This is a genomic window from Mucilaginibacter sp. A3364 (assembly GCF_059690715.1).
In genome coordinates, this window is the sequence record NZ_JCAWED010000002.1 from 287,206 (window position 1) to 344,876 (window position 57,671).

Below are 57,671 nucleotides of genomic sequence, written 5' to 3' on the forward strand. Positions count from 1 at the left end.
GCTGCAATTTGGCAACCCCAAACTAAACCCCGAAGTAACCAACCGTTACCAGTTAAGTTATACCGTAAATGATGCTACGCTGTTCAAGGATTTTGTGTTGTTTTTTAACGATAACCGTAACAGTATAGAAAACATACGCACACCCACCGGGAACGGGCGATTTGCCAGCACCTGGCAAAACGTAGGCAAAAACCAGCGGCTGGGCTTATCGGCTACGTTTAACTGGAAACCATCAGGCCTGCTTACTTTAGGCCTTGCTTTTACCGGGCAGTATGTGTGGCTGCAAAGCCCGTCGCTTAATATCAGCAACCAAGGCTTTATGCAACAGTATACTTTTAATGGCAGCTACAAATTGCCGCAAGGTTTTAGTATTGATGCTTATGGATTTTTTAGCGGCAACGTCCTGCTTTTACAAGGCTACCGTTCGGGGTGGAAATATTATAACGCCACGCTAAGCAAGAAATTTAAAAACGAGCGCTTAGTGCTTAGCTTCCGTGCAGAAGCCTTTTTAACACGTTATGCTTTTATTGATGAAGTGGTTATAGCGCCTACTTATCAGCAGCACTTATCCCAACGTTATCAAAACCAGTTTTTACGGTTGATGGTATCCTACAAGCTAGGTAAAAAAGAAATTAAAAGCCCGCAGGTGCGAAGCATTGAGCAATAGTTGGGTTTCAAATTAAGGGTGTTTTGAGAATCAAAAGAGGGTGTCATGCTGAGGCTCTCGAAGCATGCGGGCAAAGGTTACGCTCACCCTTCGAGTGCGTCAGGATGACACCCGCAACAGATCAGCATAGAGTTAATCTATCGAACAATCCTAATCTCAAATTGCCTGTAAACAAAAAGCGGCCCGGAGTATATTCCGGGCCGCTTAGCATAGGTACTAAAACTCTTTATTAATCTAACCAAACAGTTTGGGTAAATGCGCCGTTAACAGCCGAATCCCAGGCCTCTAAACGAAGCCATTTTTTTCCCGCCAGGTTAACCGGTATTTTGTAAGCTTTTTCGCCAAAAGCGGTAGTGCTGGTCAGGTTAACTTTTTGGTGGAAGGTATTTTTACCGTCGCCGGTGATGATCTCGATAAAGTTAAGCGGGAAGGTCCATTTAACAGTTACGTCAACCACGGCTTTGCCCGGGTTTTTAATGGTCGATCCGGCTTCGGCACCATTCACTTTAAAGTTTGGTAATAATACCTCTCCGCTGGTGGCGAAGAATCTGCCGCTCTCCATCACATCTAAAACAGGCTGCCAGCCGTTTTTAAACTCGGGCAGGGTATTCATTTTTAAATAGTTGATGTTTACGTGCGAGTACATTTCGTTCTCGTGGGTAATGGTAAATATGTCCGACTCGGCCAGTACTTTCTTTTTAAGGCCCCAGTTGTTCATATCATCCAGCAAACCTAACACACGCTGACCCATACGCACGGTAGAAAGATCGCCCGGGATGTTTTTCCAGGCAGCGCCAAAGAAACGGTCTGATTTATAAAACTCCTCTTCTTTGTAAGCATCAGGGAAACCGGTAGAACCTTTAGTACGTGCGTGAGCGGTCCAGGCCAGGCCTTTTTCGTCCTGCAATAGTTTAAGCATATCGTTTTTGTCGCCAATGTGGTAAACCTTACCGTACACCGGATGCTGGGTTACCAATGGGGTACCCGGCTTTCTAGACATGATCCAGTAGATAGGTTTCGGGAAAAAGTCTAACCAGTGGCCGCCGAAGAAATTATTAGGTTCCTCGCCCGGCAACAGCAGGAAGTTACCTTTTGACTCTTTTTCGCACTCTTTAAATAAAGTGTTTAATTCCAGTAAACGCAATGAGTCCGGACCTTTAGGGTGGCCCGGGCCATGAAACTCGGCCAGGTGCACAATGTTTACACCCAATTTTTTAAATACCTGCACATACTCAGGCTCGCCTTGCTCGGCTCTGCCTTTAAGTATTTTGTCGGTATACTCATTATGGAAGTGGCTGGCCATAGTTTTGTAGCCCGGTAGCGGAGCATATTTATCGCCGCGGGTAAACGGTTTAATTTTGGCTAAAGCACCCTCGCCTTCGGTAGTGGTAACCAGGCAGTAAAAGTTCATACGTTGTTTGGTTCCCGGAGGCGCGTTAAACCATGGTACGTAACGACGATCGCCGTACAGGTCCTGACGTATGCCCAAACCATAACCGTCTATCATTTTGCGGTAGTTGGTACCGTGCCAAACAAATTTTAAATTGAAAGCCTCATCCAGCGGGTAAAAATACTGGTGCGGCGCCGGGAAAACGGCTAAGCTACCGTTAGCGCTCTGTCCAATAATGCTGCGGAATCTTACAGCCAGGTTTTTACTGGTATCGGCCGCGTTAAAATCGGTAGAGGTATAGGCTTCAGATACGTCTGGTTTGGCGTAGCCGATCTTTTTCCACACCTGTGTTTTACTTACCATAGCGGCATCGTAAACCACGGCTGTACTATCCACTTGTGTGCTCATTACGGCGGCTACATTAAACAGCGGACTGCCATTGTAAAAAGTAACTTCAATATCGCCGCTGAAACGATCGGCACTGATGCCGGCCACCTTTACAATAGTGCGTGAACCTTCGGTACGCACCGAAGCGGCACCTTTGTCCATCGTCGCTAAAAACGATTTGAATGGTTTGCGTGGCACGCGGTCAAAAAATATGTTCCAGCCGTTTTGCGATATCAGGTCGCGCTTACCGATGGTAACCACAAACTCGGGGTTAAGGTTGGCGGCTACTTCTTTGTAAGCGCCTTTGGCGGTTGCCTGTATGCTTTTAAATAGTGGGGTGCCTTTGGCCAGGTCTAATATCACTCGGCCTTTATCGGCCGCGCCTGTTGGCCAGGTTACATTAAGCTGCGAGCCGGTTTTGGTTACCGTTACGCCGCTGGTTTTGCTCAGGCCTTTTAGGTCGACCGCGTTTTGGGCGCGTGCCACCTGGCTTAGCATCATGGTGCCCAAAAGGCACATTATCAGGGATCTTCTCATGGTATGTAGGGAGGTTAGTTTGTTACTTTAAATTGCGATTTTAGGCGGATATCATCTGACGAGCTGCCCACCATTACATCAATAGCTTCGGGCTCCACGCGGAAGGCGTGGATCTTTTCATCATAAAATGCCAGTTTTTCGCCGGGGATGATTAGCGTTACCGTTTTGCTTTGGCCGGGGTTAAGGGCAATACGTTCAAAACCGCGCAGCTCTTTTGCCGGGCGTTTAAGGCTTGGCGACACATCGTGAATGTATAACTGCACCACCTCGTCGCCCGCTACTTTGCCACTGTTTTTCACATCAACCGTTACGGTTATTTTGCCTTTGGCAGATATTTGTTTGGCTGATAATTTAAGGTTGCTATAGGTAAAATTGGTATAGCTTAAGCCATGCCCGAATGGGAATAATGGCTTGCCATTAACATACATATAAGTAAAGCCTTGGGTAACATCGTACTCGGTTTGCGGCGGCACCTGGTCTTCGGATGCATAAACGGTATAAGGCAATTTACCGCCAGGATTTACGGTGCCGAATATTACATCGGCAGTAGCATTACCGCCTTGCTCGCCACCCCACCAGGCTTGTAAAAGCGCCGGGGCGATATCTTTCAATACAGGCGACACTAATGGACCGGCACTCATCTCAACCACCACAGTTTTTGGGTTGGCAGCAACTACGCGTTTAACCAGTTCTTCCTGGTTGCCGGGTAAACCTAATGAAGTACGGTCGCGGCCCTCTTCTTCAATACGAAGGCTGGTGCCGATGTACAGGATAACCGCGTCTGATTTCTTTGCCAACTCCACCGCTTTGGCCATTTCTTCCTCGGCGTTAAAAGCAGGCGGCGGGTTATCATTGTTGCGGTTGCCGGTGTTTAGGGTGATGTAACCGCCTTGGGCATACTGAATATCAACTGCGCTACCTAAACGGTTTTTTAAACCTTGCAGCGGTGTTATCGCTTCCATTGGTCGGCCACTATAACCGCCCGCGGTAAACACATTGGCATGCGGACCAATTACCGCCAGCGTTTTAATACTTTGCTTGTTAAGCGGTAGCAGATGCGTTTTGTTAGTTAATAATACGATAGACTTTTGCGCTTCTAACAAAGCCAGCTGGCGATGTTTTTCGCTGCCGATAACCGATACCGGAATCTTGCTATAAGGCACCAGTTCCTGCGGATCAAAATCGCCCAGTAAAAAACGGTCGCGCATTACGCGTTTAACAGATTCGTTAAGTTTTTCTTCGGTCAGCAAACCTTGCTTAACAGCAGCGGGGATGTATTTCATAAACTCCGCGTCCGAAAAATCGCAGCCGGCGTTAATAGAGCGGGCAACAGCTTCTTCATAGCTCATTTGTTTCTTTTCGTGACCTTCAACCATCGAACGTACGCCACCCAGATCTGATACTACAAAACCTTTAAAGCCCCATTGGTTCTTTAAAATATCGGTCAGCATCAGTTTGTTCATGTTGTTGGGGATGCCGTTGATAGCGTTGTAGGACGCCATGATAGATTGCGCGCCGCCTTCAACAATACAATCTTTAAAATGCGGCAGCCAGTATTCATGCAGCATACGCTCGGTAACCGAGGCCGACATGGATTGACGGTCCTTCTCCACATTATTAACCGCGTAGTGTTTTAAGGTTGATACCAGTTTCAGGTATTTGGGATCATCGCCCTGCAAACCTTTAACATAGGCTACACCGATGCGGCCGGTTAAGTATGGATCTTCGCCATAACATTCGTTGATACGGCCCCAGTATGGGTTACGGCTGATATTGATCACCGGCGCGCGGTAAATTAAACCTTTATGTTCGCCGGGGGCGTTAGGGTCTATGTGCCAGCCGTTATAAATGGCGCGTGCTTCGTCTGATATTGCGGTGGCTACTGTATGTACCAGTTTGGGGTCCCAGGTTGCAGCAGAGGCTATGGAAACCGGGAACATAGTGGTTGGGCGGTTCCAAACTACGCCATGCAGGCTTTGGTTCCAGCGGTCTGATTTGATGTGGAAACGCTCTATCTCGGGGGCTACGTGATTCAGGAATTGCGCCTTCTCTTCTATCGTCATCCGCGACAGCAGATCGTTCACACGTTCGTTTACAGGTTTCTTTGGATCCTGGTACGGCAACAACGTTTGCGCATTTGCACTGCGCAGGTTTAATGCCAGGCCTGCTACAATAAAAAACAGACCAATAGCTTTTTGCTTGGTGAGAGGCAACATATACTAAAGCTTGGTTTACTTGGTGACTAAATGTACCTAATAAAACCAGTTTTTTCCTAAAGAAAACTACGAAAACGATTTCTTAACATGCAAAAGTTACATAGCGAAAGAAAAATGAAAATAAATTTGCGCAACTGATTGATTGCGGATATATTTGCAATCAATCAGTTGCAAATAAGATGAGACGAGACATTTACCAGGCCATTGCCGACCCGACCCGCCGGGCCATACTAACACTGCTGGGCGTGCAGGCCATGACACCCAACGCGCTGGCTGAGCATTTTAACAGCACGCGCCAGGCAGTATCAAAACATATTCAAATACTGGCCGAATGTGGTGTAGTACACCAAAAACAAACCGGCCGCGAAATACATTATCACTTTAACGCGCAAAAAATGAAAGAAGTAGATGAATGGCTAGAAACCTTCCGCAAACTGTGGAACACCCGCTTTGAGCAATTAGATGACATTTTAAAAGACCTATAAAACAACGATCAATCATGAAACACGAAGCAAAATTTGAAAAAGATCCAAGCGGCAACAAACTAAATGTTACCCGCGAGTTTAACGCCCCGGTTGATAAAGTATGGAAAGCCTGGACCACCGCCGAAATACTGGATAAATGGTGGGCGCCAAAACCCTACGTAAACAAAACCAAATCCATGGATTTTAAGGAAGGTGGCCGTTGGTTGTATAATATGACCAGCCCGCAAGGCGATGTGCACTGGTGCCTTTTAGATTATAAAACCATCGACCCGGGAAAAAGCTATACCGGTGTTGACGCTTTTTGCGACGAGGATGGTAATGTTACCAACCAGTTTCCGGGTTCGCATTGGTTAACTCAATTTGCAGCTACGGCTACCGGTACTAAAGTAGAAGTTGTGCTGACTTTTGAAAGCGAAGAAAAAATGAACCAGATTATTGAAATGGGCTTTAAGGAAGGCTTTAGCATGGGGCTGGGTAATTTGGATGAGGTGCTGGAAGAAATGTAAGTGTAATAAATAATCACTAATAACGGAAGGCTGCCTACGGGTGGCCTTTGTTGTGGAATCAGACTTACGAAGTTTTTTAAACTTCGTAAGTCTTCACTATGTCGGGGTGAGTAATCGCCGCCTACCAAAATGGCCTGAAATTAGGCCTGCTTATCAAGGGCGAAAACGACCACGGTATAGAACTCAAAATAATAACCAAAGCTATGGTAAACCAAATAGCCATAGTTTTGAATTTTTCTTCATCAGTAGCTTTCCGTTTGGCTTTAGCCGAGCCGACGCTGATGAGCGTAATGGCGATCAGCATCATGGTAATATGCTCCATTCCGAAAAAGCGGATAACCCGCTCATGCACCGCGGTAGCAAAATTGCTGATGAAATAGGTAACTATCGGGCTTATAAAATATAGCCATACGCCAAATACCATTTGCACATGCGCTACTGTTGCCGCAATGTGGCGCACACGATCATCAAACTTTGTGAAAGGTTTCTTTCCCAACCAGCCGCTATATCCCCTGTAAATAGCGAAGATTAAAGTAAGCAGCACTAACCAACGGGTTAATGAGTGTAAGGCTAATAATAAGGCGTACATATTGGTGTTGACGAATATCCTTCAAAAATATTTTAAAGAACTTAATTTTTTGGCTCGCGAAGCAACGCCCGGCAATGCGTGCACGTAACTATAGTATCTGCTAACACGAATTAATTACTGAAACTATGAAAACAAGAAAATTAAGTTACGGAGTGCTAACGGCCTTCGCCGTTACAGTGATGATGGTGATATCCTGCAAAAAAAGCAGCGAACCCGAAGGTTTGAATGAGCCGCCAGCAATTACGGGTTTACAGCTGACCAGCAATGCCAAATTTGGAACCATAATTACCGATAATAATGGCATGGCCGTTTATTTTTTTTCTAAAGATGCCGCCAGCACTTCAACCTGTGTAGATGGCTGCGCGGTTACCTGGCCACCTTTTTACAAAGAAAATCCAACCCTGGGCACCGGCCTTACAGCTGCCGATTTTGGCGTAATAACGCGTACCGATGGCAGCAAACAAACCACCTACAAAGGCTGGCCGCTGTATCATTACACGAACGATAAGGTTGCCGGCGATACTAACGGCGATGCCGTAGGCAACCTGTGGGCCATAGCCAAGGCTGATTATAGTGTAATGTTTGCCAACGCGCAACTGGTAGGTCATGATGGTGCGCAATATACCGACGCCGGAATAGCCGGCGCTGCAACATCGCAATATATTGTTGATGCTTACGGTCATACATTGTACCTATTTACCCGCGATACCCACAACACCAACACGTTTACTAAACCCGACCTGAGTAACAACACCGTTTGGCCGATATTTGAAGTGAGCGCCGTGGGCAGTATACCTACCGTACTGGATAAAACCCAGTTTATCACCATTACATCGGTAGGCAAAACCCAACTGGTTTACAAGGGACACCCTCTCTACATTTTTGGGCAGGATGCCTTAACGCGTGGCAATACCAAAGGTGTAAGCTTCCCTACACCGGGTGCCGCCATCTGGAAAATTAATAATACGAATACCGTTGTGTTATAATATAGTTTGTAGAATTGTTGGGCGGGTAGTTGGCTGTAGCCGCTACCCGTTTTTATTTACAACAAAAGCCCCGCTTATTGTGGCGAGGCTTTGTTACTAGGTAGATGGTAGATAATTAGTTTACCCGGTTGGCGTCATTACCCAGCTTTAACAGGTAATCATTCAGTTTTTCATGATCGTCTGCCGAATAAGTTTCTAATTTGGCAAGGTAAGCCGGGCTATGCGTATAATTCGCAATTTTTTCAAGCGCCATAACATAGCCTATGTATTGCTTTTTGATATTAGGATAGGCTTCAAATTCCGTTTTTGATGCCGATGTGCGACTAAGCAACTCAGTGTTATACGTCCACCTGGAAGCAGCAAACTTTTTCTCCAGAATTTCCAGGTCCTTTTTTATGGAAGGATCGCCCAGTTTAGGGTTCATAAAAACCGGCTTCAATAGTGTAGTGTATCTTTTCAGGTCGTTGTATAAAATCTCCAGCTTAAGGTCTCTTTTAAAGTTTCCAGCCGAAGCAATTTCGCCGGCAGGCACCTCTTTATAATTATCATAGCTTTTCACAAACTTTGGCGTAACACCCGATGCTACAAAACCTTGCAGCGTTTTTACCGATAAGTCTTTATAACCAATATCCATAAAACCTTTAATAAAGGCAGGCGTAATACCATAAGATGTAAATGCTTGCAGTGTTTTTAAACTCACATCATTATAGCCTATCTCCTTAAAACCCTTAATATACTCGGGCGTTATACTCCACGATGTTAAGCTTTGCAGGGTGGGTAAAGATGTGTCATATCCAATTGCCTGGAAACTTTTGATATAAGCAGGCGTTATACTCCACGAGCTTAAAGCTTGTATGTTAGGTATTGATGTGTTGTAACCAATATCCTTAAAGCCTTTGATCCATTCGGGCGTTATACTCCACGAGCTTAACGTTTGCAGGGTTTTAACCGATGTATCATAATCAATATCCATAAAACCTTTAACATACTGCGCGGTAATACCCCATGCCGAAAAGGCCTCCATAGTTTTAATGCTTACATCTTTATAACCTATATCGGTAAATGATTTGATGTATTCGGGCGTAATATTCCAATTGGCCAAAGCCTGCAAGGTTTCGGGCGAGATGTCTTTATAACCTATATCTTTAAAGCGATCGGCAAAGTTGGCCGGGACTATAGCGTCGGGCGTAAAAGATACTTTACCTTTAAAGGTTTTACCATTCGGGGCCTTCAGGGTAACTGTGGTATCATTTTTTAAATTAATGGTTTGCCCATCGGGCAAGGTAAAAGTATTCAGGTTTTCATTTTTTGCCGAAGGGCTACCCGTAGCAGCCTGCTTATTAAATGCGCAAACCAGTATTACCAATAAAGGCGCTAACATTAAATATTTCCAGCTGGTGTGGATGTTTGATCGTTTGGTATTCATCATCACTATACGTTTTTTAAGTAGCGATTGATTATAACTGGTGGTAACGTGCATGGCATAATTTGGCACCGACACTTTTAATAAACTCATCTGATAGGCTTCCATTTCTACCTCGTGACCGCGAATGATGGCATCATCCGTTAAAAACTCCAGGTTGTTCTCCACCTCCTTGCGGTAAAGCCAGGCAAAGGGATTAAACCATTGCAGCACCAGCATCATCTCGGCCAATATCAGGTCTACCGAATGGCCTTGCTTCACATGGATCTTTTCATGCAGTAATATTTGCTTATAGGTTTCCCAATCGTATCTGGCGGGATTAATAAATATGGTGGTGCCGAAGGAACACGGCGCTTTATCATCATCCAGCTCCACAATACGATAAATACCATCGCGTATCACCGGCTTTTTGTAGCCCTGTATAAACAGCGCGATGAGCTGTAGCAAAAAATTGCCCGCAAATATCGCCACACCGGCCCAGTATAGCCACATCGCCCATTTTAACATATTATCGCGATTAAACTGCCACACATTGCCGGCATCTGCTTTTTGTAACGTCGGCTGCGCTTTATCTAAATTCTGTTCCGTCGTTACGTTAGGATCGATGGTCGACGCGTCATCAATCACGGTGTTAAATGGCTCCGCCTGTTTAGTCTGCGCTGCCTGCGGCAACGATTGTTTAACCGCAATGGCATTACGAAGCGATAATTTTTGCGGCACGGATACCAGCGGCAATAAAAAACCCAGCACCAGGCAGCCCAGCAGCAGCCAGCGGTTAAGGCTATAATAAGTTTCTTTTTGTAGCAACAGCTTATAAAAGGCCAGGCAAAATGCCAGTAGCAGGGCTACGTGTATGCTGTAAGGTATCATTGCTTTTTGTTTTTAATGATGTTTACAATATCGTTCAGTTCCTGCTCGCTTATTTTTTCCTCTTTGGCAAAAAAGGCCAGCATGTTGGTATACGAGTTATCGAAGTATTGACTCACGATATCCTTCATGGCGTGCTTTTGATACTCTTCTTTGCTGATGATAGGAAAGTACTGGTAGATATTCCCCACAGCCTCGTGGCCCAGGAAACCTTTATCCTCCAATATCTTCACCATAGTAGCCAATGAGTTGTAGTGTGGCTTAGGGTCGGGCATGGCGGGGATCACTTCTTTTATAAAAGCACGCTCCATTGTCCAGAACACCTGCATAATTTGTTCTTCTCGTTTTGCTAGTTTTTGCATAAGGTTTAAATTTTAATTAAACCTAATACTAATTAATTAGTATTACAACTAATTGATTAGTATTTTTACTATTATATTGATAATCAGGTATATAATTTCTTACACCCGAGTCTTATACAACAAAAAAGCCTCCCGTTTAGCGGAAGGCTTAATTTCATGATAGGCTTAGGGTCTTGTCGATTTACATTTAGGGCGAAGGTGGGCTTATCCACATCTTTCCGCAATACCTACTTCTAGGTATTTTACGTTTAAAAACGGTGGATTATGGGTGTATTCCCTCCCGGCGCGGTAGGTACAGTAAGGTAGTTTTGATAAACCAAACGCCCCTGACCATGTTAACACTCACCATCGACAAAAAAATTGAGCTGGAAATAGCTAAAATTGAAGCCATAGCTGCCGACCTGCCCGGTATTGTGGTAATACACTCGGTTAAAGACCAGCGCGTGGTGTGGATGTGCAACCGTGGCTTGGCCGAACTGGGCCTAACCCTGCAGGAAGTGCAGAACCTCAGTACCGCTGAGTATTATAACACTTACTTTAACCCCGAAGACGCTAAAGATTACGTCCCTAAAATAATGGGCTTGGTAGCTAACTGCGACCCGGATGAAACGGTTACTTTTTTTCAGCAGGTAAAATTTAAGCGCTTGCCCGATTGGATGTGGCACCTGGCCAGCAGCAAAATTTTTATGGTTGATGACGATGGCGAACCGCTGCTATGCATCACCATTGCCCTCCCTATCGACGGCATGCACCACATGGCCAGCAAAGCCGACCGTCTGCTGCAGGAAAACAACTTTTTACGTAAAAACCTGGCCAATTACCGCAAATTAAGCAAGCGCGAGATAGATATTTTACGCGCCCTGGCCCTGGGCAAAACTTCGGCAGATACGGCCGATGAGCTGTTCATCGCACAACACACGGTAGAGACACATCGAAAAAATATAAGGCGCAAGTTAGGCACTTCATCTTATTTTGACTTGTGCCAGTATGCAAGGGCTTTTGATTTGATATGATACGCTATTGCACCGCAACAAAAGTCAAACACACCGCCTCTTTGATCTCTATCTTGGTATCGGTAGGTGTCAACTTCCCTGTAGCCCTATCAATCTTAAAAAAATCGATCACATTAGCCAGCTGACCGGCGCAAAGCAAGTAATTCCCTGTCGGATCAATAGCGAAACCACGTGGGGCCTTGCTTACCTTGGTGGTTTCTATAAAAGTTAGTTTGCCGCTTTTCTGGTCGCGGGCGTAGAGGGCAATGTTATCCGCTCCTTTTCGATTAGACGCGTACAGAAAATTACCATCCGGCGAAATATGGATATCGGCTGCCTGGTTTTGATCAAAATCAAGCGGCATCATGTTAATAGTTTGTATAAAAGTAAGTTTACCGCTATCATATTTATAAGCGCGCACATAACCGGTTAATTCCTGTATCACATACAAAAACTTTTTATCGGGCGAAAACTCAAAATGTCGCGGACCATCGCCGGGAGATGATAGATAGGATTCAGGATCGGCAGGTGTTAGTGGCTGAGGTTTGGTACCGTCGTAATTATAAACGTTTACTTTGTCGGTACCCAGATCGGCCACTAAAATATATTTGCCGTCGTCGCTCAAAGCCGTTGCATGCACATGCGGCGATGTTTGCTTCACGCTGCCGCCGGTGCCGTAATATTGCAGGTTTTGCGATACCGCGCCCACCGAGCCATCTTTATTAACCGGTACCACGGTTAAATTACCGCTGGTGTAATTAGATATGAACAGATTTTTACCATCCTTTGCTAACGCGATGTGCACCGGGTTAGCACCGGCCGCCGACTGCTTATTAATAAACTCCAGCTTACCCGCTTTGGCATCAAACTTAAAGGCGCTTACATCGCTGTTTTTAGGTTGCGAGTTATTGGCGTAAACAAACTTTTTATCGGCACTCACCGCCAGGAAAACCGGGTTTTGCGTTTCAACGCTGCTGTGCAAGGTCACTTTGCCGGTTTCCGAATCAAACCGGTAAACCGGGATGCTGTTGGTATAGCTACCTATTAAAAGATTATAAATTTCACCCTGCTGCGCAAAGCCAAACAAAGGGGCCGACAGCAGTACTGCAAGTACTAGTTTTTTCATGATGTGGTTAAGCAGGTAATTGGTTATACTGCAAGGTAGGGAAAATTCATAAAAACACCTATTATGTCATTGCGAGCGTAGCGTGGCAATCGCACGTAGAACGGTGTGCTACTTTTCTCCGTGCGATTGCTTCGTCGTTCCTCCTCGCAATGACAAATATTATTCAAACCTACTCCACCGGTATCAATTTCAAACAAACTGCCTTAGCCACTTCTAGCTTTGTGCTCATCAGCGTTAAACGGCCCGTTGCTTTATCGGCTTTAAAAACGTTAACGCCGGTGCTGTGGCCAACCAGCACAAATTTGCCGGTAGGGTCTATAATAAAGTTGCGAGGCGTTTCGCCGGTTTTGTAGCGGGCAATAAAGGTTAGTTTACCGTTATCGGGATTGATGGCATAGGCTACAATTTCGTTCGCGGTACCGCGATTGGTGGCGTATAAAAACAAGCCATCGGGCGTTATGTGGATATCGGCCGCGCCGTTAACACCTTTAAAATCATCGGGCATCATTTTCACAGTTTGGATCTCTTTCAGTTCACCGTTAACGTAAGTATGGCCGGTGATGGTGGCATTTAGTTCCTGTATACTGTAAACATATTTACCATCGGGCGTAAACTCCAAATGGCGCACACCACTGCCCGGTGCCACCGCAACAGTTGGGGTGGCAGCCGGCGTTAAAGGGGGCGTAGCAGCAGCCTTGTAATTGTAAACATGAATTTTATCCGTACCCAGATCGGTACCTAACACAAACTTTTCATCCGGCGAGAACAGGATAGCATGTGCATGCGGCGCTTCCTGGCGGTTTTTATCAGGGCCGGTGCCGGTGTTTTGAATAGCTTGATTACTCGCACCCAACGAGCCATCTTTATTAACCGGGAAACTCACAAAACTGCCACCCCCATAATTGGCTATCAGCACGTTTTTATTCGCCTTATCAACCGCTATATAAGCCGGCGAACCTATTGATGGCTGGCTGTTTATCTTATCCAGCTTACCGGTGCTTTTATCAAACTTAAATGCGGTTACGCTGCTATTTGTTTTGCTATTCTCATTTACCGAGTATATAAACTTACCATCGCTGCTTACAGCCAGGTACGATGGGTTTGCCGTTTCAACCTGGTTAAGGTAAGCCACACGCCCGGTTTCTTCATAAAAACGGTAAACGTATATGCCTTTGCTGTCGTTCTCACCATCGCCGGTGAAGGTGCCTATCACCAGGTCAAACACTTTAGGTTCTTTTCCTTTTTTTTGGCCGAAGGCGATGACAGGCGCAAATAATATTGTTAGCAGCAGTAACTTTTTCATAGGTAATAACAGTATAGTTTATAACGCAAGGTAGCTAAAATACATAAAAAAAGCCCCGCTGTCGCGAGGCTCTTATATTACTTTATTAAGTGTTTTAGCTGGATGATCTCTTTTTCGTCCAGGTAGCGCCAGCGGCCGCGCGGAAGATCTTTTTTGGTAAGGTTAGCGTAAACCACACGGTCAAGCTTTACCACCTCGTAACCCAAATGCTCAAACATACGGCGAACGATACGGTTTTTACCGCTGTGTATCTGTACGCCAACCTCGCGTTTGGTGGCACCTTGTACGTATGACACGGCATCGGGCTTAATAAAGCCATCTTCCAGCTCTAAACCAAACTGCAGTTTGTTCAGGTCGCCCTGGGTTAAGCTTTTGCTTAGCTCCACCTGGTATATTTTTGTGATGTTGCTACGCGGATGCGAAAGTTTGTCTGCCAGATCACCATCATTGGTCATTAACAATAAACCGGTAGTGTTGCGGTCTAAACGGCCTATCGGGTAAATACGCTCGCGGCTTGCTTTCTCTACCAAATGCATCACCGTGCGGCGCTCTTGCGGATCGTCGGTAGTAGTAATGTAGTCTTTGGGTTTGTTAAGCAATACGTAAACGCTTTTCTCACGCTTCAGGGTTTCACCATTGTAACGGATCTCGTCTTTCATCGGGTCAACCTTGTGGCCCAGTTCATTGATCACCTCGCCATTTACCGATACCACACCTGCAATGATCAGCTCATCAGCCTTACGGCGAGAGCAGATACCTGCGTTAGCGATATAACGGTTCAAACGGATCAGGCCATCATCAGCCGCGGTTTTCTTGGCTGAAGTTTTTTTAGGGCGAATGGTTTTATCCTTAGCGTCGTATTTCGGTCTGTCGTGTTTCGGTCTGTCCGGATCGTAAGGTTTATCAAACTCCCTTTTGAAACCAGCGCCTGCCGGTTTATCACCATAAGCACGCTTTGGTTTGTCGCCAAAGGCCGGTTTATCACTGTAGGCTCTTTTCGGCTTATCGCCAAAGTCAGCACCTTTTGGCTTGCGGTTTCTTGGCACGCTGTCACCGTCAAAGCTTCTTTTCGGACGATCATCGCCTGAGGCCGAACGGCCTGAAAAACTTTTAGGTGCACGATCGGTGCTATCACCAGTTGGCCTGCCTGAATATGGCTTTTTGCGTTCGAAAGATTTTTTATCTCCCGCTTGTTCGCCATAGCCTCTTTTCGGGCGCTCTTCACCGTCGCCGGTTGGGCGGCCGCTATATGGCTTGCGCGGACCGAAGCTTTTCTTTTCGCCTCCGGCAGAAAATGCGCTACGCTCTGCACTTGGGCCGCTTGAATATCTTTTTTTAGTATTGTCTGAGTCTGGTCTGTCTGCACTTTTTCCTCTTGATGAAGAAGCAGATCTTTTTGAAGAGCTATCGCTTTTTGACGGCCTGCCCGAAGGCTTGTTAGAACGGTCGTCGCGACTGTTGGCTGGTTTCTTAAATGCCATAATTTTTGAGTTTGCGCTTTCGCAGCGTGAGGGTCAAAGGTACGGCATTTTTGCCGTTTTTAAACCCTTTTTTTGCTTTTTTTTGAAACCCGAGAAATCGATGTTTAAACCGCTTTAAAGGCCGATTTTACAACTATTTTCAAATTCTCAAAACACTAACCCAATGGTAAGTGTTTGACAATCTGACTAATAAAACGTACTTTTGCAAAACTATTTACCTAGTGTACTTTAAATGGATAGAAAAAAAATGATGAAAAAACACTTAATTACGTGCTCCGTAATCATGGTGCTGATAATCATTTTAGGGCTCACAACTGCCAGCAAATCGGTGACTAAAATAACACCGAAACCAATGGTAGCAAAGGCAGCCCCACGCATCTCCACTATTGTTTTAACAAACAAATCTGATGCCGCAAATGATTATAGCTTCGCTAATGAAGCTATTCCCGTAAATGCTGCTGTGTATAAAAAAATGCAGAGATCGCTTAACAAGCACAGTTACAAGAACATCCAATCGCACGTATTACATACCAAAGCCGAGAAGTTGTTCCCGATAATTGAGCCTATTTTAAAAGCGTACGGAATTCCTAATGACTTTAAATACCTGCCCCTGGTGGAGTCAGGTTTACGTGAAGGCACATCGCCTAAAGGCGCTGCCGGTTTATGGCAGTTTATGCCGGGCACTGCACGCACTTACGGCCTAAAAGTTGGGCACGGTATAGACGAACGCCACAACATCAAAAAAGCAACTATTGCCGCCTGCAGATATCTGCGCGAGTTGCACGACGAGTTTAACAGCTGGACACTGGCCGCTGCCGCTTATAACAACGGCTCGGTTAAACTGGAAAAAGCCATCAACAAGCAAAATGAGGATAACTACTTCAGGATGCATTTGAACCGCGAAACCGGTAATTACGTGTACAGTTTAATTGCTATGAAAGAGATCATAGCTAAACCCGAAAAACATGGATACAGCGTTTACTATGCTTACCAACAACCTAAAGACCTGATCACTTTTAACAAATTGTAATAGCAGTATAATTTTTACGGCCTATTACACGTGAATTGATTACGGAGCACCAAAAGCCCGATCTGCCCGAATAGCAGATCGGGCTTTTTTGTTTATATTTGCAAAAATTTTTAGCATTTTGCTTTGGGCTTTTGCATCCGCCCTAAAACATTAAAACCAACCTTCATAAAACGGGGTTTAATACATTGGTATCAACAACAAACATGAGCGAAAAACATATTGACCTGGGCGAGCAAAGCGACGTTGAAGTTTACGGCGCCAGGGTACATAACCTTAAAAACATTGATGTTTCATTTCCGCGTAACCAGTTGGTGGTTATTACGGGGCTAAGCGGCAGCGGTAAATCATCGCTGGCTTTTGATACCATTTATGCCGAAGGGCAACGCCGTTATATGGAAACATTTTCGGCTTACTCGCGCCAGTTTATGGGCGGCATGGAGCGGCCGGATGTTGACAAGGTATCGGGCCTGAGCCCGGTTATCGCTATCGAGCAAAAAACAACCAGCAAAAACCCGCGCTCAACGGTGGGTACCATTACCGAGATCTACGATTTTATGCGTTTACTGTTTGCGCGCTCGGGCGAGGCTTACTCGTACGTAAGCGGCGAGAAAATGGAACGCATGAGCGAGGACCAGATCCTGAAAACCATCTCGGAGCGCTTTGACGGGCAACCGGTAAACATCCTGGCCCCGGTTGTAAAGGCACGTAAAGGCCACTACCGCGAACTGTTTGAGCAGATACGCAAGCAAGGTTATTTAAAGGTGTACGTTGATGGCGCTATTGTTGATGTGGAGCCCAAAATGCAGCTCGACCGTTACAAGATCCACGATATTGATATTGTAATTGACCGCCTTGTGGTTAGCGAAGCTGATAGCAAACGTTTATACACTTCCATAGCATCAGCATTAAAAACAGCTAAAGGTATTATCCGCATAGCGGATAAAGACAACAACGTAGCTTATTTTAGTAAATATTTGATGGACCCGGTATCGGGCATTAGCTATGATGAGCCGCAGCCAAATACTTTTTCCTTCAACTCGCCTTATGGCGCTTGCGAGAAATGTACAGGTTTGGGTTATATTTTTGAGGTGGATGAGGCTTCGGTAATACCCAACCCCAAATTAAGCATCATGAACGGTGGCCTTGCCCCGCTAGGCGAATATCGCGAAACATGGATATTCCAGGTATTGAAGGCGCTGGGTAAAAAATTCGACTTCTCGCTATCTACTCCTATTGAAAAACTAGAACGCGAAAAGCTGGACATTATCCTGAATGGCACTACCGAAATGGTAAACGTGTCCGTTGAGTACAACAAATGGAATGTACAAAGCTACCAGATCACTTTCGATGGTATCATCCGCATGCTGGAAGAGCAACAGGAACGCCGCGGCGATGAAGGCATGGATGACATGGAGAACTACCGTGTGCTTAAAACCTGCCCTACCTGTGATGGCGCGCGCCTGAAAAAAGAATCGTTGCACTTCAAGGTGGATAACAAAAACATCTTCGAGCTGGCTACTATGGATATCCGCACCCTGCAGGAATGGTTCACCAACCTGGAGGATAGATTGACCGAGCGCCAGAACGTCATCGCCAAAGAAATATTAAAAGAGATACGCGCCCGCATTGTGTTTTTGATGGATGTGGGGCTGAGCTATTTAACTTTAGATCGCACAGCCAAAACCCTTTCTGGTGGTGAGGCGCAACGTATCCGTTTAGCTACGCAGATAGGTTCGCAACTGATGAACGTAATGTACATTTTGGATGAGCCGAGCATTGGCCTGCACCAGCGGGATAACGAGCGTTTAATAAACGCCCTGAAAAATCTGCGCGACCTGGGCAATACCGTATTGGTTGTTGAGCATGATAAAGACATGATACTGGAAGCCGACCACGTGATAGATATGGGTCCGGCGGCTGGTGTGCATGGTGGCACCGTTGTAGCACAGGGCACACCTGCCGAGTTGATGGCTACTAATACGTTAACCACCTCTTACATTAACGGCAAGCGCGAAATTGAAGTACCCAAAAAACGCCGTGAAGGTAATGGTAAAGTACTGTCGCTTAAAAAAGCTACCGGCCATAACCTGAAAAAGGTAAGTGTTGATTTCCCGTTAGGGAAACTTATCGGCGTTACAGGGGTATCGGGCAGCGGTAAATCAAGTCTGATCACCGAGACTTTATACCCGGTTTTAAACCACCATTTCTTCCGTGCTAAAAAGCATCCGCTGCCTTTTGACAAAATTGAAGGACTGGAGCATATAGATAAAGTTATTGAGATAGATCAAACCGCCATTGGCCGTACCCCGCGTTCAAACCCGGCTACTTATACCGGCGTGTTCTCGGATATCCGTAACCTGTTTGTGGCCCTGCCCGAGTCAAGGATCCGTGGTTATAAACCGGGCCGTTTCTCGTTCAACGTAAAAGGCGGCCGTTGCGAAACCTGCCAGGGCGCGGGCATGAAGGTGATAGAAATGAACTTTTTACCCGATGTGCAAGTGCCTTGCGAAGAATGTGGCGGCAGACGCTACAACCGTGAAACGCTGGAAGTACGCTACAAAGGCAAATCCATCAGCGACGTATTGGATTTGAGTATTGAGGATGCCGTTCCGTTTTTTGAGCATATCCCGTCCATCCACCGTAAAGTCAAAACCTTGCTGGATGTTGGCTTGGGCTATATCACCCTCGGTCAATCATCAACTACCCTATCGGGCGGCGAAGCACAGCGTGTAAAGCTGGCTACCGAACTTTCTAAAAAAGATACCGGTAATACTTTCTATATATTAGATGAACCGACAACAGGCTTGCATTTTGAGGATATCAACGTATTGCTGGGCGTGCTTTACCAACTGGTTGATAAAGGCAATACCGTATTAGTAATTGAGCACAACCTGGATGTAATTAAGGTAGTTGACCATGTGATAGATCTTGGCCCCGAAGGCGGCTCTGGCGGCGGTACTATTCTTTACTCGGGCACACCGGAAGGTTTGTGTAAAGTGAAAAACAGCTTTACCGGCCAGTTTTTGAAGAAGGAGATGGGGTTGTAAACCCTTCGCTATAAAACAAAACGTATATAATTTTGTACAGTATACCGGGCAAGTCAAAAGCTTGCCCGGTTTTTTTGTAACATTGCACAAATATTTGCTGCCTTGACCCAGTCTGCCAAGAAATTTCTGTCGTATTTTTTGAAAGCCGCCATACTGGTGCTGGCGTTTACGTTTATCTATCGTAGGTACCTACAGAAAGGCGATGGGCTAAAGCAATTCCAGGATTCGGCCGCGCGGCTTGACCATAACCATGTAGTAACCATCATGGCTTTTGTAGTGCTACTCATGCTGGCCAATTGGGTAACCGAAGCCGCCAAATGGCGTTACCTCACCCGTCAGCTGGCACCCATCAGCTTATGGAAAGCCATCGAAGGCGTTTTTTGCGGATTAACCTGGGCCATCTTCACCCCTAACCGTATTGGCGAGTACGGCGGGCGCGTAATGTTCCTCCCCCCGCGCAAGCGCATCCATGGCGTGTTTGCTATGGCGGTCGGCTCTTTCGGTCAGAATGTTATAACGAATGTATTAGGTGTAAGCGCGTTGCTGTGGTTTATCTACACCTTCAAAAATTTCGATCCCTGGATATCGGTAAGTGTCAGTATGATCGGCATTGTATTTATATTGCTTTTCCTGGTGCTTTACTTTAATATCAAATGGCTGGTTTGGCTGCTCAACAGCATTAAGTTTCTGCATAAGTACCATCGTTTTTTTGACATCATGGGTGCTTACAAGTTCATGCAGCTGTTAAAGATCATGGGCTTTTGCTTAACGCGATTTTTCATATTCTCGTTTCAGTATTACCTGGTTATACATTTGCTGATACCGTCTATCCCGTTTTACGATGTGCTATTGATGGTGTTTATGGTATTTTTTATCCAGTCGGCCCTGCCATCTCTGGATTTTCTGGATATTGCTGTTCGTAGTGCCGCTGCTACCACCATTTTTGCTTATGTAACCGATCAGCAGGTGGCTATTATAGCGGCCTTTACCTCTATTTGGCTTATTAACTTAATTATTCCTGCTATTTTAGGCTCGGTGTTTATTTTTAAATTGAATTTCTTTGATAGAAACGTATAGTGTTGTTTGTTTTTTATTGACCGGCTTGTACCTGGCGCTGGTAATTTACCTGGTAAAAGGGTGGATAAATCTTAAACGCCCGCTTGTAAACACAGTTAACTTTAAAACCAGGGTAACGGTTCTGATAGCCGCCCGCGACGAAGAAGCACGCATACACCTCACTATTGAAGACATACTGGCACAGGATTACCCGAAGGAATTAACCGAGTTTATTATTGTTGACGACCACTCTACCGATCGCACCGCCCAGATCATCAGCAGTTATGCCCATCGCGGTATTAAATTATTACAACTTAACGAGGCCGGGGCGCTAAACTCCTACAAAAAAAAAGCTATCGCTACAGCTATCACGCTTTCAACCGGCGAACTTATGGTGGCTACCGACGCGGATTGCCGTATGGGTCCGCAATGGTTATCCTCCATAGTGGGTTATTATGAGGCCAATAACCCGGTAATGATATCGTCGCCTGTTTCTTTTTTTGAGGAGAAAACTTTGTTTGAGCGCATGCAAACGCTTGAGTTCTCATTCCTGATAGGTGTTGGCGGGGCTTTTATCGGTCATAAGCGCGCGTCGACCTGTAACGGGGCCAATTTTGCTTACCGTAAAGATGTGTTTTATGAGGTTGGCGGTTTTAAAGGTATTGACGACCTGGCATCGGGTGATGACGAATTACTGCTGCAAAAAGTGGCCGAACGTTACCCGGGTCGCATTGGTTTTTTAAACCTCCGCGAAGCGATAGTTTACACCCACGCCAAACACACACTGAAGGAGTTCTTGCAGCAGCGCCGTCGCTGGGCATCCAAATCAACCAAATACAAAGATAAAAAAGTGGTGTTCCTGGCCCTGATGATGTGGACCTTTAACATGACCATGCTGGCCAACGTGATATTTGGCTTTTACCTGCCCGTTTTCTTTAAGTTGTTCCTGATACAATTCGGCCTTAAATATTTGTTTGAGCTGGTTTACCTATACTTTATAGCTACCTTTTTTAAACGCCGCGAACTGCTGGCCCTGTTGATCGTAGTGGCACCGTTGCATATCATATACCTGGCCTACTTAGGGGTGATGACCAATGCCAAGAGGTATTATTGGAAGGGAAGAATGGTAAGGTAGAGATATCCGGATCATACTTAAGTAATTAAATCTTACAACTCCTTAAATCCTAAAAATCATAGTTTATATTTAAACCTTGGAGCAGCTTACCCCCACACAACGCACCTGGAAGGTATTTAAGCGCAATAGCTTTGCTGTGGCGGGGTTAGTATTTATTGCTGTTGCCCTGGTGGTGGCCATCCTGGGGTATTTGATAATGCCTGATGATACGCCACTGGCCAACAATCAAACCATACAGATAAGCCTTAAAAAGCCCGGCAGCACTTTCATGATGCTGCGCCTTAAAAAGCCGGAGCAGGTTGATACCGTTAACCTGATTACCAAAATGCTTTACGGGCAGCCGTCGTTTTACCGGGATATTCCTATCACCGGTTATAAATTCGGGCGCAACTCTATAACTGTAAACGAATACATCGGCGATGAGGATAAGCCCGAGCAAAAAACCTATCAGCTGCCGTCAAACTCATCAGCACAACTCATTTATAAAACTTTTGTTTTGGGTACCGATACTTACGGACGCGATATGTTGAGCCGGTTGATATTGGGCACCCGTATTTCACTTTCGGTGGGATTGATGGCTGTATTGATCAGCCTGCTTATCGGTGTAACCGTTGGGGCGATAGCCGGCTACTTTGGCGGATGGATAGATGCCTGCCTAAGCTGGCTCATGAATATACTTTGGGCCTTACCGGCACTGCTACTCGTCATTGCCATTTCCTTTGCTTTAGGTAAAGGTTTATGGCAGGTTTTTATTGCAGTAGGCCTTTCTATGTGGGTTGAAGTTGCGCGCTTAGTACGCGGACAAGTGATCAGCCTGAAACAAACCGAATATGTTGAGGCTGCGCGTTCATTGGGCTATAGCAACGCGCGCATTATCAGCAAACACATTTTACCTAACATGGCTGGACCGATACTGGTGATGGCGGCATCAAATTTTGCTTCGGCTATTTTGTTGGAAGCGGGGCTGAGTTTCCTCGGTTTCGGCGCGCAGCCACCCATGCCTACCTGGGGCAGCATGATCAAGGAGCATTACGGGTATATCATTATGGATGCTGCCTACCTGTCAATCATCCCCGGTTTGGCTATCATGCTGATAGTGTATGCTTTTAATTTAATTACGGTTGGCTTGCGCGACGCGTTCGACATAAAATCGCAAAGCGCTCGTGTTTAAATTATTTTTTTTGCATACATTAGTGTCGTTCAGCCCCCAAAATGCAAGACATCGACCAATCCTCAGGTGAAGATGAATTAATAAGACTGTTGCTAAAACGGCAGTCGGAGTTAAACTCCTTGCTGGAGGTTACCAGGGCTATTAATAAAAACACATCAACCCCGGTATTGATCCAAATGCTGGAGGTTATCCTTCAAAATTACTTACAGGTAGGGCAGTTCAGGTTTTTGATAGAGAAGGACCGCAACTACGTTTGCATATCAAAATACGGCGGCGATATTGAGCCTACGGTAGCCCTGAACAAGGCCTGCGCTACCATGAGTAAGGTAAAAGTGCCCGAATCATTGGAGGGCAACACCAACCCTATTTTAAGCAAATACAACTACTTCATCCCCATATACCATAAAAGTAAAGCGCTGGCTTTTGCCCTGATAGGCGATTTCAATACCTCGGGCGAAATGCTAAGCAATGATCTTAACTTTATACAAACCCTGATAAACGTGGTTGTGGTGGCGCTGGAGAACAAAAAGCTATTCCGCGAACGCTTACAGTCTGAACGTTTGCAGCGCGAAATGGAGCTGGCTGCCGAGGTGCAAAGCATGCTCATTCCGCTACGTGTACATAAAGAATTAAGTGTTGAGGTAGGCTCAAAATACCTGCCCCACCAAAACATTGGTGGCGATTATTTTGATTTTATCCGCTTAAACGATCATGAGTTTTTATGGTGCATTGCCGACGTATCGGGCAAAGGTGTTTCGGCAGCTTTGTTGATGGCCAACTTCCAGGCCAGTTTGCATGCCTGGGCCGCGGTGGAGGATGACCTGACCAATATTATTGACCGCCTGAACAGAAAAGTGGTTGACAACACCAAGGGCGAGCGCTTTATCACCCTGTTTCTAGCCAAATACAACGAGAAAACCCGCAAGCTTAACTATATCAACGCGGGGCATAACCCCACCATTTTATACAGCCACGGCGAGGCCATACAGCTTAAACTGGGCACCACTATGATAGGCGCTTTTGAAGAGCTGCCGTTTTTAAACGAGGGCGAGATTGATATTGATCCGGGCAGCCTGGTGGTTAACTACACCGATGGCCTGCTTGATTTTGAGCCTTACGGCGACAAGGTTTGGGACGAAGACGGACTGCTTGATTTTGTGATGGAAAACGGCGAGCTCACCCCCGATGACTTTAACCAAAACCTGTTAGATCATTTGAATTATACCATTAAGGGTAAACCGATTGATGATATTACGTTGTTGACTTTAAGGATATTTTGAAAATTTGCCAATCGGGGTGCGCCACTTTTAAAGTGGCGCACTTGGCGCACCTGATTTTTATAACTATTTAAAAAACAAATAGTTATCCAAAAAAGCGGCGCAATGCGGCGCACTCGCAACATTTCATCAAATAGCTGATTATAAGCCATTTAATACCTTATCCATCAATGTAACTTTTCAAAGTGGCGCACCCTGAACGCGTGATTTTGCATATTGAGTTTATATCCTAATCTGCTATTTTTGCACCTACGTTTCAAGCCCATGTTGTTAGCACGTTACCAGCACGATTTTTTAGAAGCCGGATGCGATGAGGCCGGTCGCGGTTGCCTTGCGGGGCCCGTGTTTGCTGCTGCTGTAATTTTGCCGCATGATTTTGACCATCATTTGCTTAACGATTCCAAGCAGATCCCGGAAGAAATTCGCTATGCCCTGCGTGCCGAAATTGAGGAAAAAGCTATAGCTTACGCTGTAGCATCATGCGATAACCTGGAGATTGACGAGATCAATATTTTGAACGCTTCCTTCCTGGCCATGCACCGGGCTATTGCCAAACTGCATTTAACGCCTGAGTTTTTAATTATTGATGGCAATCGCTTTAATAAATACGAGGGCATCCCCCATGCTTGTGTGGTACAAGGAGACGGTAAATACTTCAGCATCGCGGCAGCATCAATATTGGCAAAAACCTACCGCGACGACTACATGAAGCAAATAGCCGCCGAACACCCTGAATACGATTGGCATAGTAACAAAGGCTACGGCACCATCAAACATCGCAAAAATATCCTCAAACACGGCTACACACCCTACCATCGCCGATCGTTCAAAGTAACGCTGGAAGAGGAGGGCCTTTCTATACAAGTATTGTAATTTTTCCTTTTTAAACCGGTTTGCCGTTGCCCTGCCTTGGTTGGTAGCGGCAAAAAAATTATATTTGGTACAAACCCCAGGCGCCTTGAAGATACTGCTATTAACCCACCGTGTTCCGTTCCCGCATAACGGGGGCTATTCCATCGTGGTTTGCAATACCATCAGGGGTTTGGTTAACCTGCATCACCAGGTTACTTTACTGGCCCTTAACCCAAAGCGGAATAATGACGACCACTCGCCCGATGAGGATCTGCGCGACAGGATAAGCTACCGGGTACATGATATTGACACCTCGGTAAGCACGTTTGAGGTTGCCATGAATTTGTTTAGCCGCACCTCGTTTAACATTGACAAATATTACGATGAAGCTTTTGAAAAACTGATCATCGAAGAGCTTGACCGGGTTACGTACGATGTGATACAATTTGAGGGTTTGCTAATGTCATTATACCTGCCCGCGGTGCAAAAGCACACCAAAGCCAAACTGGTGTACCGGGCGCATAATATTGAGAACCAGTTGTGGGAACGCTTATCCCAACAAAAGATCGATCCGTTTAAAAAGTCGTACCTGCGCATGCACTCGCGCCGCATTAAAAATTACGAGCTGCAGCAGTTGGCTAAATTTGATGCGATCATCACTTTTACCCAGCAGGATAAATTGACCATAGAAAGCTACGGTGTAAAAGTGCCTATCGAAATACTTCCGGTGGGTATTGATATGAACGATTACAACCCCGACTATAGTAAAACCGAATTCCCCAGCCTGTTTTTCCTGGGGTCGTTGGATTGGCTGCCTAACCGTGAAGGGATGGAATGGTTCCTGGATAGTTTTTATAAGGAAATATGCGACGGCGACCTGATGGTAAAACTGTACGTGGCCGGCAATGACATCCCCGAACTTTTTGACGAATACGAGGCGCTTGGCAAAATATTTATCCAGGGCGAGGTTGATGATGCTTTGGAGTTTGTGAACAATAAAGCGATTATGATCGTTCCGCTGCTATCAAGCGGTGGTATGCGGGTGAAGATAGTGGAAGGTATGGCTATGCAGAAATGCATCATCTCCACCTCGCTGGGTGCCGAAGGGATACATTTTAGCAATGGCGAAAACATCATCATCGCCAACAACCGCGACGAGTTTCATGCCGCTATAAAACGCTGTATTACCGACGAGGAATACTGCAAAGCAATTGGCGCAAACGCCCGTCGTTTAATACAAACAGAGCACGACATTAACGTGGTTACCAAAAACCTGGTGCTTTTTTATAAAAAATGCTGTAAATAACTTGTTATAGCGGCATCCCGGCCCTTTAAGCTCCCCCATTTTTACTACTTTTATAGCGGTTCTTATTACTACAAACACATGAAGAATACAGCATTAACTGAAATACACCAAAACTTAGGCGCAAAGATGGTTCCCTTTGCGGGTTATAACATGCCGGTACAATACGCAGGCATCAACGCCGAACACGAAACCGTTAGAAAAAGCGTAGGCGTGTTTGACGTAAGCCACATGGGCGAGTTTATCCTGAAAGGCGAAAACGCCCTCGACCTGATACAACGCGTTACCAGTAACGACGCCAGTAAATTATACGATGGCAAAGTACAATACTCATGCCTGCCTAACGAAGACGGCGGTATTGTTGACGACCTGCTGGTTTACCGCATTGACGACAAAACCTTCATGCTGGTAGTTAATGCCTCAAACATTGAAAAAGACTGGAACTGGATCTCGAAATTCAACACCGAAGGTGTGGATATGAAAGATATTTCAGACCGCACCTCCCTGCTTGCTGTACAAGGCCCTAAAGCTGCCGAAGCCCTGCAATCTCTTACCGATATTGATCTGGCTTCGATGGAGTATTACACCTTTAAAAAAGGCACATTCGCGGGTATTGATAACGTAGTGGTATCGGCAACCGGTTACACCGGCGCCGGTGGCTTTGAGTTATATGTTGACAACATCAACGCCGAAGAATTATGGAACGCCGTATTTAAAGCGGGCGAAGCTTTCGGCATTAAACCTATTGGTTTAGGCGCGCGCGATACCTTGCGTTTAGAAATGGGTTTCTGCCTGTATGGTAATGATATTGACGATGCTACTTCGCCTTTAGAGGCTGGTTTGGGTTGGGTTACCAAGTTTAGCAAGGAGTTTACCAACTCTGCTGCCTTGCAGGAGCAAAAAGCGGCGGGCATTAAACAAAAACTGGTTGGTTTTGAAATGATAGACCGCGGCATACCACGCCATGGTTACGAGATTATTGATGCTGATGGCAACAACATTGGCGTTGTAACTTCGGGCACGCAGTCGCCTTCGTTGCAAAAGGCTATTGGCATGGGTTACGTGCAAAACGCTTTCGCCAAAGAGGGTAGCGAGATCTATATTAAAATTCGCGACAATAGCATCAAAGCTCAAGTTGTTAAACCACCATTTTACAAAGCTTAAAATTTGAAACGATTAGAAGTTTGCCTTACCCCGGCGCTTATCCCGCTGTATAAGGTTGAAGATTATATTGTAGTTATTATTGATATTTTTCGTGCCACCACCTCTATCACCTATGGTATAGAGAACGGTGCCGAAGCCATCATCCCGGTATCGCAGGTGGAAGAGTGCAGCGCATACCTGGCAAAAGGTTTTGATTACCTGCTGGCCGCCGAGCGTAACGGCGAAGTGGTTGCAGGCTTTGACTTTGGCAATTCGCCTTTTAGTTATACCAAGGAGAAAGTTGCCGGCAAAACCATTGTGTTAACCACTACCAATGGCACCCACGCCCTGCACTTATCCCGCCAGGCCAAGAAAGTAGTGATAGGCGCCTTTATTAATATAAGCGCGGTTTGCAACTGGCTGAAACAGCAAGACGATAACGTATTACTGGTATGCTCGGGCTGGAAAAACAATTTCAACCTGGAGGATACCCTGTTTGCAGGTGCCGTTGTTGAGCAGTTAAAAGATGCCGGTTTCCGTACAGACGACCCGGCCATTGCCGCCAACGACCTGTACGATATTGCCAAAGGCGACCTTGACGCTTACCTGCGCAAAACATCACACAGCGAACGCCTGAAAGCACTCGGTATTGAAAAAGATATTGAGTTTTGTTTGAAGCAGGATATTGCGACAGCTATACCTGTTTTGGATGGGGATAGGCTGGTGAAGTTAGGTTAGACACAGAAGCATAAATGTAAAATGCCCCGGATGGGGCATTTTACATTTATAGACAATTTTACTGATTGGCTTTGCGTTTGCGAATATTGCTGCGCCATCTAATAATTACAAATAGAGCGCCCGCTATTATCAACCATATTGGCCATGAACGAACGAGGCCGAAAAATAACATTCCCAAAACCTCCCAACCGTCAATAATGGATTGTTTAAGCTTATAGGTAAAACTCTGGCCGTTGTCTTTAACCGTTTGCTTCGAATAAAATGTAATATCCAGCGAACTAAATTCCACTTGTTTAACAAGGTAGTTTAGCTGGCCCTGAGTGGTTTCAATATCGCTGCGGATTTCACTTAGCTTATTTTCAATTTCCAACAGGTCGGATATTTTGGTACCGCGCTTTAACAGCTCGAGGTATCGGTCCTCCAGTTTTTTCTTATTGGCTAGTTGTGTGCTGATGTCAATATACTGCGTGGTAACATCTTTAATACGGATGTTCTTGGAGTCGATACTCTCGGCGGTGCCCGAAACGCTGCTTAAGAAAGCGTCAAAGCCTTTTGCCGGTACACGGGCCTTTATAAAATATTCCTTACGGCCGTTTTCTGCGCTATTAGTTTCACTTTCGTCAGAGATATATCCTCCAAGCTTTACCAGCGTGTTATAAATGATCTTACGGGTTTCCTTAACATCTGCTACCCGAAAACTTATCTCGCCTTCTTTGATTATCTTTTTCTCAACCTCCTTGCCTGGTTTATTAAGCTGGGCATTGTCTTGTGCGCCCACCATCAACTCTTTCTCAACGACAGGTGGTGGAGCCAGCTGAATATCTGTAATAGCCACCTTTTGTTCTGACGCATTTTGTCCGCATGCTGATAATATCATCATTATTACAGCAGCAATGATTACTCTTTTCATAATAGTAAGATTAGGTTAACAATAGATTGTTGTATAAAGTTAAGTCTTAATTCCACAAATGCAACAATATTGCGTTTATTATTTTGATCATAAAAAAGGCCGCGACACTAGTGCTGCGGCCTATTAAGCTCTGCTATGTAGACTAACCTACTTCAACTTCTCATTATTTTTATGTCTTTCCGCATCGCGGATGCTTTTCTTTTCCAGGTTTTTCTGCAGGGCTTCGGTTAGGTCGATACCGGTTTGGTTGGCAAGGCATATCAGTACAAACAGTACGTCGGCCATTTCATCCGCCAGGTTAACTTCGGTATCTGATTGTTTGAAGGATTGTTCGCCGTATTGCCGCGCCATAATGCGGGCAACTTCGCCAACTTCTTCCATCAGGATGGCGGTATTGGTTAGCTCATTAAAATAACGGATGCCGGTGGTTTTTATCCAGTTGTCAACTAGTTTTTGTGCCTGTTCTAAAGTCATCTTAGTGGTTCTCCTTGTCTTTAGTATCCATAATTATCGTTACCGGACCATCGTTAATCAAAGCAACTTTCATATCCGCCCCAAAAATGCCCGTAGCTGTTTTTTTGCCGGTGATGGTATCCAGCGTTTTGATCATCTGTTCATACATAGGTATAGCCTTATCAGGCCGCGCGGCGCGGATGAATGACGGGCGGTTGCCCTTTTTGGTTTGGGCGAACAGGGTGAATTGCGAAATAAGCAGGATACTGCCGCCAACATCCGCCAGGGCCTTATTCATTAGCCCATTCTCGTCGCCAAAAACGCGAAGCGAGGTTATCTTTTGCGCCAGCCATTGCAGGTCGTCTTCGGTATCGGCGTCTTCAATACCCAGAAGTATCATAAAGCCATTTTCTATTTGGCCGGTTATGTTGCCCTCAACCGTGCAGCTGGCCTGGGTTACGCGTTGTATAACTGCTCTCATGGGGTGCAAAATAATTAAAAAACCTTACGTCTCGGCAGGGTCTCTCGAAGAGGACCCTGCGTGGCACCGGGAGTACGCAACGTCAGGGTCCTCTTCGAGAGACCCTAACGGGACAGGAAAATATAGAAAAGCTATGTCATTTCGACGAGGTACGAGTAGAAATCTTGTACCTGCGAATTAGCAAAGCGTATAAGACCTCTGTATATCGTTCGAGATGACATATTGGGTGGAGTATTACTGCACCATCACCGCGATACTCGGCGTTCTGTCGCTTTCGTTTTTGATCTTATCAATAGCGGTAACTACGTACAAATAGGTTTTGCCACGTTGGGTTGTAGTATCAACAAAGCTGGGTTCGGCACCGTATTGTATGCGTAAAATGTTGCGCGGGTCGCCAATGTCAATTTTTTCTTCGTTTTCAAAGCGGTAAATCACGTAGCCAAAAATCGGCTCGTTATCCTTAGCCGGCAGCGGGGTTTCCCACCTTAAGGCTACGTGCCTGTTGTTCATAATTTTGGTGGCCATTAGGTTGCGCGGCACATTAGGCGCCACCGAATCAAGCCATAACATAACAGGCGGCAGGGCCGGGTATTTATAATAATTGTTCTTTAACGAATCCGTAAACCCAAGCCTGTTGTCCGTTAACGATGTGGAGCTGAAGTAAACACTGCCCTGTACCCGCGGGTTTTGACGCAGGTAATTGATCTGATCAGGCACTTCGCGCGCGCGCTTGAAGTTGGTTACCATGCGCTCGTTAATACGGTACGCGGCCTGGCCAATGTATAAATGGTGGTTATTGGTGTTATTACTCCACCAGTCTACCAGTTTAGTAAAATCGGCAGCAGGGTAGCCAATGGGCCAGTATATCTGGGGATTAATATAATCTATCCAACCCTCGCGTATCCATTTGCGGGTGTCGGCATATAGTTCGTAGTACGAGTTGCCGCCGCGGGTTTGCGATCCTTCCGGGTTTTGCGCTATGTTGGCCCATATCCCCGAAGGGCTGATGCCAAACTTCATGTTAGGCTTATGCTTGTGTATGCTATCCGCCAGCATTTTTATCAGCTTGTTTACATTGTCACGTCGCCAGTCGCGTATGTCCTCAAACTCGCCGCCGTATTGCTTAAAAGTTTCGGCATCGTTTATCTTCTGCCCCGCAATAGCGTATGGGTAAAAATAATCGTCCATGTGTATGCCGTCTACATTATAGTTATCAACCACGTTTAAAATGATCTTTACAATATACTCGCGCACCTCGGGTATGCCGGGGTTGAACTGTTTTTTCCCGCCATAAATAAAAAACCACTCGGGTCTTTTATTGGTGATATGATCGGGGGTTAGCAGGTAATATCTTCCGTCATTTGATGCGCGATATGGGTTGAACCAGGCATGCAATTCCATGCCACGTTTATGGGCCTCTTCAATAGCAAAATCTAAAGGATCATAAAACGGGTACGGCCCCTGCCCTTGTTTGCCATTCAGCCAGCGCGACCATGGTTCGGTACTTTTACTGTAAAAAGCATCAGCCGCCGGCCTTACCTGGAACATTACCGCATTGATGCCCGTTTTCTCGTGTGCATCTAAAATGCCGGTTAGTTGTTGCTTTTGCTGCTCGGTAGTTAAGGTTACACTTTTCGGCCAGTCAATATTTTCAACAGTAGCTATCCATACGCCTCTAAACTCGCGTTTGGGTGGGTCCAATTCCTTTTTTGCAGTATCGGTTTGGGCCTGGGCATTGCTTATAAATAGTATGGTTAACAGGAATATTACAGGGCGGAATAAATGCATCAAAACAGGTGTTTATAAAAGGTGCAAAGATATAAAACTCATTCCCGCGGCGGTTTATTATCATTAATTATTATTCAATTGTTACCTAACGCGATAAGCCGCCCGGGTACACAATTCAACAAAAAATGCGCCTTTAGTCAAAACATTATCATAAAAATTGCATTTTTACGTATATTAATAGTTAAACACTAATAAATGCCGATAGCAGATCTGTCAACTTTTATAAACACACGCTCCTTAAAACCAAGGAAATATCGTCATCAAAGCTTGCTGCACATCGTTGCTTTTATTGATCAAAATCATTAATTTCTATGGAGAACCAAACTGGACAAGCCCCTAAAAAAAATTCGAACGTCATTTATTTCCTTATTGTGGTTATAGTGGCGCTATTGGGTACCGACGTGTATTTATACATGAAAAAAAATAATTCTGATGAGCGCATTGTTCAGGCAAGTGACGAAAAAACCCGCCTGCAAACCGAATTGGATAGTTTAGAAGCACAGATTGAGCAGGTAAACGCCGGGCGTACCCGTATGACTGCCGAGTTACAAGCTAAAAACGATTCGCTAGTAACCAAGATCAAGGTACTGCGTTCGGCATTGGCAAAAGGTCAGTTAACTAAAGAAGAATTGGTAAAAGCACAGGAAGACGTAAAACAACTGCGCTACTTTGTTACCAAATATACCGCCGACATTGAAGAGCTTAAAAAACAAAATGCAAGCTTAATTACCGAACGCGATACTTTAAAAACCAACTTAAGCACCGTTAGCGAAAAAGCTACCACCCTTGAAAAACAAAACCAGGACCTAAACACCAAAGTACAGGTAGCATCGGCCTTAAAAGTGGCTACTATAAACGTGGTGGGCTACAAGGTTAAAAAGAATGGTAAAGAAAGCGACGAGACCAAAGCTAAAAACATCAACAAGTTTAAAATAAACTTTACCGTTGCAGCTAACGCCGTTGCCGAAAAATCAATGCACGATATTTACATCCGCATTATTGATCCAACCGGCAACCTGATAACCGGCACCGACGGCGGTACTTTTAACGCCGATGGCCAGGAACTACAGGCCACCTACAAAACATCTATCGATTTTAAAGATGATGGTGTGGTTTATTCGGTTGATTGGTTAAATGCCGCGCCTTTCCAAAAAGGTACTTACACCGTAATTTTATATGCTGATGGTTATACGATGGGTAAAACCGGCGTATTGCTGAAATAAGCTATTCTATAAATTATTTAAAAGCCCTTCCGATTTTCGGGAGGGCTTTTTTGTTGGAAAAAATTTGTTGTCATTTCGACGAGGAACGAGGAGAAATCTTCAACCTGAGACTTAATCGCTCGTATAGGATCTCTCCCGTTGGTCGAGATGACATTATTTATGATGTTGATTACACCTCCGTTACAGAATTTTCACCGATACAAATCCCCCGTTCGCCGAATAAAACCCGCCACTTATCTAATACCCGCCAAACGGCTGTAACGTTTTTTCGGCAGGGTCGTCTTATCAGTGTATTTAAAAACAGAAAAAAATTAATCACAACAATAACAAACTCATAATAAGATGAAAACTACAATATTAACCCTGATCGCCGCTGTAACTTTAACCGCAACAACTGCCACTTTTGCTAGCGCGAAAACTACTGATAACAACACTACTACTGTGTTAACTGATGTAACCAACATCAACAAAATTGAAGCCCGCGGTAATGTGGAGGTTTACATCACCAACGGTGCTAAAGACGAAGTAAAAGTATTTGATAACTACTACGCACAAAACGCCCTGGTACAAGGTAGCGAAGGTACCCTGCGCATTTCATCATACGCTAAAGACAAACTGGTAGTATTAGTAACCGTAACCGATTTGCGTGCCGTAGCCGCTTACGATAACGCAACCATCAAATCAAAAGGTACTTTATCAGCTTTAGAGTTAGATGTTAAATTAAACAACACTGCTTCTGCCCAACTAAAACTGGATGCCATTGCCGCTAACGTAACCGCTAACGACCGTGCAACAGCCGACCTAAGCGGTAACATTGAAGACTACACTTTAGCTTATGCGCAATCATCAACCGTTAACCGTACCGAGTTAACTGCTCAAAACCGTAACGAGCGTGTAATTGCACAACCGGTACAACTGGCCAAAACACAAACATCATTTGATGACGTGTTAGCCAGTCTATAATCTGCAAGCACTTTTAAATAAGTTCACTATATACGTTAGTTAATTAGAGCTATCCGCCTGTAAGCGGGTAGCTTTTTTGCTTTTAGGGGCCGACAAGTAAAAGTGCCACAATATCATGGTAGCCACCGTGCGGTAGGGTTGCCATTGTTGGGCTACTTCAATCATTTCCTCGCGGGATGTGGAGGCAGGGAGATTCTTTAAACGCTTTAAAGCATTAACGGCAGCTAGGTCGCCAATGGGGAACAGATCGGCGCGTTGCAATACAAACATCAGGTAAACATCCACCGTCCAGTTGCCAATGCCTTTAAGGGCTACCAGTTGGGCACGGATCTCCTCATCGGGCATTTGCTCAAAAGCCTGCAGGTTGATCTGTCCGCTTACAATGGCTTCCGCCAGGTATTTTATATAAGCTGTTTTTTGGCGACTACAGTAACAGGCTTTAAATTCTTCGTCGGTTAATAACAATACTTGCACAGGCGTTAGTTCTTCCAATCGTTCTTTTAGTTTATTTAGTGCGGATAATGCAGAGGCGAGTGATACCTGCTGCTCCAGGATAATGTGTACTAAACTTTCGAAAGTATTGGGGCGGCTCCACATAGGTGGGTAGCCGTGAATTTTGATAACGGATGCGAGATCTGCATCGGTTGCGGCTAGCTTGTCACAGATGGAGCGGAAAGTGGATTGGGTGAACTTGTTGATCATTTGTTTGTTAATTAAAAATACTAAAATATTTAGGATTTAGTTTCAACTTTTCTCAACTTTACCTACATGAACAATCTGCCGCCATTAGCCGAACGCATGCGCCCCAAAAATCTGAACGACTATGTTGGTCAGCAGCATTTGGTGGGGCCGGGTGCCGTTTTGCGCAAGGCGATTGAGAGCGGCGCGCTGCCATCCATGCTATTTTGGGGTCCGCCGGGGGTGGGTAAAACTACGCTGGCTTATATCATCTCACAATCGTTAGATAGGCCGTTCTTTTCCCTCAGTGCCATTAATTCAGGCGTGAAAGACGTGCGGGAGGTTATTGAAACTGCGTCGCGGATAAAGGACGAGGGAGGCATATTACCCGTTCTGTTTATTGATGAGATCCACCGTTTCTCTAAATCACAACAAGATTCGCTGCTAGGCGCTGTGGAACGTGGTATAGTTACGTTGATAGGTGCCACTACCGAGAATCCATCGTTCGAGGTTATCTCCGCTTTGTTATCGCGATGCCAGGTTTATATCCTGCAACACCTGGAAGAAAGCGACCTGGTGAGCTTGCTGGATAAAGCCAGTAAAGACGATATTGTCCTTCGCGATAAAACCATCACCATTAAGGAACACGAGGCCTTGCTACGCCTCTCCGGCGGAGACGCTCGCAAGCTGCTCAATATTTTCGAACTGTTGATCAACGCCGTTGGCGGTAAAAAAATTGAGATCACCAATAAAGTAGTGCTGGATAACGTGCAGCAAAACATGGCCCTGTATGATAAGGCCGGCGAGCAGCATTATGATATCATCTCAGCCTTCATCAAGTCAATGCGCGGTAGCGACCCAAATGGCGCCGTATACTGGCTGGCCCGCATGATAGCCGGTGGCGAGGACCCGCTTTTCATTGCCCGCCGCATGCTGATCTTATCTTCCGAAGATATCGGCAACGCCAACCCTAACGCTTTACTGCTAGCGCAGGCCTGCTTTAACTCGGTGCAGGTAATTGGTATGCCCGAGTCGCAATTGATCCTCTCGCAAACGGCTATTTACCTGGCAACTTCGGCAAAAAGTAATTCGGCTACTACGGCTATTGGGGCGGCTTTGAGTTTGGTGAAACAAACCGGCGATCTGCCTGTGCCTTTACACCTCCGCAACGCGCCTACCAAGCTCATGAAAAACATCGGCTACGGTAAGGATTACAAATATGCGCACAGCTACGAAGGCAATTTCATCAACCAGGATTTCCTGCCCGAAGCCGTGCGCGGAACAAAAATTTACGAACCCGGTAACAATGCCCGCGAGAACGAGTCAAAAGAAAAGTTAAAAAAACTATGGGGCGACAGGTATAAATATTAGTACCTTACCACAACTAAAACTGATCTTGCTATGATCTCTTCCTTCCTCAGGCACGAATTAAAAGCCTTTTGGCGCTCAAAAAACACGGGCAAAAGTATTGCTGTACGTATTGTAATGGGCTTGCTGATACTTTACCTCCTGTTTAGTATTTCGGTTTTAGGCATTTTTTTAGACGAGTTTTTAGAAAAAGCCTTCCCTAACGATGATCTGATCGTTTCGTTCTGCGGCATTATTTTGCTTTACTATTTGTTTGAGTTGCTATCGCGAATGCAGTTGCAGGAGCTGCCAACTTTAAGGGTACAACCCTATTTGCACTTACCGGTAAGGCGCAATATTATTGTGGGCTACCTGGCCTTGACGGCGCTGTTCTCGGTGTTCAATTTGTGGCCCATCATTTTATTCTTCCCGTTTATATTTAAGGTGATAGCGCCCGAGCAAGGGGTATTAACAGCTCTTGCGTTTGTGGTCGCTATTTTAGGTATCAGCATATTTAATAATTACCTGGCGTTGTATATTAAGCGCAAGGCCAACTTAAACGGTTGGATATTTTTAGCAGTTTCGGCGGGTTTGATATTGGTTACCATGGGCGATATGATGTGGCACCTGTATTCGGTGCGCAATATTTCTTACCTGTTCTTCGGTAACATACTAAAATACCCGGTACTGGCTTTGTTACCCGTATTATTGGGTGTTGGCATGTACGCGTTAAATTTCTTCTACCTTAAACAAAACCTGTACCTTGAGGAACTTACCAAACGTAAGGACAAATACCGCAGCAGCACCGAGTTCCCCATCCTTAACCGCTTTGGCGCAACCGGCGACCTGGTGGCTAACGAGATCAAGCTTATTTTACGTAACAAACGCCCAAAATCGGCGCTCATCATGTCGGTGTTCTTTTTGTTTTATGGGTTGATATTTTACACACAATCGAGTTTTTCTAAACACGAGTGGCCGGCTGTATTTTGCGGCATGTTTATGACGGGTATCTTCATTATCAACTACGGGCAGTTTATGTATAGCTGGCAGGCATCGCATTTTGATGGCCTGATGGTGAGTAAGGTGAGCTTTAAAAACTTTTTACGCGGCAAATATCTGTTGTTTACCAGCGTATCAACCGTTGCATTTTTACTCACTACAGCTTACGGATATTTTAGCTGGCGCATTGTGCTGATACATTTCATTATGTATTTATGGAATATAGGCGTAAACGTGAACATCATCCTGTTCTTCGCCAACCGCAATGCCCGCCGTATTGATTTGAGCAAAGGCGCGTCTTTTAACTGGGAAGGTGTGGGTGCTACGCAAATGTTGATGTCGTTCCCGCTGATGGCGGCGCCGTTTGTTATTTATATACCGTTTAATATGTTGGGAGCGCCAAATATGGCATTAGGTGCATTGGCAATTATGGGAGTGGCCGGTATAGTAACCCGCGGCTACTGGCAACAAAAACTGGAAGAAGATTTTTATAAACGAAAATATACCTTAACCGAAGGGTTTAGAAACAAGTAATATGATACAGATAAAGGACATTAAAAAAGTTTACAACGGTGTTATTGTAGTAAACATTCCGCAATTGGAGATACGCAAGGGCGAAAGCATTGGCCTGGTTGGTAACAACGGTGCCGGCAAAACCACTTTGTTCCGTATGATGCTTGATCTGATCAGGCCCGAGGGTGGGCAGGTAATTTCGGAAGGTGAATTGGTTGCCGGTGGCGAAAACTGGAAAAACTACACGGCTTCTTACCTGGACGAAGGTTTCCTAATCGACTACCTTACCCCCGAAGAGTATTTTTATTTCATCGGAGGCTTGCACAATCAAACCCACGCGCATGTTGATGATTTTTTAAACGGCTATACCGAGTTCTTCAACGGCGAGATCTTAAAGAAGGGCAAATACATCCGCGACCTGTCAAAAGGTAACCAAACCAAGGTGGGCATCGTAGCCTGCCTGCTGCAAAAACCCCAGTTTTTAATGCTTGATGAGCCTTTCGCCAACATCGACCCTACTACGCAGTTCCGCCTTAAAAACCTGTTAAAGGAGGCCAATCAACAAGGTGTAACCACGCTGGTATCAAGCCACGATTTGAATCACGTTACCGATGTATGTAACCGCATTGTGTTGATGGAAAAAGGTAAAGTTATTAAAGATATGGCCACCAGTTCGTCAACCCTGAATGAGTTGGAAGAATATTTTGCCATAGGGCAAACCAGTGCGCCGGTGGTAATTGAAGAAACGAAAGAAGATTAATTTTTTGTCATTGCGAGGAGGAACGACGAAGCAATCGCACGTTGCAAAGTTCGCGATTGCCACGCTACGCTCGCAATGACATGTTTTGTTATATATGCTTGTAATTCGCGAAGCGACCATAAACGACGCAGAAACTATTAAACAACTGGCCCATGAAATATGGTGGCCAACCTACGGCCCTATTTTGGCTAAAGACCAGATAGAATATATGCTTGCCAACCGCTACTCTACCCAAGAGCTGGCCCGGCAGATAGGCGACCAAATACAAAGCTTTTTACTATTAGAAGAAGACGGCACACCCCTGGCCTTCGCGGCCTACAGCCCAAGCGACAACGATGCTGATACATACACCCTGCATAAACTTTACCTGCTGCCCGCTACACAAGGTAAAGGTTACGGCAAGCTGCTAATTAACACGGTGGCCGATAAAGTGCGCCAGGTGGGTAAAAAAGTGCTTGAGCTTAATGTTCACCGCCAAAACCCGGCGCGATCGTTTTATGAAAAAATGGGCTTTACAATTGCCTACGAGGTCGATATCCCGATGGGGAATTACTTTTTGAATGATTACATCATGCGGAAGGAGTTGTAGCTTCCACAATACCGTCATTACGAGCGAGAACGAGCGTAGTAATCCCCGAGCGAGGTCATCATCAGATGGCAACTTGTCGCTTGGGGATCGCTACGCTACGCTCGCGATGACGTGGTGGATTGGTTTCTCCTACCGCTCCAACTTCGCTACCCTCGTTGGTGTATCTTTCCCTGCTACAATCCCTCTTGAACTTAGCGCGATAGCTTTTATAGTAGCTACAATGTTTTTTACATCCAGGCTGCTAAACTCATCTTTTACGCTGTGGTAAAGCTTGTCGGTGTCTATCTGGTCTGTTGATATGGAATGAGCCGGCACTCCTAACCGTGCAAGGGTTGCGTTATCGCTGCGGTAAAACAGGTTTTGCTCGGTGTATGGATCGGGGTAAAATTTAAAGGCTGTACCTTCCAGGTTCTTTTGCAGGATGGTTCCAAAATCCGAACGCTCAAAGCCGGTGATAAATGCAGAGTTCTCGCCAAATTTTGATGCCTTGCCTATCATCTCGATATTAAACATCGCAACGGTTTTATCGGCATCTACCTGTTTCGAGAAATATTGCGAACCGTAGCCACCAATTTCCTCGGCTGTAAAAGCCACAAATATCAGCGTGCGTGCGTTGTTGTTTAGGCGCTTAAAGTATTTGGCTAAGCTAATAACTGCGGTGGTGCCTGTAGCATCGTCATCGGCTCCATTGGCGATGCTATCGCCCTGCATAATACTGCTGCCCTTTACAATACCCAGGTGATCATAATGGCCAGAGAAGATCACAAACTCTTCCGGCTTGCTTTTGCCGGGGATCACACCTGCAACGTTGGCTAATGGTAAGGTTTGTGTTTTAGCTTCAAAGTTTACATTATAATCTTTCACATCACCAAAGTCGCCCAGCACAAAAACCACGGGTGGGGCGGGCTGAGAAGATGAAGTAGTACCTCGCTGAGCAAAGGCGCTCAAGCGTTTAAAAAACGTTTCAAACTTATTGTCAACTAACACCAATTGTTTTTTGCCGTTACCCATCAGGGCGCGATACTCTTTCTGCAGATCCATATCTGCGGTAACTTTAACAATCTCGGCACCGGCACCATTCCAGGTAAATGAGTTTGCTGAAAAAGCCGCCACATGATCAGCTCCTACCAAAGTGCCATTGATCTTAACATCGCCACGCAGTGGGGTTGATTTGATCATCGAAAAACTTTGAAGAAAACCCGGGTTACCCGGTAGTGGACTCAACCCAATCGTTTTAAACTCATTTTCGATAAACTTAGCCGCTTTTTCAATACCCGGCGTAAAGGTAGCACGGCCCTGCATATCATCGGCTGATAGGGTTTTAATAATACGCTCTACATCGGCCTGTTGTATCAGCCTGTCCACGTCCTGTCCAAAGCTGTAGCTTGCTGTTGCTACTAATGCTGCAATTGCTATAATTTTTTTCATATCCAATTATTTAACTTTTGATGATAACCAACTGTTACGGAACGCCAACTGATCGGCAGTGGGTTGCTGACCGGCTTGTTCCATTGTTACAACCTCTAATGTCGGGTTTTCTTCCAGTTTCAACATAACGCGATGCTGCCCGCCACGATTAGTATAAAAAACGCTCAATTCATCGCCCGGCTTTTTGGCGGCAACCATTTCGGCAAACGACGCGCCGTCGGCAACATCTTTACCATCAACCTTAATGATCACATCACCCGCGTCAATACCTGTTTTATAAATTGGCGAACCGATAGGACTATTGGTGGTAATAGCGAACCCTGCGCCAACCGTACCTGCCTGGCCCGAACGGCCACGAAGCGCTCCTGAAGAGATACCTGTCCACGCTTTACCCGGCTGTGCCTTGCGCACTACGTAGCCGGCCTTGGCCAATAAAGCGGTATAATCATTCTTCTCAATGCCATTGATGTAGCGGTTAAAAAAGTCGGCCGCAAACTTAGGATTATTGGTAAAAGTGGCCAGTACCTTTTGCAGATCCTGCACGGTATACGGCTTCATTTTTTTGCCATGCGCCAGCCATACCGCTTTCATGTAATCATCCAGCGTTAGTTTAAACTCGCTGCGCAGGCGCAGGTCAAGCGCCAGCGCGGTAGCGCCACCATAGGTGTAATAGCTGGTAAAAGTATTGGTGTAGTTGTTTACATCAACAGATACGCCGGCATCCGAAAATACGGCTGTGCGACTAGCCTGTACCGGCGAATATCTGGCGGCGCCAGGCGTGTTCAGCGCCGCGTTAACCAGTCCGTTAAGGGTAAAGCAATAACGTTCGGGCGTGTAAAAGCCTGCACGGGTTAATATCATTTCGCCATAATACTGAGTAAAGCCTTCGGCAAACCAAAGCTCATTGCTCATGTTGGCACGCTCAAAATTGAAAGGCTCCAGCGTTTTAGGGCGAATACGTTCAACATTCCAGCTATGAAAAAACTCATGCGAGAAAGTACCCAGCATGTTTACTTCGTTGCCGGCAATTTTATCGGCCACATCAACAATATTGGTGGAGTTGCGGTGCTCCATTCCATCGCCCGAATTTGTTGGATAAACATCATGCAGGAATACGTAGCTGCCATTGTCAAAGGTCGGTAGTTCGCCAAATACCTGCTTTTGCTCGGCAACAACTCTTTGTACCATGGTGCCAAAACGGTCAACCACCTGCTGTTGATCACTTGTATGCGAAGCTATGCTCAGGCTTTGTTTTTTACCATCGGTGTTTACATCATCCCACCTCGTGGTTTTATGATTTGACAGCTCGACAGGGCTATCCATCATATATTGCAGGTTGGGGGCCGAATATACGTTTCCGCCTTCGTGCTTTAACTGGGTAGCTACCTTCCAGCCGTACTTTTCAATACCCGAAAACTCAAATTTCATCAGGCGCTGTTGCTGATCGGGATTGGTTACAAACATAAAACTGGCGGGCATGTTCAGGTGCGCGTGGTACTCGTCAATGCTGGCGTAGGTGCCATCCGTCCAGTTACCAAACAAGGTATAGCTTACTTTTACTACTTCGGCATGGTCTTCTATCACATACAGGTCGCCCTCCAGTTGCTTTACAACCAGCGGCGAACCGTCAACATTAAACGCTTTAACATTATACACGTTTTTACCAAATTCGTGCGTGGCATAGCGGCCCGGCGAGGAACGGCTTACGCGCAGGCGCAGATCGCCCGAAGGGGCTTTGGTAATAGTCATCACAATTTCGGCTTCGTGATGCGCGGCGTTAGGAAAAGAAACAGCGTAATGTATAGGCGGCTCGGGCTTTTGCGCAAAAGTTGCGGGCGCAAGCATTGCCAAACCTATCAGGGTTGCATAAAATTTTTTCATTGAGGGTCAGCTAATGTGGCGGTAAATTAGCATAAATGGGCGATAAATTAAAATCGGGTTTAGTTGAACTTCGAGCGGATAATAATGAATTAGTTAATCAGCAAATATTAAACTAGCTTTAAACATCATCACGCACACAACATGAGCATAGAAGAACAAATAAAAGATCATATCGCCACCCAACCCGAAGCAAAACAAAAGGAGATACTAACCCTACACCGCCTGATGCTTGACATATCCCCCGAAGGTAAGTTATGGTTTGATAACGGCAAAAACGCCGAAGGCAAAACCGTTGCCAACCCCACCATTGGCTATGGGCACCAGATTATAAAATATGCGGATGGTAAAACAAAAGACTTTTTCCAGGTTGGGATAAGTGCCAATACCACCGGCATATCTGTTTACATATTGGGGCTGGCAGATAAAACTTACCTGGCCCAAACCTATGCCAAGCAACTGGGCAAGGCCAGCGTAACCGGCTACTGCATTAAATTTAAAAAGCTGGATGATATTAATATAGCTGTGCTTGAAGCTGCTATACGTTATGGACTGGAAGCCACTGCCGTGCAATAGCCTGTCCCGTCAGGAACCGTAGTGGCGCAGCTCGCGGTCGCTCATATCGCTTATACTTCGCTTTCGCCGCTTAATGTCACTGTCCAGGTGATGGTCGTACACATTATCGGTAATGGCAATATCGCGCTGCATATCCTTATCGGCATAATGGTTATTAGCCTGCTGGGTTTTGGCCATAGCCACATCATAAGGCCCTTTAGGCGACATCAGTTTTACAAAAACCGGCAAACATTCAAACAATATAAACAGGTACCCTATAAACGATATAGCCAGGTAGGTATCCACATCGCGCGTACCGTTTTCATTATAGCTTAGCTGGCCCAGGGCCCAGTTACGGTCAGAAAAACCGGCTACGTTTGCCAGGCTGTCCAGTTGTTTATCGGTAAACAGTCGTAGGCTATTTAAACCTTCATAATCTTTTCTGCGGCTTAAATAATCGTCCATGGTTTGCGCATCGGCGGTAACCTGTTTAAGGCGGTCCTGCTTTTCCTGCAAAACGGTTTGTTTTTGTTTGGCATAGGTGCCGTAACCTACAATGCCCGATGTTTGGTTGGTTTTATCGCCAAACACTTCCTGGTTAAGCTGGTAGCGCGAGCGGTTAATATCTTTTTCCAACGAGTCCTTTTCCTTTTTCAGATCGAGGTTTTTGGTCAACTCCATCTGGTATTTCTCGTTATAGGTTTTTTGCAGCGTATCTATTTTATTACGCTGCCCTTTAAGGTATGCGGATTTTAATTTCTGGCGGATCTCTTTATCAAATATCTTAAGCTCCAACGGGCGGGATATAACAATACCAATCATAATAGCCAGCAAAATACGCGGCGAAGCCTGTAAGATCTGCTGGTTAGTGCTGCCCTCTTTATTAATGCTGGATACGATGTAGCGGTCCATATTAAAAATGGCTGTACCCCATATCAGTCCAAACAGTATAGCGAAGCCCACGGCAAAAGCATCGCCGTTAAACACAAAATACATGGCATATCCACCCGAAAGCGCAGCAAAAAGCGCCGTAAAAAATATGGTAGCACCAATGCCTACATACTTATTATGTTCGATAGGATATTTTTTCAGGGTATCAACATGCGCGCCCGAGCAAAACCAAAAAAACCGGGTAACTTTATCCATTAGCAGCTGGCAATTATAAAATTATACCTATGAAACGCACATAGGTACTTATTGTTACAAAATTATTAATGTTTTTGGGCGTAGCCGATAAGTTGGGACGAAAGCCCTGTTTGGTGTGACCAATTGCCCCGGCATAAATGTAGTTATACCGTAAATTAAGGCCCGGAAATTACATTGGTATATAAAAACCGTTACATTTGAATTGTTTAATCAATATTTCAAATCATGCAAGAAATAACCGTACAGGAACTAAAGCAAAAACTAGACAGCGGCGAAGATTTTCAACTGATAGACGTTAGAGAAGATTTTGAGTACGAAACCTCAAACATTGGCGGTCAGCATATTCCGCTGGGCGGCATTTTAATTGAGGCCGATAAAATAAGCCACGACAAACCGGTTGTAATTATGTGCCGCAGCGGTAAACGCAGCGCAGCAGCAGTAATGCAGTTAGAGGCACAAGGCTATACCAACCTGGCCAACCTTAAAGGCGGCATACTGGCCTGGGCTGATGAGATCGATCCGGATATTGTAGTTTACTAAGCCATGGCTAAAAAAATAATCATAAATACCCTTTACAACATCGGCATTTTTTTATGCCTGGCCGGGGCCTACTGGGGTTACACCAACAAACGCTACGAGTTTATAGCCGCAGGCTTATTTGTAGGCGCCATATTTGTGTTCCTTAAAATAAAACTGCTAAAAGAGGTGAAAGCGAGTATGCGTAAGTAAGAGCTTTTACCTGAAAGCGGAAAGACCAAAGCTGAAGGAGGTATCCTTAGGCTTTGGTCTTTTTTGTTTTATTCAATTAACGTCCCATAGGGCTCGTTCTACTTTCCAGTCACCGGCGGTTCGTTTTAAATAAAGGGTATGCCAGGCATTGGTGTTGGGCAGTTCTACAACAACGGTTACATGGTCCTCGTCAACCTGCGAATATTTGAGTTTAAGGTAGCGTATGCGGGTATCCTGCTTAGGTGAGTAATAAATTATTATAGCTGCAGGTGATACTTCCTTTAGTTCTATCTTATTTCCGCCAAAATGCAAATTCTCTAAACCTGCAGATTGCGCATCCTTCACTAATACAATTTTACTCGTCAGTAAAAATTTATCCTCTTTTTGCTGGTGAAGATAATCAAGACAGAGCTGAACGTTTTCGGCTTTAGTGTTTAATGCTGATTTGCAGGATGTAGCCAACGATACTATTGCCATAAAACACACAATTGCCGGCAGCAGATATATCTTTTTCATTTTTTGATAAGGCAGGTTCGTTTTAAACGTTAATATAGTAAAAGTTTGTCGCTACCGCGCCAGACGTTATCAAACTTCAATCAATAAAAACAAAAAAGCCCTCCCGGGGAAAAGGAGAGCTTTTGCAGGCTGGTATCCAGGCCGGGCCCGGATGGTTTACCAGTTTCTTTTTACTTGGCCACGCTCTCGCGGAACCATTTTTTGTGTATAGCCAATTTAATGGCCGATGCTTTGTTGGAGACGTGAAGCTTTTCGTAAATGTTAGCCGTATGTTTGCGTACGGTATGGGGACTAATAAACAGGCGTTCGCCAATTTGCTGGTAGTTCAAGCCATCCACAATGCGCTGTAATATCTCGATCTCGCGGGTTGATAGGATGCTGTCGGCCTGGTCGGCCTCGGGTTTCTCTTCTTCAACCGGTTTGGGTGTGTTACGCAATAGCATCAAAGCCTTCTGTGCAATGCGTGGCGACATGGGTACACCTCCATCATAAACACTTTCGGTAATGGCCTTTAAAATATTGCCAGGCTTTTCGTCTTTTAGCAAATAGCCGCTTGCACCCGCTTGTATTGCCTCAAATAGTTTTTCGTCATTATCAAAAACGGTTAACATCAGGCATAAAACCCCGGGGTAAACTTCTTTGGTAACAGCAACGGTTTCAATGCCATCCATGTTAGGCATTTCAATATCCATTAAAACAACCTGGGGCAACTGGTCGGCGGGTGTGGCTTTCATGTGGGTCAGGAAGTCTTCACCGTCGCAGGCCATTAGTGTTACGTCCAGTTCTTCATAGTATGATAGTTGCTCGAACAGGGTTGTTCTCATCAGTCGCTTATCATCAACTATTGCAATGCGGATGCCCATGATGTTTAAATTTTAAGGGTTAAGTTAAACTATATATAAACTTAATTATTTTTTACATAAAAAGGCTGATCCGGAACGGATACAGCCTTTTACACATTACATCACACCTTATAGCTCAGTAATAGTGCCTGAAAGATAAGCTCTTCAGTAGCGTTTCGCCTTAAACGATCATAAGGCAAATATCATTGGTAAATGCTTAGAAATTAAAGCCTAAGCGTAAGCCTACAAAACCGGCACCGCTGTAACCTTCGTAACGTACACTTGGATCAAAAGCGCCTAGTTTAGCACCAATACCTACCGAGTAAGTAAACTCTGTGCTGCTAACTGATGATAAGCTGCCGCTGCCTGTGCTAGGGATGTAAGTACGGGCTAATGTAAAACCAGCCTCGCCTAAGCCGTACAAGGTTTCGCCCAGCATATGGCGGTAACCTGCTTTAATAGGGATGTTTAATTGTGCTTTGGTATTAACACCGGTCATGCTTTTTGGGATAAAAGCCATAACACCGGTAGTACCAGTAATTGCGCTGCTTTCGTCAAGCTCATAAGCTAAACGTACTGTTGCGCCTGCGCCTACGTTGTAGGCACTTGACCATGAACCAACCGGAAGGGCACCTTCAACGCCAAGACCAAAGTGCAGGCCCTGAGCAAACATTTTTGAGGTTGATAATGCTAATAGCACAACCACTAAAAGGGTAAATTTTGTTTTCATTGTAATTTTAGTTAGGGTGATTGATGAATTGTTTTTTGTCAACTATTTGACAGTGCTAAACTCCCTCATTTTTTACCCCCCGGCAATAATACAAATGCAGTATTTTTAATAACATATTATTGCATATTATTGTAATCCTAACTAATAGCCAAGGCTTTAGTATAACTGATAAATTAAACTTACTACACAAACCGGTATATTTAATACGCAGTATTTATATATGAAGAAGCTCCTGATACTATTTTTACTATTGCCCCTGCTAACGGCCGCTCAAAGCAAAAAAATTGACAGCCTTAAAAAAGCTATGGCTACAACGCCGGCCGACACTACCAAGGTTAATATTGGTTACGAAATAGCTTTTGAACTACTGGGCATGGCTCCCGCCGACGCGGAAAAAATGGTGGACGAATCATTCAAGCTATCGCAGAAAAGCGGTTACCAAAAAGGCATTGCCGTTTACTACTATTTTCAATCTATACAAAGCTCGTTGCGTGGCGACTTCCCTTCCCTTAAGCTTAATGCCGAAAAAGCCCTGGCAGTTGCCACTAAAAACAATATACCTGCAACACAAGCTTCGGCTTTAAATAGCCTGGGCATTTATTATTGGCAAACCGGCAACTATTCCGAATCAATTAAACGACACCTGGCGGCTCTGAATATCAGGGAACGCATAAAAGATGAATCGGGTGTAGCCAAGTCACTGGGTAACCTGGGGCAGGTTTATATGGATAATGGCAAATATGCCGAGGCGCAACGTTACTCGCTACGCTGCCTGGCTTTGGGGCAAAAATTACAGAATGGCTATATTCAAATTGCGTGCCTGCACATATTGGCCAATATTGCCAGCGCGTCAAAAAACTACGCGCAGGCTTTAAAGTACGATGCGCAGGCGCTTCCGCTTTGTTTGGCTGATAATAATAAGCGCGGCCTGTCCCAAATCTATTCAAACATGGCACATTGCTACGTTGCTATGCGCGATTTTGATAAGGCACTAAAATACCAGATGGAGGTACTAAGCCTTGACATGTTTTTTGATGATAAAAAGCAGATAAGCGACACCTACCTAAACATAGGCGAAATTTACAAGGAGAAAGCGCAATATCCCGAAGCGGTAAACTGGCTGAAAAAATCGCTATCCCTGGCCGAAGAAACACAGTACACCAAAGGCCGTAAAGACGTTTGGTACATGCTGAGCACCGTTTACGAAAAGCAAGGCGATTACAAAAACGCTTTAAATGCTCACCAACAATATCAAAAAGTGAACGAGCAACTGGTAAACGAAACCAACGACAAGCAAATAGCCCTGATACAAACCCAATACGAAACCCAGAAAAAAGAGCAACAGATCAAGCTGCTTAATAAAGAAAACACCATTCAGAAGCTATCCATCACCAGCAAAAACCGAAGCATTGCTTTTATTATTGGCTTTTTTGTGTTTGCTGCTATAGTTGGCGTTTTATACTACAATCGCGCCAAGCTAAAACAGGAAGCTATGTTACAACAGGAACGCATAGAGCAACAGGAAAACCTAACCCAAGCTATTATTAGCGCCGAAGAAAAAGAACGCAGCCGTATAGCCAGCGATCTGCATGATGGCGTGGGTCAGCTGTTTTCGGCCGTTAAAATGAATTTAGGGGGCTTGCTTGACCGGGTAAAGATAGAGCGTGAGGAAGATCGTTTCCTGGCGGAGAAAACCATAGCCCTGGTTGATGAAAGCTGTAAGGAAGTACGCGTAATATCGCACCAAATGATGCCGAATATGCTGTTACGCTCGGGCCTGGCAAGCGATGTAAAAAGCTTTATTGAGAAGATAGACTCGGAACGCTTAAAAGTAAATGTTGAAACTACCGGCTTTAAAAACAAGCTGGAAAGCAACGTAGAAATAGTACTGTACCGTGTTATACAAGAAAGCGTAAACAACGTGATTAAACATGCGCAGGCCAGCACCCTTAATATAAATTTACTGCGCGACGCTGACGGTATTAGCGCCACTATTAGCGATAACGGCGTTGGCTTTGATACGGCTGCCGTTGATGGTTTTGAGGGTATTGGCCTTAAAAACATCGCTACGCGCATTACTTACTTAAAAGGGACAGTTAAATACATTTCGGCTCCGGGCCGGGGTACTACCGTAAAAATCTGGGTACCTGTTATTTAATTTATTTTAAGTAAATTGTATGATCAATTATACTCCCTAAATACCCCTTAAACCATTGATGAAAAAAATCCTTTTCTTATTGCTGCTTGCACCGGTTACTATGTTTGCTCAAACCAATCCGGTGGATAGCCTTAAATCCCTCCTGGCTAAACTCCCTGCCGATACGCAAAGAGTTAAAACTTTGAACGAATTAGCATGGGAGCTTATTGATACACGTGCTAACGAGGGCATTAAATACGCTAACGAGGCCATTACGTTAGCTCAAAAATTAAACTTTAAAAGAGGATTGGCTTATGGTTATTTTAACAGGGGGCAAATGTATTTCAGCATTAATAAAGCCGATTCGAGCAAATTAGATTATATAGCTACTATTAAGCTTTTTAAAGAGATAAATTATTTAAAGGGCCTGGCTTCAGTATACCAATCAATGGGTACGATACTAGGTATACAGGGTAAACATCCTGAAGCTGTAGTCTACTATCAGCAATCTGCTGATATTTCTGAAAAACTTAAAGACGATGCCGCCAGCGCCGGCTGTTTGACACTTTTAGGCAGTAATTACTGCATGATTGATAACTTTGAACCTGCAATAGCAGCTTATAAAAAAGCCCTGGCTATCCGCACGCGACTGAAGGATGAGCTTGCTATTGCGAGGACATTGGGTGGTTTAGCTATCGCTTATCGTAACAAAGGCTCTTATTATAAGGGCGATAAAAAAAGTTATCAGCAAGCTGTTCAAACTCTATTACAGGCAAGAGCCATCTTTGTAAAACTTGGTGATCCGTTAATGCTTGCTTTTGCTGATAAAGAAATTGGTATAACCTATGAATTTTTGCACCAGTATAAAGATGGCCTCCGATACCTGCTTGCGGCCGAGGGCCAGTTCAACAAAATGGACTCCAAACGAGAAACAGGTTCCTTGTATAAAAGCATAGGTAATTGTTATTTTGGCCTTAAACAGTACCCCCAGGCAAAAATTTATCTTGAAAAAGGCCTTGCGGCATCTATCGCCGAAAAACATCAGTTACACACCGCAGAATCATATGAACGGCTTTATGATTATTACAAAGAAATAGGCGACGTGAAAATGAGCTTGTATTACCTGGAGAAAGGCACAGAGGCCCGCGATTCTTTAGCAACACGCCTTAATTATGAAAAGCTGTCAGAAGTAACCACCAAATTTGAAACCGAGAAAAAAGAGCAGGAGATAAAACTGTTAAGTAAAGAAAACACCATTCAAAAACTGTCTATAGCCCGGCAACAAACCATTGCAGGCATAATAGCCGGTGTATTGATCATCGCGTTATTAGTTGGTGGATTATTGTACAATCGCGCCAAGCATAAACAAAAAATCATGTTGCAGCAGCAAATGATCAGGCAGCAGGAAGAGCTTACGCAGGCTATTATAACCGCCGAGGAGAAAGAACGCAGCCGTATCGCCAGCGATCTGCATGATGGCGTAGGGCAGCTGTTCTCGGCCGTTAAAATGAATTTGGGCGGCCTGATGGATCGTGTGACCATCGTGCGTGAAGAGGACCGTTTCCTGGCGGAAAAAACCATGGCACTGGTTGAGGAAAGCTGCAAAGAGGTACGTGTAATATCGCACCAAATGATGCCCAACATGTTGCTGCGCTCGGGCCTGGCAAGTGATGTAAAGAGTTTTATCGAAAAGATAGACTCGGAACGCTTAAAGATAAATGTAGAAGCCAACGGATTTAAAAACAAACTCGAAAGCAACGTAGAGATCGTATTGTACCGCGTTATCCAGGAAAGCGTGAACAACGTTATTAAACATTCAAAAGCCGATAAGCTTGATATTAAGCTTGACCGCGAGGCTACAGGCATCAGCGTGCTGATAAGCGATAACGGCGTTGGGTTTGATACTAACCAGAAAGGCCGGTTTGAAGGCATAGGCCTGAAAAACATTGCAACCCGGGTTGAGTATCTGAAAGGCACGGTGGAGTATGATTCGGCACCGGGCAAAGGCACAAGGGTTAAAATTTGGGTGCCGCTGACATAAACAAAAAAGCCCGGTGCAATCGCATCGGGCTTTTTTGTTTATGAGCTTAATACTATAAAGAAAACTGTTTCAGTATATCTTCTTTGTTATCCAGTTGTTCAAACTCCGAGTTTTTGCTGATATACTCAGGTACGATCTCTTTCATTTTGTTAACCAAAGCCATCTTGCTGTTCTCTTTGTTAAGGTCAAGCAATTCATTTATATCATCAACTACCTGTTTGTATGGGTAGGTAATTACTTTAGCTATCTTGATCTTTTCGTGGTGAGTTGGTAAGGTGTGTTCGCCGTGGTTCAATAGTTCTTCGTATAATTTCTCGCCTGGTCTTAAACCAGTGTAAATTATCTTAATATCTCTGTCAGGCTGTAAGCCGGCCAGCTTGATCATCTTTTTGGCCAGGTCTGTAATTTTTACAGGCTCGCCCATATCAAAGATAAATATCTCGCCACCCGAGCCCATTGTACCGGCCTCTAACACCAACTGTACCGCTTCGGGTATGGTCATGAAATAACGGGTAATATCAGGGTGCGTAATAGTTAGCGGGCCACCTTTTTGTATCTGCCCCTGGAAACGCGGGATAACCGAACCGTTTGAGCCCAGTACGTTACCAAAGCGGGTTGTAATAAACGCAGTTTTTGACGGGCGGCTCTCCATACTCTCTCTTAGCGATTGTATGTAGATCTCGGCAATACGTTTAGTGGTACCCATAATGTTTGATGGGTTAACCGCTTTATCGGTAGATACCATCACAAACTTCTTGGTGCCAAACTCAATAGCCAGATCGGCAATGTTTTTGGTGCCCTGTACGTTGGTTTCAACCGCTTCGGCAGGGTTCTCTTCCATCAACGGCACGTGTTTGTAAGCAGCCGCGTGGTATACCACTTCCGGATAGCATTCGTTAAACAACTTCTGCATCCTTTGGTAGTTACGTATATCGCCAATAAATACTTTAGTAGCAATATCCGGGAAACGCTCTTCAACCTCTAAACGTATCTCGTGCAAGGGCGATTCGGCCTGGTCACATAATATAACCAGGGCAGGGCCATACTCCATTACCTGCTTCACAATCTCGGAACCGATGGAACCTGCAGCACCGGTGATCAGTACACGTTTACCCGCCAGATCTTTTGAAATACTGGTAGTATCAATTTTAATTGGCTTGCGTTGCAGCAAGTCTTCAATTTTAAGGTCTTTTATCTGGCTCAGGTTAAGTTTACCGTATATCCATTGGTCGGCAGGTGGTACGGTTACTACTTGTATACCTAACGCAAGGCACTCTTCAAGCGCGGTTTTCTTCTCTTCTTCGGCTAAATGATTATTCAGGATAACCAGTTTATCGATATTGAATTTCTCTTTAAGCTTAGCCAGTTTATTAAATGAGTAAACCTTAACGCCGCCTATCTCCTTATCAATTTTGTTCGAGTTATCGTCAACAAAACCTATTACCGAGAAATTTGCTTTAGCACTGTTTTCAAGCGCTTGTTTCACTAAAATGGCATTGTTGTCTGATCCGTAAATTACAACAGCTACCTTTTTAACGGTTGAATAATTAGTGATGTAAAAAAAGGTACTCTTTACCGATGTACGTAACAGGATAAGCAAAGCGCTGGATACCGAGAAGTTTACCAGCAAGCCCAGGCTAAGTGTAAAAGTGTCTGTAGGGAATTTAAAGTTAACTACAAAGGTAACCACCACCAGGTATATCACCGTGCTCAAAAATACCGAGCCGAAAATGCGGAGCATATCGCGGGTGTTTGAATAACGGATAAGGCCGGTGTGTATACGCATAGCGTACATAACCATTGCTGCAATTACGCAGTACAGTGCCGTATATATAAAGAAGTATCCTCTTAGTATATTAGTAAACTCAAAGCGGTTTACTATAAAATATGATGTAGAGAAAGACCATGTTACGATACATAGATCAAGTATCATGATCATCCATCGGGGGACTACTCTATTAAAAAGTATATGTTTTTTCATAGCAGCTGTTTAGCATCAAAATGACTTAGCCAATAAACTACAATATTGTATTCATTTTGTTTTATTAGATAACAAAAATACAATAAAACATTTTGATTATTACAATTTTACGAATTTTTAGCCCACCACTTATTAATTTAAAGAAATGATATCTTTAAATAATAAGACCGGTGATATATAAAAATACTATTAATTAAACAGATTCGACGTTTTTTACCTGCAAAACGTTTTTCAGGGTATTTAAAACTCTATCTAACTGTTCCTCAGTCATGTTAGATCCCGAAGGTAAACATAAGCCGTTATTAAACAACATTTCGCTGGTACCGTCAACATAAGCAGGGCATTTAGCAAAAATTGGCTGCAAATGCATCGGTTTCCACAACGGGCGCGATTCGATGTTCTCGGCCTCTAAAGCCAGGCGTATGGTTTCGCGGGTAATGCCGTTATTTTTTGCCGGATCAACCAAAATAGTGGTTAACCAGCGGTTGCTTTTGTAACCCTCAGGTTCGGCCCAAAAGGTAATGCCGGGGGTTTCGCCAAAGTTTTCAAGGTAAGTATCGTAAACTTTGCGGCGTTGTGCTATGCGTTCGTCAAGCACGGTCATTTGCCCACGGCCTATCGCAGCGCAAACATTGCTCATGCGGTAGTTATAACCTATATGCGAGTGTTGATAGTGCGGGGCAGCATCACGGGCCTGGGTAGCTAAAAAACGGGCTTCTTTAATATACTTCTCATCATCGGATATTAAAGCACCACCACCACTGGTAGTAATAATTTTATTGCCGTTAAATGATAGGATGCTCATCACACCATAAGTACCAACAGCTTTGCCGTGTATGCTTGAGCCCAGGGCTTCGGCAGCATCTTCAACTACCGGTATGTTATAACGGTTTGCTATTTCCATGATGCGGTCCATCTTAGCAGGCATGCCGTACAAGTGGACAGGGATAATAGCTTTGGGCGTTTTTCCTTTTTTTATTCTGTCGATAATGGCCTTCTCCAGCAACTCGGGATTCATGTTGCAGGTTTCGGGTTCGCTATCTATAAATACAGGGGTGGCTCTTAAATAAGCAATTGGGTTTGCCGATGCCGAGAAGGTAAGGCTTTGACATATAACTTCATCGCCGGCACTAACACCAAGCATAATAAGAGCCAAATGTAGCGCAGCAGTACCGGCACTTAAAGCAGCAGCGTATTTTGCACCTGTATATTGTTCCAGATCGTATTCAAAGCCATTAACATGGGGCCCAAGCGGAGCGATCCAATTAGCTTCAAATGCTTCTTGTACAAATGCAAACTCCTGCTGACCCATGTGCGGGCTTGAGAGCCATATTTTTGTATTCATTAGATTGTATTATTAGGGCCATTATTAATTTACCGCACCCACCATACAGTATAATACCTGCATGTATTTAATTTTTAACCAGCAGTATTTATCTGTGTTATAACACCTTCACAAAGGTGTGAATTTATACGCAAAATAACTATCAATATAATTTTATTAACTAAAAATATATATCAGGTTAATGAACGGAGCGGTAAAAAGCTGTAAGTCAATATAACGTTACCTTACGGTTGATATCTTGCTTAATACAGTTGTACAATTTAACCAAAAAAATTAAACTTATATGCCTTGGCGTATATTTTTTCGCAGAAGTTTCAATAAATACCTACTTGTAGGTATTTGATTTCTGCAGCCGGTTAATTATAAGTTTAATATTATTATTTAATATTTTAATGCTAAACCGGCACCGACATCAGCCTGTCGCATTTTGAAAAACCCAGGCCGGCTTTAAAGTTAAGATGAGCACTTATGTCTTGGTTACCTTTCAGCCATTCTACCAAAGCCTTCACAATGTTACCGCCAGACTCATGCGTGAACGGATACCCGCCGCCAAATCTTGGGTTTAGTTCCAACACATATAACTCGCCATTGTAATCAAACACGTCACAATCTAAATTACCAATATGTTTAAGCTCGGTGCCTAGCTTTTTGCCTATCGCGCTAAAGCGATCATCAACCACCGAAACAGATTTATCAGTTTCGCCGGCACGCATGGCCAGTTTCTTTTTAGCGAACGACGCCACGAAATTACCTTGCAGATCGTTCAGCACATCCATACCGTGCTCCTGGCCGGCAAGTTTTTCCTGTATCAATATCGCATGATCAATATCGGCCTGGCTGGCATTGGCTAGTATGGTTTTGCTTAGGCGAAGGGTTAACAACTCATATGCCTGCTCTAACTCCTCTTTGCTCTCCGGAAACTCGATACCTATGGAAGCACTGCCCCATCGCGGTTTAATTACCAGTGGAAATTTTAAGTCGCCGGTTTCAATAGCTTGTAACGCTTTATTAAGGTCGATAAAAGTTTTTGGGGTGTTAACGCCAATCTCTTCTAAAAACTGGGTGGTCAGCCATTTATCAAAGCTGATATCAATAACCCGGCTATCCGAAACGATAACGGTTACACCAAGTTCTTCAAACTGATCTTTTACAGCCGACAGGATAGGCAGTTCCAGATCGTTTAACGAGATGATACCTTTTACATTATGCTCTTTACAGATAGCTTTTAATGAATCGATATAATCATCAGCATATATAGAAGGCACTTTAACGGCTACGTCAGCATCAACTAATGCCGGGGCGTTTAGCTGGGCATCGCTGGCAATAACTTTGCCTTCGCCGTTTAGGGCTTGCTTAAAATAATTTACCAGGTAATTTCGTCTGCCTGCGCAGGTAAGTAATATGTTCATGATCAATTATTTTTTCCAGTCCTTACGCATTACGGCGTGTATATAAAGGTCCTGGTAGGCGCCCACGCAGTAATAATGTTCTTTTAATACAGCCTCGTTAATAAAGCCGTTACGCTCGTACACCTTACGTCCGCGATCGTTTGACGGGATGGTATACAGGTATATTTTATTTAAATTTTGTTCGGTAAAGCCGTACTCCAGCACGGTTTGTATGATCTCGTTGGCCAGGCCCTGTCCCCAGTAATCCTTCTCGCCAATGGTAATATACATTTGCGCGTGACCGTGTTCTTTGGTTATATTTAACAAACCTGTCATGCCTATCAGCTTATCATCACCCTTGTGCATGATAGAGAAATGCTGTTTGGTTTTATCCATCAAGCCCTGGTCAAACCATTTTTGGGTTTTGGCCAGCGATAGCGGGTAATCAAACATTAAAGTTTTGCGGGTTTCGGGGTCATTAACCCATTTCACTCTCGACGGAAGATCTTCGCGTTCAAGGGCTCTTAAGTAGATTCTTTCTTTATCAAGCATTTTCCTGTGGCTTAGTTTTCATGGTATCATCGGTATAGTCGGCAGGTAAACCGCGGGTCCACCCTTTTACTACGCCATCTTTACCGTGTATTCCTTTTTTATAAAACAGTTGTACAAAAGTGTTCCATATTATTAAGAAATAATAATAGAAATTACGATTTCGCACATAATAAACATCAACTACAATTCGCTCATCCCACGACAGGTAATTACCACCTGATGTTTGCGAAAGACCGGTTAATCCCGGGCGGATCTTGGCACGTACCAGTTCCCAATCGGCATAATGGTTAATGTGGAAAGTAAGCGCCGGGCGCGGACCAACAACACTCATATCGCCCCTTAAAATATTAAAAAATTGCGGCAGCTCATCTAGATGATACTCCCTGATGAACTTGCCAATTTTGGTAAAACGGCTGTCATTAGTGTAAGAGCGATACTTGGCGCCTACTTTATCGGCCCCAACAATCATTGATCGGAATTTGATCACTTTAAAAGTTTCGCCATTTAAGCCGGTACGTTCCTGGAAATAAAACATCGGCCCGCCATCAGTCAACTTAATAGCAATACCTACCACAATCAATATTGGCGATGTTAGTATGATAAAAAACAGCGAAAGCAGCACGTCAACCGTACGGGTAAGTGCGTCAAACACGGCCTTATTGGGTAGCGGCTTGTTTTGCTTCAGCTCGTTTACAACGTCGTCTTTCAGATACTTCAGATCGTCCATTATATTAGTAAAGTTTACTTTTATTAATAACGTTTATTAGCGGCTTGCCCTGGTAAAGGTTGTTTATGTTTTCAACAGCATCATCCAGGTGTGGCATTTTGTCTTTTAAAAAGCCGGCCCTGTGTGGCGACAGTACCAGGTTACTCAATTCATGAAAATTGAATTTAGATGGGTAATTCACCTCCTGGCCCGGTTTAGGATAATCATACCAGGTATCTAAGCCGGCGCCTGCGATAACGCCATTTTTTAGGGCGTTGTAAATAGCTTCCTCATCCAGCAATTGCCCTCTGGATACGTTTACCACAAAACCTTCGTTGCCCAAAGCGTTTAAAAATGCTTCGTCAACAATGCCGGTTGTTTGCGGGGTTAGCGCCGCGGCCACAAATATGATCTTAGCTTTTTGTGCCAGTTCGGTTTTTTGATCAGGCGTGCCTATCCATTCAAAACCGGCGTCTTTATGCTTTTCAGGCGTGTTTACAATGGCATGGTATTTACAATTAAAACCGGCCAGCATTTGCTTTATTTTTTGGGCGATAGCGCCGAAGCCAATGAAACCCACATTCTGGTTCATTAACGTTACCGGCGGATAAAAACCTTCGGTAGTGCCTTGCTTAGGGCGGGCCCAGTTACCTTTGCGCATTTCGGCATCATGGTAAGGCAGCATACGCAGGATAGATAGCATTAAACCCACTGCCTGTTCGGCCACTACAGCGGCGTTACTGTGCGAGTTGCAGATGGTAACGTTATACTGATCAAGCAAAGCAAAGTTAACACGGTCAACGCCCGTCCATGGCACCTGGATAGCTTTCAGGTGTTTGGCGTTGGCCAGTACTTTCTCTGTAAAAAAGTCGCCCAGCAAAACGTGAATTTCATCTTTTTGCAGCGCTTCAACAATGGCGTCTT

The 57,671-nt window shown here is 44.7% G+C and carries 51 protein-coding genes (2 of these 51 only partly in view); 26 read left to right on the forward strand and 25 right to left on the reverse strand.

Translation table 11 applies throughout. The features are described 5' to 3' along the window. Positions 1–667: the 3' portion of a TonB-dependent receptor domain-containing protein gene (locus tag AC59JT_RS13840; protein ID WP_497399874.1), read on the forward strand. Its footprint begins 1,466 nt before the window's first position; the window shows 667 of its 2,133 coding nt (coding positions 1,467–2,133); its start codon lies beyond the left edge, outside the window; it ends in the stop codon at positions 665–667. A 229-nt stretch (positions 668–896) separates the two neighbouring features. Here the strand turns inward: AC59JT_RS13840 and AC59JT_RS13845 are convergent, their stop codons facing one another. Then, complete coding sequence (locus tag AC59JT_RS13845; RefSeq protein WP_497399876.1) at positions 897–2,981, reverse strand: CehA/McbA family metallohydrolase domain-containing protein; 2,085 nt, start codon at positions 2,979–2,981, stop codon at positions 897–899. A gap of 14 nt (positions 2,982–2,995) precedes the next feature. Then, positions 2,996–5,197: a glycoside hydrolase family 3 C-terminal domain-containing protein gene (locus AC59JT_RS13850; RefSeq protein WP_497399878.1), complete on the reverse strand. Its 2,202-nt coding sequence runs from the start codon at positions 5,195–5,197 to the stop codon at positions 2,996–2,998. Between the two features lie 179 nt (positions 5,198–5,376). Between AC59JT_RS13850 and AC59JT_RS13855 the strand changes: the two genes are divergently transcribed. Together AC59JT_RS13855 and AC59JT_RS13860 are read left to right on the forward strand one after the other, a co-directional pair. Further along, positions 5,377–5,682 (forward strand): ArsR/SmtB family transcription factor, encoded by a 306-nt coding sequence (locus tag AC59JT_RS13855; protein WP_497399880.1) that lies wholly within the window; start codon positions 5,377–5,379, stop codon positions 5,680–5,682. A 14-nt stretch (positions 5,683–5,696) separates the two neighbouring features. Next, positions 5,697–6,188 (forward strand): SRPBCC family protein, encoded by a 492-nt coding sequence (locus tag AC59JT_RS13860; protein ID WP_497399882.1) that lies wholly within the window; start codon positions 5,697–5,699, stop codon positions 6,186–6,188. A 121-nt stretch (positions 6,189–6,309) separates the two neighbouring features. Here AC59JT_RS13860 and AC59JT_RS13865 read toward each other — a convergent pair whose 3' ends face one another. Then, on the reverse strand, positions 6,310–6,777 hold the full coding sequence (locus AC59JT_RS13865; RefSeq protein WP_497399884.1) for a hypothetical protein: 468 nt from the start codon (positions 6,775–6,777) through the stop codon (positions 6,310–6,312). Positions 6,778–6,902: 125 nt separating this feature from the next. Between AC59JT_RS13865 and AC59JT_RS13870 the strand changes: the two genes are divergently transcribed. Further along, positions 6,903–7,763, forward strand: a complete 861-nt coding sequence (locus AC59JT_RS13870; protein ID WP_497399886.1) for a hypothetical protein — start codon at positions 6,903–6,905, stop codon at positions 7,761–7,763. A gap of 115 nt (positions 7,764–7,878) precedes the next feature. On the opposite strand, the gene AC59JT_RS13875 is transcribed toward AC59JT_RS13870, so the two are convergent. Beyond that, positions 7,879–10,056, reverse strand: coding sequence for a M56 family metallopeptidase (locus AC59JT_RS13875; RefSeq protein WP_497399888.1), 2,178 nt, complete (start codon positions 10,054–10,056; stop codon positions 7,879–7,881). Continuing rightward, positions 10,053–10,415, reverse strand: coding sequence for a BlaI/MecI/CopY family transcriptional regulator (locus AC59JT_RS13880; protein ID WP_497399890.1), 363 nt, complete (start codon positions 10,413–10,415; stop codon positions 10,053–10,055). The genes AC59JT_RS13875 and AC59JT_RS13880 overlap by 4 nt, the downstream gene beginning before the upstream one ends. Positions 10,416–10,747: 332 nt before the next feature. On the opposite strand from AC59JT_RS13880, the gene AC59JT_RS13885 reads away from it, so the two are divergent. Further along, complete coding sequence (locus AC59JT_RS13885) at positions 10,748–11,428, forward strand: helix-turn-helix transcriptional regulator (RefSeq protein WP_497399892.1); 681 nt, start codon at positions 10,748–10,750, stop codon at positions 11,426–11,428. 4 nt (positions 11,429–11,432) lie between these two features. On the opposite strand, the gene AC59JT_RS13890 is transcribed toward AC59JT_RS13885, so the two are convergent. The 3 genes from AC59JT_RS13890 to AC59JT_RS13900 form a co-directional block, all read right to left on the reverse strand. Next, a complete protein-coding gene (locus tag AC59JT_RS13890) occupies positions 11,433–12,533 on the reverse strand; it encodes a lactonase family protein (RefSeq protein ID WP_497399894.1) in 1,101 nt (366 codons plus the stop codon). A 169-nt stretch (positions 12,534–12,702) separates the two neighbouring features. Beyond that, positions 12,703–13,836, reverse strand: coding sequence for a lactonase family protein (locus AC59JT_RS13895; protein ID WP_497399896.1), 1,134 nt, complete (start codon positions 13,834–13,836; stop codon positions 12,703–12,705). Between the two features lie 77 nt (positions 13,837–13,913). Continuing rightward, positions 13,914–15,317: a pseudouridine synthase gene (locus AC59JT_RS13900; protein ID WP_497399898.1), complete on the reverse strand. Its 1,404-nt coding sequence runs from the start codon at positions 15,315–15,317 to the stop codon at positions 13,914–13,916. 352 nt (positions 15,318–15,669) lie between these two features. Between AC59JT_RS13900 and AC59JT_RS13905 the strand changes: the two genes are divergently transcribed. The 10 genes from AC59JT_RS13905 (at position 15,670) to AC59JT_RS13950 (ending at position 28,069) form a co-directional block, all read left to right on the forward strand. After that, positions 15,670–16,347 (forward strand): lytic transglycosylase domain-containing protein, encoded by a 678-nt coding sequence (locus tag AC59JT_RS13905; RefSeq protein ID WP_497399900.1) that lies wholly within the window; start codon positions 15,670–15,672, stop codon positions 16,345–16,347. A 203-nt stretch (positions 16,348–16,550) separates the two neighbouring features. Further along, positions 16,551–19,394: an excinuclease ABC subunit UvrA gene (gene uvrA / locus AC59JT_RS13910; protein ID WP_497399901.1), complete on the forward strand. Its 2,844-nt coding sequence runs from the start codon at positions 16,551–16,553 to the stop codon at positions 19,392–19,394. A gap of 102 nt (positions 19,395–19,496) precedes the next feature. Beyond that, the gene (locus AC59JT_RS13915; RefSeq protein WP_497399903.1) at positions 19,497–20,471 is read left to right on the forward strand and encodes a hypothetical protein; all 975 of its coding nucleotides are present in this window, start codon (positions 19,497–19,499) and stop codon (positions 20,469–20,471) included. Continuing rightward, a complete protein-coding gene (locus tag AC59JT_RS13920; protein WP_497399905.1) occupies positions 20,455–21,585 on the forward strand; it encodes a glycosyltransferase in 1,131 nt (376 codons plus the stop codon). The genes AC59JT_RS13915 and AC59JT_RS13920 overlap by 17 nt, the downstream gene beginning before the upstream one ends. 76 nt (positions 21,586–21,661) lie before the next feature. Beyond that, positions 21,662–22,756: an ABC transporter permease gene (locus AC59JT_RS13925; RefSeq protein ID WP_497399907.1), complete on the forward strand. Its 1,095-nt coding sequence runs from the start codon at positions 21,662–21,664 to the stop codon at positions 22,754–22,756. Between the two features lie 41 nt (positions 22,757–22,797). Next, positions 22,798–24,036, forward strand: coding sequence for a PP2C family protein-serine/threonine phosphatase (locus tag AC59JT_RS13930; protein ID WP_497399908.1), 1,239 nt, complete (start codon positions 22,798–22,800; stop codon positions 24,034–24,036). A gap of 261 nt (positions 24,037–24,297) precedes the next feature. After that, positions 24,298–24,906: a ribonuclease HII gene (rnhB, locus tag AC59JT_RS13935; RefSeq protein WP_497399910.1), complete on the forward strand. Its 609-nt coding sequence runs from the start codon at positions 24,298–24,300 to the stop codon at positions 24,904–24,906. A gap of 85 nt (positions 24,907–24,991) precedes the next feature. Beyond that, positions 24,992–26,191 (forward strand): glycosyltransferase family 4 protein, encoded by a 1,200-nt coding sequence (locus AC59JT_RS13940; protein ID WP_497399912.1) that lies wholly within the window; start codon positions 24,992–24,994, stop codon positions 26,189–26,191. A gap of 78 nt (positions 26,192–26,269) precedes the next feature. Continuing rightward, positions 26,270–27,352: a glycine cleavage system aminomethyltransferase GcvT gene (gene gcvT / locus AC59JT_RS13945; RefSeq protein ID WP_497399914.1), complete on the forward strand. Its 1,083-nt coding sequence runs from the start codon at positions 26,270–26,272 to the stop codon at positions 27,350–27,352. Positions 27,353–27,355: 3 nt separating this feature from the next. Continuing rightward, the gene (locus tag AC59JT_RS13950; protein ID WP_497399916.1) at positions 27,356–28,069 is read left to right on the forward strand and encodes a 2-phosphosulfolactate phosphatase; all 714 of its coding nucleotides are present in this window, start codon (positions 27,356–27,358) and stop codon (positions 28,067–28,069) included. A gap of 58 nt (positions 28,070–28,127) precedes the next feature. Here the strand turns inward: AC59JT_RS13950 and AC59JT_RS13955 are convergent, their stop codons facing one another. The 4 genes from AC59JT_RS13955 to AC59JT_RS13970 form a co-directional block, all read right to left on the reverse strand. Beyond that, positions 28,128–28,979, reverse strand: a complete 852-nt coding sequence (locus AC59JT_RS13955; protein WP_497399918.1) for a DUF4349 domain-containing protein — start codon at positions 28,977–28,979, stop codon at positions 28,128–28,130. A 147-nt stretch (positions 28,980–29,126) separates the two neighbouring features. Next, entirely contained in the window at positions 29,127–29,453 is a 327-nt protein-coding gene (locus AC59JT_RS13960; protein WP_497399920.1) for a nucleotide pyrophosphohydrolase, read from the reverse strand. Position 29,454: 1 nt separating this feature from the next. After that, entirely contained in the window at positions 29,455–29,913 is a 459-nt protein-coding gene (gene dtd / locus AC59JT_RS13965; RefSeq protein ID WP_497399922.1) for a D-aminoacyl-tRNA deacylase, read from the reverse strand. Between the two features lie 234 nt (positions 29,914–30,147). Beyond that, positions 30,148–31,701 carry a glycoside hydrolase family 10-like protein gene (locus AC59JT_RS13970; RefSeq protein ID WP_497401664.1) on the reverse strand — a complete coding sequence of 518 codons (1,554 nt, stop codon included), beginning with the start codon at positions 31,699–31,701 and terminating at the stop codon, positions 30,148–30,150. 311 nt (positions 31,702–32,012) lie between these two features. Between AC59JT_RS13970 and AC59JT_RS13975 the strand changes: the two genes are divergently transcribed. Continuing rightward, the gene (locus tag AC59JT_RS13975; protein ID WP_497399924.1) at positions 32,013–32,924 is read left to right on the forward strand and encodes a DUF8428 domain-containing protein; all 912 of its coding nucleotides are present in this window, start codon (positions 32,013–32,015) and stop codon (positions 32,922–32,924) included. A gap of 342 nt (positions 32,925–33,266) precedes the next feature. Next, entirely contained in the window at positions 33,267–33,887 is a 621-nt protein-coding gene (locus AC59JT_RS13980) for a GIN domain-containing protein (RefSeq protein ID WP_497399926.1), read from the forward strand. Between the two features lie 39 nt (positions 33,888–33,926). On the opposite strand, the gene AC59JT_RS13985 is transcribed toward AC59JT_RS13980, so the two are convergent. Continuing rightward, positions 33,927–34,589, reverse strand: coding sequence for a DNA-3-methyladenine glycosylase family protein (locus AC59JT_RS13985; RefSeq protein WP_497399928.1), 663 nt, complete (start codon positions 34,587–34,589; stop codon positions 33,927–33,929). Between the two features lie 66 nt (positions 34,590–34,655). On the opposite strand from AC59JT_RS13985, the gene AC59JT_RS13990 reads away from it, so the two are divergent. The 4 genes from AC59JT_RS13990 to AC59JT_RS14005 all read left to right on the forward strand — a co-directional run bounded on the left by AC59JT_RS13990 (position 34,656) and on the right by AC59JT_RS14005 (position 38,773). Then, positions 34,656–35,936: a replication-associated recombination protein A gene (locus AC59JT_RS13990; protein ID WP_497399930.1), complete on the forward strand. Its 1,281-nt coding sequence runs from the start codon at positions 34,656–34,658 to the stop codon at positions 35,934–35,936. A 30-nt stretch (positions 35,937–35,966) separates the two neighbouring features. Next, positions 35,967–37,445 carry a DUF5687 family protein gene (locus AC59JT_RS13995; protein WP_497399932.1) on the forward strand — a complete coding sequence of 493 codons (1,479 nt, stop codon included), beginning with the start codon at positions 35,967–35,969 and terminating at the stop codon, positions 37,443–37,445. Between the two features lies 1 nt (position 37,446). Continuing rightward, the gene (locus AC59JT_RS14000) at positions 37,447–38,184 is read left to right on the forward strand and encodes an ABC transporter ATP-binding protein (protein WP_497399934.1); all 738 of its coding nucleotides are present in this window, start codon (positions 37,447–37,449) and stop codon (positions 38,182–38,184) included. A gap of 94 nt (positions 38,185–38,278) precedes the next feature. Continuing rightward, a complete protein-coding gene (locus AC59JT_RS14005; RefSeq protein WP_497399936.1) occupies positions 38,279–38,773 on the forward strand; it encodes a GNAT family N-acetyltransferase in 495 nt (164 codons plus the stop codon). 129 nt (positions 38,774–38,902) lie between these two features. Here AC59JT_RS14005 and AC59JT_RS14010 read toward each other — a convergent pair whose 3' ends face one another. Beyond that, a complete protein-coding gene (locus AC59JT_RS14010; RefSeq protein ID WP_497399938.1) occupies positions 38,903–40,201 on the reverse strand; it encodes a M20/M25/M40 family metallo-hydrolase in 1,299 nt (432 codons plus the stop codon). Between the two features lie 6 nt (positions 40,202–40,207). Beyond that, a complete protein-coding gene (locus AC59JT_RS14015) occupies positions 40,208–42,082 on the reverse strand; it encodes a M61 family metallopeptidase (RefSeq protein ID WP_497399940.1) in 1,875 nt (624 codons plus the stop codon). A 141-nt stretch (positions 42,083–42,223) separates the two neighbouring features. Here AC59JT_RS14015 and AC59JT_RS14020 point away from each other — a divergent pair, with 141 nt between their 5' ends. Beyond that, complete coding sequence (locus AC59JT_RS14020) at positions 42,224–42,655, forward strand: DUF1801 domain-containing protein (RefSeq protein ID WP_497399941.1); 432 nt, start codon at positions 42,224–42,226, stop codon at positions 42,653–42,655. Between the two features lie 9 nt (positions 42,656–42,664). Here the strand turns inward: AC59JT_RS14020 and AC59JT_RS14025 are convergent, their stop codons facing one another. Beyond that, a complete protein-coding gene (locus AC59JT_RS14025; RefSeq protein WP_497399943.1) occupies positions 42,665–43,780 on the reverse strand; it encodes a DUF4407 domain-containing protein in 1,116 nt (371 codons plus the stop codon). Positions 43,781–44,005: 225 nt separating this feature from the next. Between AC59JT_RS14025 and AC59JT_RS14030 the strand changes: the two genes are divergently transcribed. Together AC59JT_RS14030 and AC59JT_RS14035 are read left to right on the forward strand one after the other, a co-directional pair. Then, positions 44,006–44,320 carry a rhodanese-like domain-containing protein gene (locus tag AC59JT_RS14030; protein WP_497399945.1) on the forward strand — a complete coding sequence of 105 codons (315 nt, stop codon included), beginning with the start codon at positions 44,006–44,008 and terminating at the stop codon, positions 44,318–44,320. A gap of 3 nt (positions 44,321–44,323) precedes the next feature. Further along, positions 44,324–44,509: a DUF6358 family protein gene (locus AC59JT_RS14035; RefSeq protein WP_497399947.1), complete on the forward strand. Its 186-nt coding sequence runs from the start codon at positions 44,324–44,326 to the stop codon at positions 44,507–44,509. A 72-nt stretch (positions 44,510–44,581) separates the two neighbouring features. On the opposite strand, the gene AC59JT_RS14040 is transcribed toward AC59JT_RS14035, so the two are convergent. The 3 genes from AC59JT_RS14040 to AC59JT_RS14050 form a co-directional block, all read right to left on the reverse strand. Further along, complete coding sequence (locus AC59JT_RS14040) at positions 44,582–45,025, reverse strand: hypothetical protein (RefSeq protein WP_497399949.1); 444 nt, start codon at positions 45,023–45,025, stop codon at positions 44,582–44,584. 170 nt (positions 45,026–45,195) lie between these two features. After that, complete coding sequence (locus tag AC59JT_RS14045; RefSeq protein WP_497399951.1) at positions 45,196–45,888, reverse strand: response regulator; 693 nt, start codon at positions 45,886–45,888, stop codon at positions 45,196–45,198. A gap of 196 nt (positions 45,889–46,084) precedes the next feature. Further along, positions 46,085–46,597 (reverse strand): hypothetical protein, encoded by a 513-nt coding sequence (locus AC59JT_RS14050; RefSeq protein WP_497399953.1) that lies wholly within the window; start codon positions 46,595–46,597, stop codon positions 46,085–46,087. Between the two features lie 220 nt (positions 46,598–46,817). Here AC59JT_RS14050 and AC59JT_RS14055 point away from each other — a divergent pair, with 220 nt between their 5' ends. Then, positions 46,818–48,755, forward strand: coding sequence for a tetratricopeptide repeat protein (locus AC59JT_RS14055; RefSeq protein ID WP_497399955.1), 1,938 nt, complete (start codon positions 46,818–46,820; stop codon positions 48,753–48,755). A gap of 58 nt (positions 48,756–48,813) precedes the next feature. Beyond that, positions 48,814–50,775, forward strand: a complete 1,962-nt coding sequence (locus AC59JT_RS14060; RefSeq protein WP_497399957.1) for a tetratricopeptide repeat-containing sensor histidine kinase — start codon at positions 48,814–48,816, stop codon at positions 50,773–50,775. 52 nt (positions 50,776–50,827) lie between these two features. Here AC59JT_RS14060 and AC59JT_RS14065 read toward each other — a convergent pair whose 3' ends face one another. The 6 genes from AC59JT_RS14065 to AC59JT_RS14090 form a co-directional block, all read right to left on the reverse strand. Further along, positions 50,828–52,756, reverse strand: coding sequence for a polysaccharide biosynthesis protein (locus tag AC59JT_RS14065; protein WP_497399959.1), 1,929 nt, complete (start codon positions 52,754–52,756; stop codon positions 50,828–50,830). A gap of 193 nt (positions 52,757–52,949) precedes the next feature. Next, the gene (locus tag AC59JT_RS14070; protein ID WP_497399961.1) at positions 52,950–54,101 is read right to left on the reverse strand and encodes a DegT/DnrJ/EryC1/StrS family aminotransferase; all 1,152 of its coding nucleotides are present in this window, start codon (positions 54,099–54,101) and stop codon (positions 52,950–52,952) included. Between the two features lie 395 nt (positions 54,102–54,496). Further along, positions 54,497–55,510, reverse strand: a complete 1,014-nt coding sequence (locus tag AC59JT_RS14075; RefSeq protein WP_497399963.1) for an ATP-grasp domain-containing protein — start codon at positions 55,508–55,510, stop codon at positions 54,497–54,499. Between the two features lie 6 nt (positions 55,511–55,516). Continuing rightward, a complete protein-coding gene (locus AC59JT_RS14080) occupies positions 55,517–56,041 on the reverse strand; it encodes a GNAT family N-acetyltransferase (protein ID WP_497399965.1) in 525 nt (174 codons plus the stop codon). Beyond that, positions 56,034–56,768 carry a sugar transferase gene (locus tag AC59JT_RS14085; RefSeq protein WP_497399967.1) on the reverse strand — a complete coding sequence of 245 codons (735 nt, stop codon included), beginning with the start codon at positions 56,766–56,768 and terminating at the stop codon, positions 56,034–56,036. The genes AC59JT_RS14080 and AC59JT_RS14085 overlap by 8 nt, the downstream gene beginning before the upstream one ends. Positions 56,769–56,772: 4 nt before the next feature. Continuing rightward, positions 56,773–57,671, reverse strand: the 3' portion of a protein-coding gene (locus AC59JT_RS14090) for an NAD(P)-dependent oxidoreductase (protein WP_497399969.1). 106 nt of this gene lie beyond the right edge of the window; the window shows 899 of its 1,005 coding nt (coding positions 107–1,005); the start codon falls outside the window, past its right edge — the gene reads right to left on this strand; the stop codon is at positions 56,773–56,775.

Bases quoted from the DNA above. Each gene is read 5' to 3' on its own strand.
- AC59JT_RS13985 (WP_497399928.1), bottom strand. From the start codon at position 34,589: ATGATCAACAAGTTCACCCAATCCACTTTCCGCTCCATCTGTGACAAG.
- AC59JT_RS13845 (WP_497399876.1), bottom strand. From the start codon at position 2,981: ATGAGAAGATCCCTGATAATGTGCCTTTTGGGCACCATGATGCTAAGC.
- AC59JT_RS13890 (WP_497399894.1), bottom strand. From the start codon at position 12,533: ATGAAAAAACTAGTACTTGCAGTACTGCTGTCGGCCCCTTTGTTTGGC.
- AC59JT_RS14055 (WP_497399955.1), top strand. From the start codon at position 46,818: ATGAAGAAGCTCCTGATACTATTTTTACTATTGCCCCTGCTAACGGCC.
- AC59JT_RS14085 (WP_497399967.1), bottom strand. From the start codon at position 56,768: ATGGACGATCTGAAGTATCTGAAAGACGACGTTGTAAACGAGCTGAAG.
- AC59JT_RS14035 (WP_497399947.1), top strand. From the start codon at position 44,324: ATGGCTAAAAAAATAATCATAAATACCCTTTACAACATCGGCATTTTT.
- AC59JT_RS14015 (WP_497399940.1), bottom strand. From the start codon at position 42,082: ATGAAAAAATTTTATGCAACCCTGATAGGTTTGGCAATGCTTGCGCCC.
- AC59JT_RS14000 (WP_497399934.1), top strand. From the start codon at position 37,447: ATGATACAGATAAAGGACATTAAAAAAGTTTACAACGGTGTTATTGTA.
- AC59JT_RS13905 (WP_497399900.1), top strand. From the start codon at position 15,670: ATGGTAGCAAAGGCAGCCCCACGCATCTCCACTATTGTTTTAACAAAC.
- AC59JT_RS14065 (WP_497399959.1), bottom strand. From the start codon at position 52,756: ATGAAAAAACATATACTTTTTAATAGAGTAGTCCCCCGATGGATGATC.
- gcvT (WP_497399914.1), top strand. From the start codon at position 26,270: ATGAAGAATACAGCATTAACTGAAATACACCAAAACTTAGGCGCAAAG.
- AC59JT_RS13930 (WP_497399908.1), top strand. From the start codon at position 22,798: ATGCAAGACATCGACCAATCCTCAGGTGAAGATGAATTAATAAGACTG.
- AC59JT_RS13895 (WP_497399896.1), bottom strand. From the start codon at position 13,836: ATGAAAAAGTTACTGCTGCTAACAATATTATTTGCGCCTGTCATCGCC.
- AC59JT_RS13860 (WP_497399882.1), top strand. From the start codon at position 5,697: ATGAAACACGAAGCAAAATTTGAAAAAGATCCAAGCGGCAACAAACTA.
- AC59JT_RS13865 (WP_497399884.1), bottom strand. From the start codon at position 6,777: ATGTACGCCTTATTATTAGCCTTACACTCATTAACCCGTTGGTTAGTG.
- AC59JT_RS14040 (WP_497399949.1), bottom strand. From the start codon at position 45,025: ATGAAAAAGATATATCTGCTGCCGGCAATTGTGTGTTTTATGGCAATA.
- AC59JT_RS13850 (WP_497399878.1), bottom strand. From the start codon at position 5,197: ATGTTGCCTCTCACCAAGCAAAAAGCTATTGGTCTGTTTTTTATTGTA.
- AC59JT_RS13995 (WP_497399932.1), top strand. From the start codon at position 35,967: ATGATCTCTTCCTTCCTCAGGCACGAATTAAAAGCCTTTTGGCGCTCA.
- AC59JT_RS14010 (WP_497399938.1), bottom strand. From the start codon at position 40,201: ATGAAAAAAATTATAGCAATTGCAGCATTAGTAGCAACAGCAAGCTAC.
- AC59JT_RS13885 (WP_497399892.1), top strand. From the start codon at position 10,748: ATGTTAACACTCACCATCGACAAAAAAATTGAGCTGGAAATAGCTAAA.
- AC59JT_RS14030 (WP_497399945.1), top strand. From the start codon at position 44,006: ATGCAAGAAATAACCGTACAGGAACTAAAGCAAAAACTAGACAGCGGC.
- AC59JT_RS14025 (WP_497399943.1), bottom strand. From the start codon at position 43,780: ATGGATAAAGTTACCCGGTTTTTTTGGTTTTGCTCGGGCGCGCATGTT.
- dtd (WP_497399922.1), bottom strand. From the start codon at position 29,913: ATGAGAGCAGTTATACAACGCGTAACCCAGGCCAGCTGCACGGTTGAG.
- AC59JT_RS14075 (WP_497399963.1), bottom strand. From the start codon at position 55,510: ATGAACATATTACTTACCTGCGCAGGCAGACGAAATTACCTGGTAAAT.
- AC59JT_RS14005 (WP_497399936.1), top strand. From the start codon at position 38,279: ATGCTTGTAATTCGCGAAGCGACCATAAACGACGCAGAAACTATTAAA.
- AC59JT_RS13990 (WP_497399930.1), top strand. From the start codon at position 34,656: ATGAACAATCTGCCGCCATTAGCCGAACGCATGCGCCCCAAAAATCTG.
- AC59JT_RS13870 (WP_497399886.1), top strand. From the start codon at position 6,903: ATGAAAACAAGAAAATTAAGTTACGGAGTGCTAACGGCCTTCGCCGTT.
- AC59JT_RS14050 (WP_497399953.1), bottom strand. From the start codon at position 46,597: ATGAAAACAAAATTTACCCTTTTAGTGGTTGTGCTATTAGCATTATCA.
- rnhB (WP_497399910.1), top strand. From the start codon at position 24,298: ATGTTGTTAGCACGTTACCAGCACGATTTTTTAGAAGCCGGATGCGAT.
- AC59JT_RS14070 (WP_497399961.1), bottom strand. From the start codon at position 54,101: ATGAATACAAAAATATGGCTCTCAAGCCCGCACATGGGTCAGCAGGAG.
- AC59JT_RS13875 (WP_497399888.1), bottom strand. From the start codon at position 10,056: ATGATACCTTACAGCATACACGTAGCCCTGCTACTGGCATTTTGCCTG.
- uvrA (WP_497399901.1), top strand. From the start codon at position 16,551: ATGAGCGAAAAACATATTGACCTGGGCGAGCAAAGCGACGTTGAAGTT.
- AC59JT_RS13970 (WP_497401664.1), bottom strand. From the start codon at position 31,701: ATGCATTTATTCCGCCCTGTAATATTCCTGTTAACCATACTATTTATA.
- AC59JT_RS13855 (WP_497399880.1), top strand. From the start codon at position 5,377: ATGAGACGAGACATTTACCAGGCCATTGCCGACCCGACCCGCCGGGCC.
- AC59JT_RS13980 (WP_497399926.1), top strand. From the start codon at position 33,267: ATGAAAACTACAATATTAACCCTGATCGCCGCTGTAACTTTAACCGCA.
- AC59JT_RS14060 (WP_497399957.1), top strand. From the start codon at position 48,814: ATGAAAAAAATCCTTTTCTTATTGCTGCTTGCACCGGTTACTATGTTT.
- AC59JT_RS13900 (WP_497399898.1), bottom strand. From the start codon at position 15,317: ATGGCATTTAAGAAACCAGCCAACAGTCGCGACGACCGTTCTAACAAG.
- AC59JT_RS14020 (WP_497399941.1), top strand. From the start codon at position 42,224: ATGAGCATAGAAGAACAAATAAAAGATCATATCGCCACCCAACCCGAA.
- AC59JT_RS14080 (WP_497399965.1), bottom strand. From the start codon at position 56,041: ATGCTTGATAAAGAAAGAATCTACTTAAGAGCCCTTGAACGCGAAGAT.
- AC59JT_RS13960 (WP_497399920.1), bottom strand. From the start codon at position 29,453: ATGACTTTAGAACAGGCACAAAAACTAGTTGACAACTGGATAAAAACC.
- AC59JT_RS13955 (WP_497399918.1), bottom strand. From the start codon at position 28,979: ATGAAAAGAGTAATCATTGCTGCTGTAATAATGATGATATTATCAGCA.
- AC59JT_RS14045 (WP_497399951.1), bottom strand. From the start codon at position 45,888: ATGGGCATCCGCATTGCAATAGTTGATGATAAGCGACTGATGAGAACA.
- AC59JT_RS13975 (WP_497399924.1), top strand. From the start codon at position 32,013: ATGGAGAACCAAACTGGACAAGCCCCTAAAAAAAATTCGAACGTCATT.
- AC59JT_RS13880 (WP_497399890.1), bottom strand. From the start codon at position 10,415: ATGCAAAAACTAGCAAAACGAGAAGAACAAATTATGCAGGTGTTCTGG.